Below are 50,260 nucleotides of genomic sequence, written 5' to 3' on the forward strand. Positions count from 1 at the left end.
AGTCGTGTTGAAGTACTTGAAAGTCGTGTTGAAGTACTTGAAAGTCGTGTTGAAGTACTTGAAAGTCGTGTTGAAGTACTTGAAAGTCGTGTTGAGGTACTTGAAAGTCGTGTTGAAGTACTTGAAAGTCGTGTTGAGGTACTTGAAAGTCGTGTTGAGGTACTTGAAAATCGTGTTGAGGTACTTGAAAATCGTGTTGGAGTACTTCAAACTTTGTCGCACCACGATCAAGTACACAAGTGCGACGCCGAATAGCCTGCCGTAGGCATCGCTTTCATAAATCTCCACAAACAAAGCGATGTCTACGACGGGCTATTCGGCGTCGCTTGACTTTTTAAACAATCGCTACAAACTTTTTTGCAACAATTTAGCCTTGCCACACCACTACGAAAGTGTTCTTAAGTAGCGTTTATTCTTTGCAAACCAGTGTAAATATTGAATCGTTCTCCGCGCAGGAATCCAATTAAGGTAATCCCGAATTCCTTGGCGACAGACACCGCCAAACTACTAGGAGCGGAAACAGAACAGACAATGGGAACTCCAGCAGTTGTAGATTTTTGCAAAATCTCAAAACTTGAGCGTCCGCTAACCAGAACAATACAATTATTTAAAGGTAATTCATCACTGAGCAAAGCTGTACCAATCAATTTATCCAAAGCATTGTGTCGCCCAACATCCTCCCACAGGTTTAACAGTTGTCCTTGAGTATCAAAGATAGCCGCAGCGTGTAAACCCCCTGTAGCAGTGAAGATACCTTGAGCAGCGCGGAGTTTATCTGGTAGGCTGTATACGATATCAGGTGTTATCGTTGGGCCAGAAGAAATTACTGGACATCCCCGCAGACGCAAAGCCTCAAGGCTAGCTTTACCACACACCCCACAGGCGCTACTTGTGTAGAAATGGCGCTCCAAAGGCTGTAAGTCTGGAATCAACCCATCCCGCAGTTCCACATTTACAATATTATGGCGCTGTTCACCATCTACTAATTCATCTACGCAGTAGCTGATACGTCGAATATCTTCCCTGCTATTAACGACTCCTTCACTGTAGAGGAAACCAGCAGCTAGTTCAAAATCTGCCCCTGGTGTCCGCATTGTTACAGCTACTGTCTTTTGGAAAGGAACAAGACGAATTTCCAAAGGTTCCTCAGTAGTAAGTTGGTCTAAACGAGACCGTACTTGACCTTTTTCCACTACCCAAACAGTGGCTTTGGTCTTACTTTTGGTTGGCATTCTCATATTTGTGAAAGTTGGTGAATTGAAATTTTGATACTAATCTGGAAACAAAGTAATGCTATTTATATGTCAGATGTCAGGTTGATGTTTACCAATTACTTTGTGCAGTTGAGCTAGAACGGCTATGTTTCTGTTTAGGAAGTATAATGAACCTAAAACTTTTGGCTTTCAGTAAAATTTTATTGGCAATAGTCTTTGTGATTTCCCTTGGTTTTACAGGATATTTAGTAGCTAATAACATTAGTCAGAGAGTCATTCAAAAATCTCTTGCTAAACAAGTGATGTCTACCTCCACCGTAGGAAAAAGTTCTCAACTACAGAAGCTTTTAAATGAGATAATTGTAGAACAGAAAATCCCTGGTGCAGTAATGTATATTACTACACCTAAAGGTTCTTGGCTGGGAGCATCTGGTGTGAATAACTTGTCAACTAAAACCCGGATGAAACCCACAGATGGCTTTTCTATTGCCAGTATGAGTAAAACTTTTATGGCGGTGGTTGTGCTGAAGTTAGTGGAACAAGGGAAGATAGAATTAGACCGGGCGATCGCAACCTACTTACCAAGAGACATCACTCCTCATATTGTCAACAGCGACAAAATTACAGTTCGTCAATTGCTTAACCATACTAGTGGTGTTGCTGAATACCTAGAAACAAAAGCATTTCTTCAAGCTACTGCGAAAAGAAGTCGCTCACAGCCTTGGACAGCCAGAGAAGCTATTCAGTATATGTATCAAGAAGAACCGCAGGCAAATCCCGGAGAAAAATTTATTTATACTGATTGCAACTACATTCTTTTGGAACTGATTGTTGAAAATATCACTAGGGGAACTCTCGCTCAAGCAATCCGCAGTCAGATTTTAAAACCATTAGGATTAAAACATACTTTCACAGAATTGCGCGAACCGACAATTGGAGAAGTCGCTACAGGTTATGGCGATCGCAATCAGGATGGTAAGCTAGATAGCTACGCCGCAGTCAATGATGGTAATGGTTTGGGAGATGGGGGATTAGTTTCAACAGCAGAAGATTTAGACAAGTTTGCCAAAGCGTTATTTGTCAAAAAAACCTTACTTTCCTCAAAGATAATGAAAGAAATGTTGAAATTTAAAGATAATGGCGTAGGCTATAGCTACGGGTTGGGTGTAGAACGATTTTCATCTCCTTTAGCAAAAGCAATTGGGCATAGTGGTATAGCTTATGGCTTCGCAACATTGCTTGCATATTTACCCAATGAAAAAACCACTATAGTAGTGCTGCTAAACAATCAGAATGTTGATATTAAATCAGTAGCTAGGACAGGTCTGGAAGTTGTCGAAAATAAATGATAGTAATTTGTAATTATGCTTGTAGTGCTGACATTCTCATGTTCACCCTACTGATCTGATAAATTTCTGGATCAATGTTAGATTATCAATAATTGGTTTCATGATAGCTTGTACTTTTAGACATCATCTCTACTTCTATAATCTTCCCAATATTCTTTTGCTTTTTCCATAATTTTTAGAGCAAGTCTACATACTTTAAATCGTATCTGGGTCAACACCCAATTCTCGCAGTTTTGCTGCTAGGCGTTCAGCGCGTTGTCTTTCTTGTTGGGCGTGTTCCGCTTCCCACTGGGCAATTTCTTCAGGTGTGGGCATTAACTGTCCTTCCGCATTGAAATAGCGTAATTGATTTTCATGAACGCCCAAGTACAAACTTAGCTGCTGACTCCACAACAATCCTTGTGGGTTGAGTTCTATAGGTTGATACGTACCACCCACCAAAATAAACCCAGCAAATTCTAGATTTTTGGGGTCAAACCAGAAATATTCAGGAGTGCGAAAGATATCTTGATAAATTTGTTTTTTTAAGCCCTTGTCGGTCGCTGCGGTTGACTTTGAAAGCAGTTCTATAATCAAATTCGGATATTTGCCGTCTTCTTCCCAAACAACCCAACTATCACGGGGTTTGCGTTCAGTATTTAAAACGACAAAGAAATCTGGCCCCCGAAAGTCTTCGGATTTACGCTGGTGTGGACTGTAATGAATGCTAAGATTCCCCGCAGCAAAGTAGTCATTAAAGCGATTGTGGTCTCGCCACCACCAATCAAGACATTTTATCAATAGCAGCATTTGCTGCAAATGTAAATATGTTTCCAATGGTGGTTCGTTACTTTCTAAATCCCCTGGTGGAAATATAACATCTTCTGGGGTTTCAAAATCTTTGGCGACAGACATGGCTGCAAGTTTTGGAGTGATGTTAACTTGAACGTCGCAGTCGGAAAGCGTTAATATTAGGTTTGCTTTTCTAAGCGTACTATTGCATTATAATCAGGAACCCCTTCAAGCGATCGCTTAGAGTCACAGACGTTACTTAGCTTGCATATACATCGAAATAGGCATTTTTGTAACTAGCAATTTTCAGTTATCTATATCTGTCTTATGTAGTGATCCCTACCCTAAGTAGGGTTATCTATTTCCATTTGTTCGTTAAGTTATATGAAGGTACTGAAAACAAATCTTTACAGTAACTAACGAAATCAGAATACCCTTAACTTAGTTGGAGTTTTTTATGACTTACACAATTGATGAAGCAACAAAACCGGCTTTAGAAAGTCTTCAACGCTTTGATGTAGATACTCAGCTAGCCCTACTTTGGTTCGGTTACTTGGATCTTAAAGAGCAGCTAAAGCCTGCACCTCCTCAAAGCGTAGAAGTTCCTGCTAAAACACTCTTTGACAAATTCCTGGACTTGTCTCCTGAAGAGCAACTGCAAGCACAACGCGACATTATTAATGGTGCAGCTAACGATATCAGCCAAGCCTATAATGCTCTAAGTCCCAATGCCAAATTAGACGTTTGGTTTCTGCTGGCACAAGGAATGGAGGATGGAAGCATAATTCCAGTGCCCTCCGACTATCAACTTCCTGGTGAAACGGATGAATTTGTCGCATTGATCAAAAAGCTAGAGTTTGAGCAACGGATTAATTTCATGCTGAGTGCCGTGGAAGCAATGGGTTAGTCAAGTCTAAAAACTCTCAAGCTTTCTAGAATTGGGGATAACTCAAAGTCGCAAATTAAGCTAGACCTGGCTGTTTTTGCTCTATTTTAATAGTCTTTAACTCAGAACTACCGCAGAGATGCTCATCTTTGCGGTAGTCTTGATGCAAGTCAATGGATATGCTGTTGGGAGTGTTAAAACTGGGAAAATGAGACTTGATTTAGATTTTTTCTAACCGCACGATCGCATTATAATCAGGTACACCTTCGAGCGATCGCTTACTTTTATCTAATAGCACGTTCCCTTCTGGCCAATGTACTTGCAAGTTACCTGACTGAATTGGGGCAATGTAGACTTGACATAACAACTCGCCTAAATCATTCTTAAGAATGACGCGATCGCAATCTTTTAAACCCAACAATGCCGCATCAGCAGCATTCATTAGCACCGCCTCTCGCATCGCCCCAGTAATGGCATCCTTGCGTTCCTGCACCATACTATTAAATTGTTTGCCTCGGCGCGTTGCTAATAAAAAATAACCTTCTGGTAATTCTCTTTGGCGTGGCAATAATACGCCAAAGTGTGCTTTCCCATCCGCCGTCGGGAAGTTCCAACCAAAGCACAAATGTGAGCCACCATATTGAAATTGATCGCCAGCTTGTTGTAAGTGTTGAATACCAGCATATTGCGGGACGACTTGAGCAATTTCTTGACGGATAGCAGCAGTGTCAGCAAAAGCCAGCTTATCTGCCAAATCTGGTTTTACCCGCCTTGCCAATTCTAAAAACACTTCCCACTCTGGACGCGCTTCCCCAATCCGCGGCCCCGGAATTTCTGGACTGAAAATTACCCGGCGTTCGGTGTTAGTTTCTGTGACTCCTCCTGGTATTTCGTAACGAGTCGTCGCAGGTAGAAGCACCACAGTATCAGCAGGTTCCACCAGCATTTGGCTGGAGAGAACAATATCTATATGTACCCGTAGCGGTATTGTCTTCAGCGCCACTTCCACATAATCTGGTTCTGGCAGTACTTCTAAAAAATTCCCTCCCACAGAAAATAACACATCTAATTGCCCTTGATGTGCGGCGTGAATCATTTCTGGAGCAATTAAACCTTTACTTGTCGGCACTTCCAAGCCCCAATGCTGACTCAATTGGGTAGCATTTTCTAGGGTGATAGGTTTACCACCAGGAAATACTGTGGCGTAACATCCCATCTCTGCACCACCCTGCACCCCAGAGTGACCGCGAATTGGCATTAAACCGCAGCCTTCCCGACCGACAAAACCTTTGGTGAGAGCTAAATTAATGATACTCCGCACATTATCTTCACCGCATTCATGCTGAGTAATGCCCATACTCCAAACAAATACGGCTTTATTAGCTTCTTTGACCATTTTGGCAAAAGCGTACATTTCCTCGCGGGATGTTCCAGAAAGCCGCTCTAATTCTTCCCAAGATTGGCTTTCTAACGATGCTTTGAGTTCAGCAAAACCAACTGTATGTAAGTTAATAAATGACTGATCTACCCAGTTGTTAGCAATTATATGTTTAATAGTGCCATTTAAAAATGCTATATCCCCGCCCATATTAATTAAGAAGAAGTCTTCGGCAAACTTTGTACCGAAAACGGCACTTTCTACAATTGAGGGCACCCAGTAGCGCTCCATTCCTGGCTCACGGTAAGTATTAATAACTACAATTTTAGTGCCAGCTTTCTTGGCGTAATGGAGATATTTAACAGTAACAGGCTGATTATTGGCAACGTTGGAGCCAATGAAGACTAATAAATCAGTACCAATCCAGTCTTTATAAGAACAGGTGGTAGCCCCAGCACCCAGAGAAGCTTTCAGTCCCGCCGTACTGGGAGAATGGCAAATGCGGGCAGCGTTATCAATATTATTGCTTCCCATTGCCCGCACAGCTTTTTGGGTGGTATAATAAGTTTCGTTGACAGTACCACGACTGGTAACATAAAAGCTGAGGCGGTCTGGTGTGGTAGCGCGGATGCGATCGCTAATTACTCCTAAAGCTTCATCCCAACTCACACGGCGAAAGCCTTTTTCTCCTCGTTGACGAATCATCGGGTACGGGAGTCTTCCCAAGTCGCGCAATTGGGCACTTTTTTGCTTTTGCAACTGCGAAACATCCGCCAATAGCACAGGGTCAAAAGCTGGCATCGTATTCATCCGCAACAGCCGCAACCGGACATTGCAAAGATGAATGCCATCTAAAGTCCAATCCTTCATCCCGGTTGTTCCGAGAGCGCAACCATCGCAGACACCTTTATCCAGAATATTCCACGTGTATGGTAGTTTGTCACGAGATAGCCAGATTGCCCGAAATACTTCCCAATAGTTGTTAGGGTACTGTTCGCCAATCCCGAAAGGCTTCCAACTTGCCCAATTTGAAGGTGTCCAGTGCTTTTTGGGTTTAGGTAACATGATGCAATGTATGTAAGTGGCTGGATTCTTCAAGGCTAGCGTTTTAAGTAGCATTTTAGTAGCAGGCGGTTAAAAATCTAGACATAGAAGGTAAAAACTGAGAAGATTAACTTTTTGTGTCTTAACGACAACTCAAATGTTTATAAGCACAACATCAGCCGTAGTAACAACAGCTTAAGCGTTACTTATAGCACTTGGAACTTATTAACCAAAGCTTCAGGATTGATAACAACAGCTTAAGCGTTATTTATCACACTAGGAACGTTATTAACTACAACTTCTTCTGTAGTTAATACAAAGGAAGCTGTAGTTAATACAGAAGGAGTTGTAGTTACTACAGCTTTAATTTTTTAAGTTACAGCGTTTAGTATAGTGATATAGCGCTTCTCGTTTGCGTGAGGTATACCCGTAGGGGCACGGCACTGCCCATACGTGTCAACTTCAGCTGAAATCTCCTGACTGCATGAGTTTTGCCCTCACCCCCAGCCCCTCTCCCAAATTGGGAGAGGGGAGCATAATTCTCCAATTCCCCGAATCCCATGTTAGGAGAAGGGGTTAGGGGATGAGGGCAACTCTAGAACGCTTTCTCTTACCTAGCTTTTACCTTAAGTTGACACCAATGGGCACTGCCGTCCCCCTACACCCCGCGAATGTTGTAGCGTATCTGAATGGGAACCGCTATAACTGATGAGCCATCAATAGAGAATATTTTCTAAATTTTTAAAGCAGTAGTTCCAATAAAAATCCCTGCCACAGATGACAGGGATAGTAATTTTTAGTCAAAACTTGTCTCTTAGCTAACAAAATCTTTGTGAGCAGCGACAAGCATCTGAGCTTGCCTTAAAACGTTTCCGAATAAATAAAAAGGAATCTGCCAAGCTGCAACGGTAACTTCTTTGACTATATCCTGTACACTAATTGCGATTAATTCATGCTCTGGCGGCTCTCCCTCAACAGTACCAGACCAAGTAAAAGCTAATAAGAAATCATCGTCTCCAGGCAAGGATGCAATCAAACATTCTTCTGGTGTTGGTTCGCAAATAATTCCATAATCATTTGCAAGTTCTACTAATTTTTGAAAGTTCTTTCCGTTTGTCATTTGTCTTTTGGGTGTAATTGAATCTCAGTTTTAGAAGAAATCATATTTTGAACTCCACAATTCAACTTAGTTGCTTCATACTATAAATTACGAATTACGAATTATTAAGGAGTTCTTGGAGCTAGATCGGGCTTAAGTCCAAAATCTTACCGCGATCGCCTGGTTCTATCAGCAACAATTGTTACTGTTTTAGAAAAAGCTAGACTACCTACTTTTTCGGTTTACCCTATTTACAGACACCTCCCTTTGTTATCATTTCAATATTGATGCTATAATCTCACCCAAGCTGATGCAGTGCATTGAGAATTGCGTAGATGCCTAGCGGCTTGTCGTCAGACATCGCTTTTGGGGGAACTGCTGTAAACCGAAGCAGAAAAAGATGCTCGTCAACATTAGACTGTTCGATCACCTTGGTATAAATATCTTCTTCTGTAGCCATTTCTGCTTCAATCAATAACTTGAGTTTGAGATTACTCAAGAGTTCTAAAGAATGTGGCGATTGCAGCTGCGCTCCTTTTTCTGAGAGGCTAATCAATTCCCCCATAAATACTGTTCCCACTGCATGTTTTCCCTGCAAAATGATGTATTCTACAGGTACTATTGGAGTGAGAACGATCATTTTCTCATCATATTTAGGCAAGAATAAATTATATTTACCGCCAATGCCACGAATTTCACAAATTGTCACAGGGTGTTTTATACCCTTGAGTTCTATTTGTAGTTGTCCAGCAATTTATAGGTCAATGTTGGCATCCTTACAGATATTCTCAGAAATTAAAATCTGTCCTCCCACTGTATAATATTCAATTCGAGCAGCCAAATTAACATGACTGCCAATAACTGTATATTGAGCGCGTTTTTGAGAACCAACATTTCCCGCTACAGCCTTGCCTGTATTAATCGTGCCTTTATACTGGTTAATCACATCTGTCATTATTCCCAGATAAAGATTCAAAATCTTTACTACTTCTTCAGGAGGCAATTGTTCGGAAATAGCCGAAAATCCTCTAAAATCAGATACGAGAATCGTAACTTTTCGGTGTTCTCCTCCTAGCTTTAACCCAGAAGGAGTTTCGAGGATATTGGCGACGATTTCATCAGTTAGATAGTGACCGAGGGTTTTTCGCATCTCGGTAGCACTTTGGGCAATATACTGAGTGAGTGCGATAGCTTCTCTGCGTTTGCGCAGCGTGTCGTAGACAGACGCTACGCGTTCGCGGAGCTTCTCTACGAAACGCTCCGCGAACGCTAACGCAGAACCTCCAAAAGCTAGCAATGAAGGTATAACAGGAATCCACCAACCAGCCAAAAACGCCAGAAAATTGCCATGCTGTATTTGTCCTCGGTAGTTCAACAGCACTTGATAACTCCCAGCATCAGCTCGGGCATAACCTCCATCATTAGCTTCAAAAATCGGAAAAACACCCCGCCATTGCCAGATTTGCGGTTTCAGCTTTGCCCACATAATATTTAGTGCTGAGTGCTGTTAGCAGTAGCGGGGCTTTTAGCCCGTGCTGTTAAAGTAGAAAGCAAATACAAAGGTAAGGAAAAGGGTACAAAATATAGAGATGGTTTCATCCATTTCATATTGATAATGCCTGAGTTCTAGATTAGTCAGGTGAATAAATCAAGTATTCCCAAAAGCAGAGTCAGATTTTTCACTCAACTACAGAACTATTTATTGGGCATTGGGCATTGGGGAGGCAGTGCGGTCTTCTCCCAAGGGGAGACGCCAAGGGCGATGGGGTTTCCCCAAGTGGAGCAACTGCCGTCATTGGGCATTGGGCAGAGGAGAAAGAGGTAATTTTTTATTCTCCCCCCTACTCCCTACTCAAATATATGGTGAAACATCTTCACCGCATTTATCTGCTAAATAGGAGAGGGCGCGGAAACGTAAGCCTACCAGTTGCTCATATAACGGGTTAATTTTACACATCGGTGGGATATGCACAATCTTGCGTCCAAATAGGGTGACATCTCGTTCAAAGGGACACTGGGCGGGAATCATTTTACACAAAAAGCGGGCTACTCTTGGGTCTTGGATATCTAGCCCATCAAGCCAGTGACGCAGAGGGTGTAGGGCATTAATTTGACGCTTTGTCAGCCCAGTGCTGGCGATAGTGGGGGTAATTTGCTGTGGGTGTTGCAGGGTGTGGCGAAGGGCTTCCAGCAAGTTCTCTGGCTGTTCCAAGGCTTGACAGAACTGTTGCAGAACCTCATCTTCGCTGGGAGAATAAGTACCATCTGCGATCGCTACCATCACCGCTGTCCTTAAGAAATTTTCCGCGGCTGGTGTACCTTTACCCAACGCTGCGGCTAATTCCTCTGGGGTAATTATCTCTAGTGAGTCGCATTTAATCTTAGGAGCTAATTCATTTTTGGTGATGCTGGAAATTAATTCCTGTTCTTGATCATCAAAATTACCATCAGCCCAAGCAATAGTAAGCAGTCCACGCAACCAAGCGGCAATCTGTTTGTTGCTGTAGGGGGATTGAACGGTACTTGTCATAAACTCACGTCTCAAGCTTTCCTCAGTCACTACTACGCTACCCTAACCAGTGACTATGAAGATAGTGGAAGCAGCACAGAAAAATAAATCAGAGAAGTTTTCAAATCGCAATAGTCGGTCTTAAGGTAAAATCCATTTGTAGCATTGTTGAGAATTTTTCTACTTAAAGTGAATTCGATTGGAGTATCTGAAATATTCATCAGGTTCAAGACTGTATTTTGCGCTACAGAGTGATGGAGTTTTCTAAGTATGCGAACCTGCCAGCTAAATATCGCCGACGCTTTTCTCTAATGAATCGTTTACTGATGTTACTTTCTTCTCTATGGGATTGCGATCGCTTGGCATTAGTGAAATTAGGTTAACTCTAAAAAATTAAGGTATGTATAATGTTTTTCTTTGGCATTGAACATGAAGTCGCGTTCTTGAACAATGAGGGAAAGTTTGCTGATTTTTCCCACACAAAATTTGCTGATTTCAATCAAATTATTGAAAGGCTACCTACATACCCCAGTGACTATCCTCAACTCCGCGTCGGTGATGCGGGTATTAAGATGAAGAGATGGTACATTGAGGGATTTGAAAGATTTGCGGATTCTGATCAAGTAATAGACTGTCATGTTAAAGGTATTGAAATTAGAACAACTATCCATTCTAATATTCAAGGCGCTATTACTGAATTATCAGAAAGTTTTGACTTGCTACGTGAGGTTGCATCTGACTTTGGCTTATCACCAGTTCTGGTTAGTTTCAACCCCTACAATCCAGCTTTTGAGCCTCAACCCCCATTAAACAATTATGAAATCAAACAGCTAGAAGCTTATCCTGACGAACAAACTGCTAATATTCACATGGTATCTTATGGGCCAGATTTAAATATTTCAGTGGCAGATTTGTCAACTGAAGATGTGATTGATCTTGGCAAAAAGTTAACTTATTACAGTCCCTATATCGTTCCTTTTAGTTATAGCTCTCCCTTTTATAATGGAGGTTTATGGGATGGACTATCGGTACGAACATTTATCAGAACTGGAAAAAGACCAGCTACTCTGGTTTTTGTTCAAAAAGAAGAACAACTGATTAATAGCATACCTTCCTTAACAAAAATTGCCCGGATTCCGGCTGAAGTGGGACGCATTGAATTTAAGGCTTGTGATAGTTGTGATAATTTTTTAATCTATGCGGCTTTGCTGATATTATTGAAAGGTTTGGTGTTAGATAAAACCTTACCGGGTAGAGCAACTATACCCGATGCAGCGTTACACCAACTTTCTGCAAAAGAAGCGTTTGAAAACGAAGATATTTTTGAGAATGCGACAAAAGTCTTGCAAGCATCCGAAGTTGCTTTAGGAGATGACCCAGATGTTCATTATTTAACGCCCTTAAAAGTAATGCTGGCAAAGCGAAAAACAAGATCCCATGAATTAATAGAAATGTTCCATCGCGTAAGTTCAATAGAAGAGGTAATAAGGCAGACTTATCAAGTTTAAAGAAAAGATTTATTTTTCTCCTTTTATGAAAGGGGATTAAGCAGAATCTTTATATAAATTGATACTTTACAAATTTCCTCTCAGGTGCATATTCCTTAAATTCCTTTGATTGGATAAAGTCAAGCTAACTGAACATAAATAGTGGAGCCATTAACCTGCCAAAACTAGATTAAGTCGATATACCTAGAGACTGATTTTATTGCAACTAAAGATGCAGTAAACTTCATTCTAGAGATTGATGCAGACGTTAGCTTTTTCAAAGTAAAAGTGTAAACAGGGAATCGGAAACGAAGAATTTCTTTCAGTTATGAAATCTAAGTGATTTTGCTAAAGAGTTAAGGTAGTATTTGCTTATTATCCCTTACTAACCCAATGCAGAAAGACAAAAGAGATTTCTTCGTCAGGTTCGTTTTTCAAGAACTTCCAAATTGAAGCGGAGCTTGCCAGTTTGATTATTGCTTAAAATTGCTAAGTAAAGGTATATACTTCGCTCTTTCAGTAAAAGTTCTGCGTTGTAAAAGCTGTTATGGAGGATTTCCAATGAAGATGATTACTTCTGTTTTATCTATTTTACGTCCAGTACGTTTTCTATTAGTGGCTTTTACTTGTGCCCTAGTATTATTATCTAATGCTTTTCCTGCTTTTGCAATCGATAGCTACCAAAGTAATCCCACCGAAGGTACTACACAACTGCTTGACATTCAGCGCAAAACTGATGAAGCTGCTAAAGAACCACCAGCGGGACTGAAAAAGGTTCAAAAGGAGTCCAATAAAGGACTCAATGAAGTTCAGGGAGCGGCTGATGTTGACAAGCAAAAGAGTCCTGAAAATTCCCAGGGTGCAACCTCAGTGGAAGAAAAAGCAAAGAGTTTCTTGGACAAAGTTACAGGTAAGTAACAGAGTTAATACCTTGGTAATTTTTTGCTAGTAATGGGTGATTGCGTAGAAGCAATTACCCATTACTACTTATTATATTAATATCTCTATCTATTTTTTTAGCCGATAAAAAGCAAGGATATGTAGCTAATTGCTAAATTATCTATCGACTGAAGAGTACTACCTATTAAGGCATAGGTATAACTATGTAATGTAATAAATAATCTAAACTCATAATATTTCCTTTGGTTGATGCGGATTATGTGGAAAATTTGGCAAATTAATAGATAAGTTTGCTTAGGGATGGAAAATAATGCGTGCGATAAACATTGGTTTGACAGACGAACAGCGTCAAGGTGTAATTAATCTGTTAAATCAAGATTTGGCAGATGCCTATTTACTGTTGGTGAAAACCAAAAAGTACCACTGGGATGTGGTTGGCCCTCAGTTCCGCTCTTTGCACCAGCTTTGGGAAGAACACTACCAAAAGCTGACTCTAAATATTGATGCTTTGGCAGAGCGAGTTCGTGCTCTGGGCGGTTATCCAGTTGGCTCATTGGAAGGATTTCTCAAGCTTGCTACCCTCAAGGAACATGCTGGTAGTGTGCCCACAGCAACAGGGATGGTATCTAATTTAGTGGACGATCACGAGCAGGTTATTCGTAATTTGAGAGACCATCTGGATCAGTCTGGTGAAAAGTTCCACGATCAAGGAACTGCTGACTTTTTAACTGGACTACTCGAACAGCATGAAGAGATAGCTTGGATGCTGCGTTCATTTATTGAAGGCGAGGCACTAGACTCAGATGGTAGACAGCCAGCAGAAGGGGCTAAGACTCCCGTAGGTGTATAGCTCATAACATCTGAGTTCAGGATGGCTGCATGTGACATCAGTTGAGGGAGGATTGATTCTTCCCTCACTTGATGTGAAAGGATTAATCTGCCTGCATCTAGTCATTCACTTTGCCAGTTTTAGATTTTGGATTTTGGAATTGAAAATTGGTTCATGCGCCAACGCCACTTGACCAAATAATTACTAATTCGTAATTCGTAATTATGAAGTTAAATTACGAATTATCAATTACGAATTATTCCCTTTGTCGGCCCAATCGTGGCAGCAGGGCCTATTGGTGCAGTGCTGTTGGGAGCTGCTAGCGGAGCGATCGCAGGTAGTGCAGGTGTCCGTCTAGTATCGGTTCTAACCACTTTGGGGATGCCAAAAAATAAAGCGGCTATCTACCAAACTCGCTTACAAGCTGGCGAATTTCTCGTGATGGCAGAAGTTCCGAGCGATCGCACTGGCAAATTTCAATTGCTGCTCGAAAGTGCTGGTGGCGAAGAAATTCATCCGATTGAGAAAACTTTTGCTCGTTCTTGTTCTGGACAGTGCAACAGTCTAGAAGACTTGTCTCCTGAAGTTCGTGCTCATCTTTCTGATGAAGCTCAGAGTACATTCATTAAGCGCTATAATGCTGTACTCAATGAAAGAAGTGACGAGTTCACAGCCGAACAAGCTGCTTGGAAGACTATTCACCAGCAATATAATGAAGATGAAAATGGTGTCTGGTCTAAAGCCAAGGTCAAAGCTTAAACTACTACTGTGTAAGACTCTATATTAGGGATTCATAACAAATAAATTATCCAATCTTTTGGGGTAGGCCGCAAAGCCTGCCTTTGTCTGTAGGTAGGTGTTTCGTCTACCCGACAACAAGAACAAGTAAATGTATTGGCAATCATCTGGTATGATTTATTAATTTTTGTACATATTTATACGTATTTAGACAGGCGATCGCACTTAGATAGAAATTGCCTAGCTCTGGGCCTAGTTTGCATAACTTTGGGTACATTACCGCAAATGCGCTGATACTTAAATTTACCCTCTTCATAAATTCCGCAAAAACACCGTTACGCTATTTCTGCTTGTGATCAAAACTTAGAGCATCCAGTTTATTAGGGCGGATTTATGACCAACCCTGTAAAGACGGTTATCCAAGTCAATCTGGAGATGGCTCTAGAAGTAGCTCAACAATTGGAGCAAGCTCCATACACTCAACTCGGTGTTTATTGTTTGGAAATTTTACGAGAAATCGGATGTCCTGGTACTGAACTCCCTGTTAACTTACAAACTCGCGATCAGCAGCTAAACTTCATTACAGGCTTTGCATCTTATGCTTTTGGGGAGGTACAAAGTGTATAAAGCATTAATTGATGATATATTTTCTGATTCAGAAGGTGCAGAAGAAACTACTTTTCCTGCCACAGATGAAGATTTATTAATCTTAACAGAAAAATTTTTAGGGTTTGAAATTCCCTCAAAAGTTTTCTTGCAAGCTATAGCTATTGCTGATTACGACGGTGCAGCTGCTTTTCGCTACGTTGATAATTATTTGATTACTCTCAAAAATAAGAAGAAGCGTAAGCAGAAGAAATTACTTGTGTTAGGTTGTTCGACTAGATTTGACAATAATTGACGTGCTTATTCACCAGTTAACTAAAAACCAATACGATTTAGATAAGATAATTTGCACAACCGATGTAGAGACGTTGCAATGCAACGTCTCTACACATTTGTCCCAAAAATACAATAAAGAACAATAAGAATTTATCTAGAGTTAGTGGCAGGGCAAACGAATTTTATTTACTAATAAAAACTAAAAAGGATTCTCAAGTTATCTAATTGAAAAAGGCAGGAGGCAGAGGGCAGAACACAGTATTCCTTCTGTCTCCTGCCTTTCTCGATAACTATAAAAATTGATGAGGTTATCAACAAAATAAATCGGATTTTCTCGGAAAATATGAATTAGCTTATTTTAAAATATATAACTGTTTATTAAAAATCAAAAAACTCATCAATTGGGTAGATAACTGTGAGTTATGTCTGAACAGGGTCTTGGTGAGTTCAACTCTTATCCAGGCTTATCAATATTTAGATGCGTTTGCCCTGCTAATCAAGTGGATCGGGCATCTGGTTCTAAAATCGTCTTATTACTTTCTTAAGAAGGCATTAATTCCTCTTGCTATCTCAAAATCAGCGAATGCACAGATAGGAAGTTTAGAAAAAACGCGAGCGATCGCTTTTGCATATCTTAAAAAAGATCCGGGTAATGGATAGCTTTACCAAAGAGACAGGTTGGGAGTGAGGTCAAGCCTCACTAGATTAGGAAACGCTATATGAAATTTCAAACATTAATTTTTTGATAAATAAACAAATAGATTAAATCTATATCTAAAGAAGTAGATTGATTAAAAATTAATTAAATAAATACTGTCTAAAACATCACAAACTAATTTAATATTAGACTGTACTTTAGGCAGAAGGGCAAGAAAATTAATTCAGTTAAATTATTAATTAAATAACAACTTATCGGCTCAATAGTTTTGATTTAGATTCTTACTTGGAGTTGAAATATAGAAAATAATTTTCTATATTTCAGCAAATTCCTTAGTAGAATAAGAACCATTTAACTTCAAACTCAGGCTCAGGAGATACCAATGAACTTAAACCACAGTAAAAATTTGCTCAAAATGCTTGCTAGCCTCGTGGGAGTTGCTAGTACTGGTGCCTTAATAAGTCTTCCAGTATACGCTCTGCCCCAATCCATCTCTAGAAATTTGGAAACTAGTCAAGCCTCCATAGGTGATAGATTGTACTCTCAAGCAGGGCAATCTACAGGAGGTGATTCTACCACCGGAACGCAGCAGTATCCAAATAATGGCACTAGTGGTAGTGGAACTGGTACTAGTGGAACACAGCAGTATCCAAATAATGGTACTAGTGGAACACAGCAGTATCCAAATAATGGTACTAATGGAACACAGCAGTATCCAAATAATGGTACTAGTGGAACACAGCAGTATCCAAATAATGGTACTAGTGGAACACAGCAGTATCCAAATAATGGTACTAGTGGAGCACAGCAGTATCCAAATAATGGCACTAATGGAACTGGTACTAGTGGAGCACAGCAGTATCCAAATAATGGCACTAGTGGAACAAATAATGGTACTACCGGAACGCAGCAATATCCAAATAATGGCACTACCGGAACGCAGGACAATACAGGAGGTAACAACACTACAGGGGGACAAAACACTGGTGGAGGTGTAAGAGCGCTATGGTAATTTCTTAGCCATATACGATACGGACTAGAGAGCTTGTTAAGCTTGCTTCCTCTAGTTAGATGATTTCAAATAATGACTGTTATCAACAGTAAATGCAGTAGAAAAGATGAGATGCCCTGTCAATTGATTCTATTTCTACTGCAACTCCTTTTGATAATTTTCTTTTACCTTCCTCACGAAATTAGTATTTATATCTAATGGTTAAACTATTCTGTTCATCAGGATGATTCCTCAAATAACTACATAGCATATAAGCTCAAAAATTAAACAATTGATAATTAATTTGGTACTAAAATATTGATAGACAGAATTTCAAACTTTAAAATGTTCAAGCAATTAGATAAGTTAGTTATTTTTATTTGTGCATCTGGATTAAATTTTAATCCGGCTATGTCATTAGCTTCTGAACTAAGAGTTCCTTCTCATACTTCAACCAAAAATTTAGTCTCTCAAGCGGCTAATATTAATAATAATTTAATTATTCAACCTCTTCACCTAGAGATCAGCCTTCGCAACCGTCGAGTAACCCTATACCGAGGAAAAAACCGAATTAAAAGTTATCCCATAGCAGTAGGTCGCCAAGACTGGAAAACCCCAATTGGTAATTTCCGAGTGCGTACAATGTTAAAAAACCCTACTTGGATAAACCCTTTTACAGGTAAGACTATCCCAGGAGGAGATCCTGAAAACCCACTTGGCAAATACTGGATTGGGTTTTGGACAAACGGTAAAAATTGGGTTGGCTTTCACGGTACCCCTAATCCTGATTCAGTAGGTAAGGCTGCCTCACACGGTTGTATTCGGATGTACAACAACGATGTTAGAGAATTATTTAATCAGGTTAATATGGGAACACCAGTTACTGTAGTGCGATAGCTGATATAGGGGCATGACGAAGTGACGTAGGAGCGTCATTACAAATTACGAATTAGTATTACTCTCTCCCAAGACAAACTTGTTCATAGCTTTTACCAGCAATATCCCAAGTGAATTCTGTTTCTACCAGTTGTCTGCCATTGTGAGACAATTCTGAACGCAGATGTGGACGATCGAATAGTTGACTAATAGCGGTGACGTACTCTGCTGGTTTATTGGCTCGTAATGCCCGTAATGGATGACTAGCAGCATCTACAGCTAATCCTTCTAAGCCGCGATCGCTGGCTACTACAGGTATACCAGATGCCATTGCTTCTAAAGTTTTATTTTTAATACCAAACCCAGTCCGCATCGGTACAACGCAGATGGTGGCTTGATGTAAATATTCTGCCATCGAAGGTACACGTCCAAGCACATTAATTCCTGGTTTTTTATCAAGTGCTAAGACTTCTGCTACGGGATGAGAACCGACAATATCAAAAGTTGTATCGGGATACAATTTTTGGATTTCTGGCAAAACTTCGTTGCTGAAAAAGCAGACAGCATCAATATTTGCTAAATTATCCATTGCACCAATAAAAATTAGGCGATGTCCTCCTGGATCGATGGTACGGTTAGGGAAAGAAACTAAATCTACGCCATTGGGAATAACTGCAATTTCGCTATTGGGGTTAAATTCTTGTAGTTGAATTTTATCTTCTTCTGTTGTCGCAACAATTGCCGAAAATTTAGCGCAGTAGTTTTGCTCATAACGCCACAAAAGTGGCAGATTAATTTTGTCTCTGAGTGAATTTTCTGAAATGCCTGTTGCTAGTTGGTTCCGACAGGTAGCATAAACAGAACTATGAACATTAACTATGGTTTTTAGCTGTTTCTGAAAATGTGGCTGCACATAAATTTCATTGACGCTATGTTCACAAGTAATTACATCGCATTTCCCAGCTTCCACCCAGTTATCAACCCATGTTTGCATCTCAACTGAGTAGCGGTCAAGTACACTTGGTGGTGTTCCCTGTTGCAAAAATCTACTAAATCGCTGTATTTTCTGCAATATTCCGGTGGTTCGAGAATCTGGCGGGCGTTCAAAAATAGCTAGATGATCTACACAATCACGTAATCCTGCTACTTCTGCGTCTGTAACATCACCCTCGCGTTGAGTCGCGAGGGTAACGGTATGACGTTGACTCAAGTACTTGAGTAAATTAAATGTTCTAACTTGGGTTCCTCCGCGCGTTGGTGGGTAGGGAAAGGTGGAAGATAGCATTAAAATGTTCATACAAGTAATGAATCAAATGTGATATATACACCATGCCCTGATTGGAGGCTGTATGTCACGTCACTTCTCTACCAGACGCGCAAAGGACGCTTTGAGAACAATTGCAAGTTTTTTTTGGCAATGTAGGGCATCTAGGCTTAAAACAATACCTTCGATATCCAATGCTGCAATCAAATTTTGAACTGTACTCTGATTTTTGCCTCTGATCCGGAACAAGTTTACACAAAATAGCTAGAGTGCGAAGCTTTCCGGGATAAAAACTAACAAAAACACCAGGAGGAAACGCGCGTTTCCTCCTGGTGTTTGGTAGATGACTACAATAGTTAGGTGTGGTTACGATTTTTGGGTGGACTTGCTAATCTCACTGCTAAATGGGCGCTGCTTCTATTTTAAAGATGTCTAGTGTAATGGTATTAAAAAGCTGCGACAGCTGCCTCTGCTACAGCTTGATCCTGTTCACCGCTACCACCACTTACTCCGATCGCACCAACTATCTGCTCATCGCGTTGAAGTGGTATACCCCCGGCAAAGATCATGATTCGTCCTCCATTTGAGGCGTGAATACCATAAAATTGTTTTCCTGGTTGAGCATCCTCACCAAGGGATTTGGTAGAGAGATCAAACGCACGAGCAGTAAATGCTTTGTTAATTGAGATATCGATACTTCCGATCCACGCACCATCCATACGAATATGAGCAACAAGATTCCCGCCAGCATCAACAACCGCAAGATTCATTGGTTGTCCGATTGCACGAGCCTTCGCTTCTCCAGCCGCTAGTATTCGTCGTGCGTCATCCAAGGATACAGAATGTTTGTCAGAAGTCATGGTAATTCTTTCAATCGTAGAAATGTGTGCGTTGAGGGCGTGTCATCAATAAAGGATATCACGAGCATAAATTCTCCGTGTACCCCTTCAAGACTGGGAAGACTTCAAGCGCTCCTTAGGAACGTGGATTAAATAAAATGCAAAACTTCATCCTCTATCTTGCTTCCCTCTCCTTTATAAGGAGAGGGATTGAGGGTGAGGTAAGTCAGGGACATAAATTGTATATTATTTAATTCTTATTCCTTAGACGGGATCTTAGCTCATGATCAATTGCATTCAACTGATAATCACTACAGATCAAAGCATAATCAAACCCAGTCGCACACCCACAGCAACAGCCTCAGTGCGGCTGGAGACACCGAGCTTTTGAAAAATAGATGAGAGATGAAATTTGACGGTATGCTCAGAAATATGTAAACGTTTTGCGATCGCTTTATTCCCCAACCCTGACCCAAGCATTCCTAAAACCTCTATCTCCCGTGGTGTCAAGGTTTGTACAGGATTCGTGACGATTTTTTCGCGGATAGATAGTAATTCTACAGCATCCGGGTGCAGCACCAGTAAACCAAAAGCGATCGCCTCCACAGCCGCGACAATTTCTGACTCTGTACTAGTACTGGGCAATATTCCCCGGATACCAGAACGTAACGCCGTCTCTAAGTCGATGCTGTCGAGTTCTTCAACAATGACGATCATTCCTAATGGATATTGCTGTTCTTGAATAATCAGCAATTTTTCCCACACCGCTTGTTGAAAATTACCGCTCAAATCTACCAGCACCACATCTGGCTGTAATTGCCCAACTTCACTCGCCAATACATCCAAATCAGATGCACTCCCCACAACCGTCAACCGAGGATTGGTAGTCACTACAGTTGATAACCCTGCTCGTACCACAGGGGAAGTAGCAACTACCATCACCCGGATCATGTCGCCTCCACAGCAGTTTTATCAGACTGCACGGCAACATAAATTACGAATTGCTGTCTACCGCGTAGGAGTTGTAGCGGCACAGATCCTTTACTTTCATGGAGATATTTGGTTAAGTCATTCATGCTAGTGAATAATCGCCCCGAAACTCCAATTAAAACATCGCCGATTTGCACACCAGCAGTTTCCGCCACACTGTCAGGTAAAATTGACAATACCAATAAACCCAATCTACGCCGATCTAAAAGCACAGGTTGCAGCGTGACTCCCAGCTGCGGACGACTATTTCCCTGTAAAAAACGCTCAACGGTGTTGCTGGGAACTGCCACAGCCAAACCATTAGCAATCATCGTGTTAATTCCCACGACAAGGCCTTGACAATCGGCAAGTGGCCCCCCAGAATTACCAGGATACAGCCGCAAATCGGCCATAACTGCTCGTGGATTATTTGCATAGATAATTCCAGTTGTCACAGCACCACTGTCAGCAAAGGGATTACCCACCGCCAAGACTAATTCACCCACTCGTAGCGCCTCAGAATTGCCGATAGTTGCAGCAGTTAAATCAGTGGCGACAATTTTCAGAGCTGCTAAATCCTGCTGTGGATCAAATTGGGTACGCACCGCATCAAATACTTTTCCGTCTGCCAATTCCACAGTTGCGCGGTTGCTGGTTGCCACATGAGCATTAGTGATAATTAGTCCGTCAGGTTGCCAAATGACACCAGAACCGACTCCTAGAGAGCCACTTTTTACTTTGACAGTGCAATCGCGTAGTTTAGCAGCTACCTCTGTCAATTCAGCAGCGACGTTAGTTAATGTTGTGTTTGCCATGTTATACAATTTTTGAGCATGTCAAAGTAGAATCAGTAAAACGTTCGAGCAAAAAGGTCGAAGTTCCAAGTTCAAAGCTTGAACGTTTGAGCAAAAAGGTCGGAGTTTCGTGTTCAAAGCTTGAACGTTCGAGCCAAAAGGTTGAAGTTTCGTGTTCAAAGCTTGAACGTTCGAGCAAAAAGGTCAAAGTTCCGTGTTCAAAGCTTGAACGTTCGAGCAAAAAGGTCAAAGTTTCGTGTTCAGAGGTCAAAGTTTCGAGTTCAGAAGCTCAAATGAATAGAAAATTTAGATAAATCTTCACAGAGCTAGTTAAACCTATCCCAAATTGGCATTATTCCTCCTTAGTCGGTCGTTCGCCAAGTGCGATCGCTAACTCAATTAACACTCCACCCCGGACAACTTGCACTTTGACAGTTTTACCAATGCGATCGCTACTATTGAGCAGCGCCAACACATCACCTGTATCGCCCACAGTTACGCCATCAAACGTTACCAAAACATCGCCAAGCAGCACACCTGCATTGTCAGCAGGCCCCGAAGCCTCAACATTGACAACAATTACCCCAGTTGCCGAACTTAAATTGAGAGCAGTTTTTAGATTCTTTGGTAAACGTACAGGTTGCATTCCCACACCCAAGTAGCCCTTAGAAATGCGTCCTTTTGCTACTAATTGGTCAACCACGCGATCGACAGTAGCAGTGGGAATAGTCAGAGCAGTACCACGCCGCCCCGATGTATTCATACCTACCACAAAACCAGCAGCATCTACGAGCGGCCCACCCGCAAAGCCAGAGTAAAGGGTGATGTCTGGGCGGATGAATTGGTCAATATTGCCGCCACTCATACTCCGCCAAGCACCGCTAACTACGCTCACCGCACCCATTGCCGCCCTTAAGTCACCTTCACTACCTCTTGCTAACCCTAATACCAGATGACCGACTTTGAGCGTTTTAGCATCGCCAACTTTTGCTACAGGTATTTCTGCATTTTCTAGTTTAAAAACAGCTATATCGGTGCTAGAATCATGACCAACGAGTGTTACTGGTGCAGTGCTACCATTTGATAAGGTAATGGTGATATCGTCATAGCGCTGAAGAGACTCATCAGAGGTAACAATAATGCCATTACGCCAGTGAATGCCGCTTGGGGAAATACGAGTACCCCCATTCACTGCAACTACAGCAATCCCAGCTTGTTCTACGGTGTCAGCTAAACTGTTGGACAAAGCCAGTAATGAAGACATAAGATTTTCCGCAAACGTTTTTAGATATTCAGATCGTGCCGTTTTATCAACACAGATGACATCGGAAAAATGGGGAGTAATTCATCCTAGAAAAATGGCTAGGATTTACATTCAGCTTTTTGGCATTAAACCTTTTGCAAAAGTCCCTAACACTCTACTCCCAATCCCTTCCTGCAAGCAGAGAGGGGAGCGTTTGCTTTATTCAAATGTGGGATGGGGTTCTGTATTTTTGATTTATGCAAGAGGTCTAATATTCCAATGTCATCAGCAATTGGTCTTCTAAGCAGAGCTTACCTGGCCGTCCTATTTTTTGTTTTGGTAGGCTGTGCAGTAAGCGAAGCCATGCCGTTAGGCTTATCGCCCTACCTCTAACGTCTGATTAAGGCATTGCATAAATGCGGGATGATTTGGCGGTTGAAACCATTGAAAATTCGTTCCTGATTGGGCGAAATCATCCCATAATTCTGCAACGCCTAAAGATTAAATAACCACTCATACTACCTTGTCGAATTCAATATAGAGGTACTTCAGTCCCCGCATGAGTATATTTGGTAAGTACTGATAACCGGATTGTCCCAAGCGGATGTTCTTAAGCCGTAGCAACAATCGCTGATATGCAATCTGCATTTCCTTACGAGCAAGCATAGCACCTAAACAAAAATGAATCCCATGACCAAAAGATAGGTGATTGTTGGCATTATGGCGGCGCACATCGAAACGCTCACCCTCAATAAATTTTATCGGGTCGCGGTTAGCAGCATCGAAGCGGATCATGACCAAAGACCCAGCTTGGAGAGCAACGTCTCCTAGTTTTATATCTTCCGTCACAACTCGCCACATTCCCGCTGTTGGACTTTCCATCCGTAGAACTTCTTCAACAAAGTTCTCTAACTGCGAAATATCTGTTTGTAGCAACTTTATTTGCTCTTTATTGTTTGCCAGCAACAACATCCCACCTGCGAGCGCACTGGTGACAGTTTCATTGCCAGCCACTAATATCTGCTGAATTATACTCAGCAGTTCAGCAGTATCAAGCGATCGTCCAGCTACCTTCGCCTGTACCAAGTCAGTGATCAAATCATCTTGAGGCTGTTTTTGGCGCGAGTCTATGACATCCTTGAAATAATGCTGGAAAGCAACAACATCTTTAGCACACTCAATCTCCTGCTCTCTAGAGAGTGTGTGGCCTAGACGTGCAATAAAAGCATCAGACCATTGCTTGAACTTTGGTATATCTGCTTGCGGCACACCTAACTGTTGAGCAATAACTTTGAGCGGTAAAGCTACGGCAAACTCACTGACGAACTCACACTTGCTGCGATCGATGAAACTGTCAATCAGTTCATCAACAATCTGCTCAATCAAGTCAGACATTTTGTTGACACGCTCAGAGGTGAATGCTTTATTCACCAGCGCTCGAAATCGCTCGTGTTCTGGCGGATCTGCTGTGAGCAGGGTGTTCATCTGAGGCCAGCCTTGAGCGGAAATTTTCTGCAACTCATCATCCTGTTCTTCTTTTCCAGCCAGTAAAGTAGAGAAATTGCTAGAGAATACTCTTGTATCCTTAAGAATTTCTCTCACCAAGTCATAGCTGGTAACGAGAAAGAGTTTTGCTCCTGTTCTGGAACTAGGTAGCTCCATAATTGGTGCTTGCTCCTGTGCCAGCTTGTAGAATTCATAAGGACACACAAGCACTTCTGGGTCAAAGAAGTTGTAGTCCGACAGATGCTTCATGCTTTTAATGGTGGTCAGTGATGGTTTACTTTGAGTCATTGTGCAGTCAACATCATCTTAACAAGTTACTTATCGTTACCTCAAAAATGAGCTAACGGTAAATAACTTTATCTTGCACAGAAAGACTGGGCGTTAGATACCAATTTCAGATTGAGACGTAAAGGAATTAGTCAATTAATAATCTTCAGCCACAAAAAGCGTTAGCATTCGCGCAGGGAATTTTGAACTAGACAAGTTTGCTCAACTGGTGTCAGATGCGCCCGATTGAGTGCAGTGGATGGGGTAAAGTAAGTTATTAGAGTTGTGTGATGTGCTACGCCCCGCCTTAAGAGCGATTGCTGGCTGTGAAGGAGGCGCTGTCAGAGTGACGTTATGGGAATGCTACGGAGTTGTTTATCAATCTGACTTTTCCCGTTATCTCCTTAATGGAGCGATGTCTACGACGGGCTACGCCTATGCTTACTATACGCCTAGCCTAAAGCCCTATTCTCTGGTGATTAATTGTCATTAAAATTAACTTGTCGAGAATAAATATAGTGAAAAACCCTTGCTATTTCGTTGTTTGACGACTTAATCGGAAAAGTCAGTTCGATAAACAAATGTACACCGAATCAAGAGAAATCAATCTGCTGACTCCATCTAGAAACTTACCTCTATATGGCAAGAGAATTTTAATAACAGCACCGAGAAATTATGCTTATAGGTTATCCGAACAAATCATCAAAAAAGGTGGTTTACCTGTTTTCATGCCTACTATTGAAACCTGCTATTTATCAAACTACACCCTTTTAGATACCGCTTTAGCCCATATCAGCGAATTTGATTGGATTCTTTTCACAAGTAGAAACGGAATCGCTGCATTTTTTCACCGCATAAATGATTTGAATATTCCTATATCAGTGGTGCAAAAATGTCAATTATGTGCTTTAGGAAAAGATGCAGAAAGCTTATTATCTTTTTCTGGCAAAGTGGATTTAATTCCAACAGAATCTAGCCCAGCTGGAATTGTAGCTGAATTAGCGAAACTTCCGCAAATTCACGAGAAAAAAGTGCTGATACCTGCTCCAGAAGTTGTGGGTTTGCCTGAACCTGATGTTGTACCTAATTTGATTACGGATTTACAACAATTGGGCATAGAAGTAACTCGCGTACCCACATATATTACGCGGGGTTTAGACAAAAGTATCTACGGTATTGAATTAAACCTGATGCGTCAAGCAATTATTGATGTAATTGCTTTTAGTAGCACAGCGGAAGTAGAAAGCTTTTTGACAATGGTTAACTTGCAAAGCGATTACGAACATTGTGTTGTTGCATGTTTTGGCCCTTACACCACTGCTAATGCCCAAAAGTTGGGTATGACTGTCTCTATCGTGTCTAGAGATTACAGTTCATTTGAGGGATTTGCTGAAGCGATCGCAGCATTTTTTACTCTAGCTTCCGGTTAAAACTAAGCGTCTCAAGATGTAGAATAATCAACTAGATTTCACTCTAGACTAGCTGCACATAAACCCGTAGTATCGAAAAAGGAGTTTATATTGAGTTAGGAATTTTTACATGGCAACTTACAACGTTACATTGCGTACCCCAGAAGGCGAAAAAGTAATTGAAGTCCCTGATGATGAGTACATCCTAGAGATCGCTAACGAGGAAAATGGACTAGACTTGCCCTATTCCTGTAACGCTGGTTCTTGCTCTACCTGCACCGGCAAGTTGATTTCAGGTACAGTTGACCAATCGGATCAGAACTTCTTAGACAACGATCAAATGGACGCGGGATGGGTTCTTACCTGCGTTGCCTATGCCACTTCTGATTGCGTTATCGAAACCCATCAAGAGGAAGCGCTTAACGCTTAAGAGCGGGTAAGGGTTGAGGGCATTGGTGTCAACTTAAGCCCAAACCCTTTTTAAATCTCGTTTATCTGGCTGAAAATGCTGCTCATTGGGCTGCTGCCTCCGTTGCTGGCGGTAGTAGCCGTCCATTGTATACGTTACTTTAAAAAAGGTGTGGAAATTAAGCTGCGATCGCAAATGGTTATAAATGTGCAGCAACGTTTTGATAATTTGCATTCTCTGAAGGATTAGCCAAAACTTACAACTGCTTCCACAATCCCACCGCCGACATTCAACAATTGCGTGCATGATAAAGGCAAGATAAAAGGCGAAGAGTAATAAATAGACTGTCTTAGCGAGTGAGCGATGCCTGCTGACGTGAATATTAAATGACTCTTAAACCGTGTCATCAGGTACTCTTGCATCTTACTTAAGTCTGATATCTTCTGGGGAACAGCTTTATTGTTGTCAGGTAGATTGATGAGTCGAATTAATGGATTTGTCGGGCGACGTAATTTCTTGAAATTCGCCAGTGTTGTAGGTATTGCAGCTACTACTTTTGGTGATATCTTTTGGAATACAGAGCAAACTGCTGTTGCTGATATTCACCCAGTTAACCCTAATTCAATCAGTCCGAATCAAGCCATCAGACGCTTGCTTGATGGTAATCAAAGATTTATCCATCAAAAACGTCAATATCCCGATCAATCACTAGAACACCTACGATTAGTTGCTAAAGCTCAGTATCCCTTTGCCGCCATATTGGGCTGTGCAGATTCTAGAGTACCTGCAGAAATTGTCTTCGATCAAGGACTTGGAGATTTATTTGTCGTACGAGTTGCTGGTAATGTTGTCAGTGACACGGTTATAGGTAGTCTGGAATATTCTACAGCAGTATTGGGTTCGCAGTTGATTATGGTTTTGGGTCATAGAAGATGCGGTGCAGTAGCAGAAGCAATCAAAAACGAACCACTTCCTGGAAGAATTGGTTTGATTATTGAGGGCATCAAACCATCTGTAGAAAGGGTAAAGTTCAGAACGGGTGATAATATGCAAGATGCAGTTGTAGCCAACATTCAGTATCAGACTGAAAAATTGCAAGAAAGCTCAACTATTTTAGCTAAATTGCTTGGTGAAGGTAAACTAAAAATTGTTGGTGCTTGTTACGATATTGACACTGGTAAAGTCAACATTATTACTTGAATATCTCACACTTTTTAAGTGTAAAATTCTTAGTTCGATGATGTTGCAAAAAATTATTAGTTATATATTTTTATTGATAATTTTGAAAATTAATTAAATTCATTAATCGGGGCGTACAGCTATCATAGGTGTCAACTTACAGCAATTTTCATGTATTTGAACTACATCTGTTGTAGGGGCGCAAGGCCTTGTGCCCCTACCGCGTGGTCTATTTACCTGAAAATAGCTGTTGAAATCTCCTGACTGCATGAGTTTTGCCCTCATCCCCAGCCCCTCTCCCAAATTGGGGGATCAAATTCTCCAGTTCCCCTTCTCCCATTTTGGGAGAAGGGGTTAGGGGATGAGGGCAACCCTAAAACTTTTGCTAAACCTAACTTTTACATTAACTTGATAACAATGTACAGTTGTACACCTCTACAGCCAATGCATTTGTTATAAATATTTTTGAAAATAGTGTTAGCGATGTTTGAGTTGATCTACGCTAACGCAAACTCACGAAAATTTAGAAAAAACTTAAAGCTTGTAACAAATAAACCCAGCAGGGACTATATAACAAGGCCGCCTGCCAGGAGGGTATAGTATATTTTGGCCATGTTTGATTGGTTAGCACTTATTTGTAAAAAATAATTGCGTATCCCTAAATACAATAACTAAATGCTTCGGAAAACACAGTTAAGAAAAGTTACTAAATAGGTTAATTTCCAATTAAAACCCAATACGCTTGGGTTAAGAGTTATTCGGTCTAGATAATTGGTCTTTCAAGACGCGATCAATCGCGTCTCTACATCAGGGTTTTGTTGCTCATTCTGAACTGTATTGAATTAAAACCAACAATTTCCCGAATGGGGAGGACAGGGAGGACAAGGGAGAATGATTGAACAAGTTTCTTCTTTGTCTCTTCCCAATGCCCAATCCCCACTTGCCCTGAGCGTACCCCTGCTCTTAAGCAAGCTACGCGTAGCTTCTCGTAGAGAAGCCGTTCGCGTAGCGTTCTGCAGGGAAGGGATGCCCCATAATATAAGAAAGCGCTTCACACTTCTTAAATAATCAGCTTTATTAGAACAATGGCGAGAGACTTGCGGGGATTCATGAAAATTTTGGAAGAAAGAGGACAATTACGGCGAATTTCAGCTTTAGTTGACCCAGATTTAGAAATTGCTGAGATTTCCAACCGGATGCTGCAAAAAGGTGGCCCAGGGTTGTTGTTTGAAAACGTCAAAGGTGCTTCCTTCCCGGTGGCGGTGAATTTGATGGGAACTGTGGAAAGGATTTGCTGGGCGATGAATATGCAGCATCCAGAGGAGTTGGAAACTCTGGGGAAAAAACTAAGTATGCTGCAACAGCCAAAACCACCGAAGAAGATTTCCCAGGCGATAGATTTTGGAAAAGTGCTGTTTGATGTGGTGAAGGCGAAACCAGGACGAGACTTTTTCCCCGCTTGTCAGCAAGTTGTGCTTCAAGGTAATGATTTAGATTTAAATAAGTTGCCTTTGATACGTCCTTATATTGGTGATGCTGGCAAGATTGTCACGCTGGGACTAGTAATTACCAAAGATTGTGAGACGGGGACTCCAAATGTAGGTGTGTATCGTTTACAACTACAATCTCAGAATACGATGACGGTTCACTGGTTATCGGTGCGGGGTGGGGCGAGGCATTTGCGAAAAGCAGCCGAACGTGGGAAAAAATTAGAAGTTGCGATCGCACTTGGTGTAGATCCTCTAATTATCATGGCAGCAGCTACACCCATCCCTGTAGATTTATCAGAATGGCTGTTTGCTGGACTATACGGCGGTTCTGGTGTGCAATTAGCAAAATGTAAAACTGTAGATTTGGAAGTTCCCGCAGATTCCGAATTTGTCTTGGAAGGAACGATTACACCAGGGGAAGTCTTACCAGATGGGCCATTTGGCGACCACATGGGTTATTACGGCGGCGTTGAGGATTCGCCATTGGTACGCTTTGAGTGTATGACGCACCGGAAAAATCCAATTTACTTAACAACATTTAGCGGTCGTCCACCGAAAGAAGAAGCGATGATGGCGATCGCACTAAATCGCATTTATACTCCCATACTGCGGCAACAAGTATCAGAAATTGTCGATTTCTTCCTCCCAATGGAAGCTTTGAGTTACAAAGCAGCGATTATTTCCATTGATAAAGCATATCCAGGACAAGCGCGACGGGCGGCTTTAGCATTTTGGAGTGCTTTACCACAATTTACATACACCAAATTTGTAATTGTTGTGGATAAAGACATAAATATTCGCGATCCGCGTCAAGTTGTGTGGGCGATTAGTTCCAAAGTTGACCCAGTGCGGGATGTCTTTATTCTGCCAAATACACCTTTTGATACCTTGGATTTTGCCAGTGAGAAGATTGGCTTAGGTGGACGTATGGGAATTGATGCGACTACAAAGATTCCGCCGGAAACAAACCATGAATGGGGTTTGCCTTTAGAATCTGACCCAGATGTGGCGGCGATGGTAGAGAGACGATGGGCGGAGTATGGTTTGGCAGAGTTGCAGTTAGGAGAAGTAGACCCGAATTTGTTTGGCTATGATATGAAGTAACCTGTTATAGATTGATACAGTTTAGATAGAGCAACAAAATCCTGATGTAGAGACGCGACAAATCGCGTCTTGAAAGACCAATTATCTACACCAATAACCCTTAACTGAAAAGTATTGTGTTATAGATAATGCAGTAATAGCATAGCAATGCTGTTCCCTTACGACAGATATCATTTAAATAAATGAAAACTGCTGTAATTAAATATCAAAATGAAAAAGCTGGAGAACACAGCCTGATATAAATATCTCTTTGATCGTCAGCAAAAGACCTTCTCCCATGAAGTATTCTTGTATTATCAATCATTAAAATATCGCCTTTTTGCCACGAAATTTCCGTAGTTATTTTTTCAGCAATTTCATTAAGTTCAGATACAACCTCTTCAGGAATTTCTGAATCATCTTCAAAATTAAGAATCTTTGGGCTTAACTGCTTTGTGGGTAATAGACTATTAATAAATACCTGATACTTTCCACATCTGCTAGGGATAATGGCTGGAGAGATATATTCAAGCAGAATCGATTTATCGTTATTTACTGTCAGATGCGTATTATTCTTCTGACACATTTCTTCTAGCTGATTCAAATCATCTGTTTGATATTTTTTCTGCCAGTCCTCTTGAGATATCCGAACAGTAAATTTTAACTTCTTTTTACTGAATAACTCTTTGGTTGAACTACTAATTTCATTAAAAAACTGTCTGCCATCACATACCGTAGTTTCACCATCTTCTACTGGTGGATTAGCACAGAAAAACCACAACATAAGTGGGATATTCTGCTGATAATACATTTCGCCATGCAACTTAATCTCAGATTTAAAATCATTGACGCTTAAAAGAGTCTCATCTCCATTAATTACCCTTCTACTGAATGCACCACCAGCATAATTGATAAAATCAATACTCAAGAGATTGGTAAATTCTTTAAAAATATCAACATCAACATCAAATCCTCTAAAAAGTAAGATTCCATTAGCCTTAAATAAGTTAATAATTTCTTCTTTGTCTAATTCTAAAATACTCACCTTGTCGAGATTACTAATTTTTTGAACTATGCTATCTAATATGGAATGTATTTTTTTATTCATATAACTTAATGAATCTATGTCGAAATTTTAACTTACTGTTGGCGTTAACCACACCATATACTGACACATTAATACTCAATGATATCGTTGTGTTGCATCCATCAGCGTAGGCGTAGCCCGTCGTAGACATCGTAGGACTAAATTTTGTAAAATTAAAAGTGTTATTACAGTACTAAAATCTCTTTGAGAGAACTACATTACAAAGTTAACCCTAATTTGTTTAAGTAGATTCTGAGATATAAATAAGACTCCAACCTTGGTACTGATGCTAGAAACTCGAATAAATTATGACAAAAAAAGCAAAAAATCGAGCATCAAAGTTAGCAATCGGATTGGCATTCAGTTGTATTAGTGTGATACTCAACATAGGTATAGCTAATGAAATAAGTTTAGCGAAATCAAGTAATTCTCAAAAGTGCGATCTTTTTGCCTACGTCATCGATACAGATGCCCAAGGTTTAAATGTGCGGAGCGGTGCAAGTACAAATAACGTAATTATAGGACAAATACCCATCAACGAAACAGTTCAGGTTATTGGTGCTGCTGGAAATTGGGTGCAGATTACTAATGCTAGTAATGGTTTTCAAGGAACTGGATGGGTATTTGTGCCAAAGTTAGGCTTAACAACGCGTGGCTACGGTACTAACGGCGTGTATTTATATACTGGCATAAATCAAGAAAGCCAAAAAGCGAGAAGAATTCCTGCTAATACGCCTGTCAAATTGCTAGGTTGTCAAGGAGATTGGGCGCAGGTGGAATATCAAGGTGTTAAAGGTTGGTTGACAAGGGAAGATCAATGTGGTGCAGCCCTTACTAGTTGTTCTTAGAACCCCACCCCCAACCCCCTCCCCGCTTGCGAGGAGGGGGCTATGAGAATTATTTTTAAAATTTTGGTTTTGAGATATTTGTTATGGCTTATCCATTTCCAGGAATGAACCCGTATTTAGAAGATCCTGAATTATGGCCAGGAGTACATGGGAGACTAATAGTTGCGATCGCAGATTACCTCTCTCCTCAATTACGTCCTAAATATTTTGTCGCCATTGAAGAACGAATTTATCAAACTACTGGCGATGATAAACTCTTGGTTGGTATTCCTGATGTAATAGTACAAAATTCACAGACAGCAATAAATCCTAAAATACCGAATATAGCTGTAGCTACACCTGCTATTCAACCTAAAACGGTAACAGTTCCCATACCTGAGATAGTAAAGGAAAGATATTTAGAGGTGCGAAAGGTAGCAACAAAAGAAGTAGTAACAGTAATTGAAATTTTATCACCTAAAAATAAACGTACAGGAGAAGGACGGAACGCATACGAAACTAAGCGACAGCGAGTATTGGGAAGTTCAACACATTTGGTGGAAATTGATTTATTACGCGTTGGGGAACCAATGTTAGTTTTTGGGGATGGTACGCAAAATGATTATCGGATTTTGGTTAGTCGGGCACAAAACCGTCCCCAATCTGATTTATATGCCTTTAATTTGGAAGATGTAATTCCTACATTTCCGTTACCTTCGCGAATTGGTGATAGTGAACCATTGGTAGATTTGCACAGTTTATTAGCTGGAATTTATGACCGCGCAAGTTATGACTTAGTAATAGATTACAGTCAAGAGCCAGTATTACAATTGTCAGAACAGAATACTGTTTGGGCAGACGCATTATTGCGCGGATAGAAACTGCGCTAAAGAAGAAAATAAGAGTGAAACTAGGGCTATGATTTGGTAATAGATTATAATAGATTACAGTCAACAGCCAGTACCAGGGTTATCAGAAGCAGATGGTGGTTGATGCGCTGCTGCGGGAGAAGGGTTTACAGTAGTGTGATCGTTTATAGGAATTTGAGATTTATGTTCGTTAATTGGGAATACTAACTTTGGATTTCTAATTAGATAAAATCAAATTCTCCCAAAATGGACTGGATAACTACACTTAGGGCACACCAAGCTGACTTTATCGAAAGACTAAAATCTGGTTACTTATTATATTGTGATAAGGAAGGTCAACACAGTGAATTAACTGTCATCTCCGGGGATAGATTAGAGAGACTACGGCATTTTTGCTGGCAGATGGCTGAAAAGTATAAGAAAACCTCTTCAGTCCGTGATGTTTTTATTAATAACTTAAAACGAAAACTTGGTGAAGAAGTTGTCAAAGATCGTTTAGGAAAATTAGTGACAGAAATTGATTATGAAAAAAAACTTAGGGGAGATGGCAAAGTAGATTTTACCCTAAATTATAACCCATCTGTGGGTATTCAAGTAAAAGCTCGTCATCGCAGTATTGACACGGTGAAATGGTGGATTAGCAAAGAGGAAATTGATAAAAATACTATTTTAGTGTGTATTTTAATTCAAGAATCAGTTAATGAAGCGCAGCCTAAGTATAATCTTGTATCGGCTGGTTTTTTGCCTATCGGTATGATTGATATTACTAATGGTACAGCTTCATTAGGAATAGATGCATTGCTATATATTAGTGGTTTACACAGCTATATATCAAGCTTGAATTATCCTAAAGAGCAAGTTGTTTTAGCAACCAATAAAATCGCAAAAAACAAAAGTGAAGATGAACAGAATGAGTATAAAAAAGATTTTAATATAAAATATATAGAACATCAGACTATTATCTTAGTAATTGATTACTTCCTGCTTGGCAATTTATGTCTAGAACAAGATGATTATCAAGGTGCATTAGTTAACTACAATCAAGTTTTACAACTTAATCCAAATATAGCTGATGCTTATCTAGTCCGTGCTTGTACTCGTTGTAAATTAGGGGATATTCAAAGCGCTAAAGAAGATTTTGAACAGGCAATTTTAATTAATCCGGTTGATGCTCAATTGTATTTGAATAGAGGAAGTTTTCACTATGATACAGGAAACATTAATGATGCTATTGAAGATTATAATCAGAGCATAAAAATTATGATTATTAATTTTTATGCTCTTTTCATGCGTGGTAAAATATATGCTGAAATAGGAAATAAAAAAGCAGATATTGAAGATTATACTCAGTCATTAAAAATTAATATTAAATCTGCTGAAGCTTACTTTAATCGAGGGTTGTTGTATTATCAGACTAGAGAGACACAGAAGGCAATTGAAGATTTTAGTCAAGCAATAAGCATTGATAATAATAAAATTGAAGCTTACTTATTGCGTGGAATTGCTCGTTATGATAGACGAATAGATAAAGGAGCTATTATCGACTTTACTCAAGTAATAAAGCTAGACCCAAATCAAGCTTCAGCATATGTGAGGAGAGGTATTGTTTTTGATGAAATAAGGGAATATGAGAAGGCTATTGAGGATTTTGATTCAGCACTCATAATTAATCCTAACTTTGCCGAAGCATATGAAAACTGAGGGGCTGTTTATCGTAAGTTAGGACATATGCCATATACAATTAGAGATTTGCAAAAAGCTGCTAATTTTTACGAAAAACAAGGTAGGGATGAAGCTTATCAAAGAGTACTAGATATGCTTAGGCAAGTTTATGAATTACAAAATTTCCTATAATTAATCATTAAAGTTGTGAACGCCTGTAATATTTGCGATTGCGCTGCCGTTATCAAAAATTCAACTTACACTCCCTCACTTGTCTCATGCACTGAAAATCACTATCCTGTGAAATATTTGTCAAATGATGACGCAAAGCGATCGCACTCTCCCAACTCCCCAAATTGTAATAATTGTAATATATTAAGTTGAATTAAGAATTATTGCAAAATATAAACAAATTTTGGAAATATCACCCAAGCTAATTAAAAGGTTTACGCCGAATGGATATTTTAATAGAATAATCTCATCAAAAGATTCGCATAAATATAAATGGACTGGATTACACTACTGCGATCGCACACACCACCAAAAACCACATAATTAGCCCCCTCCTCGCTTGCGGGGAGGGGGTTGGGGGTGGGGTTCTATCTCTGCAAACAAGCACTAATATCCTGCAACACCCCCTCGATTCTCTCCAGAATCATCCTCATTTCTAAATCGCACAACCTGCAACCCCAAACTCTCCAAAAATTCTTAACGTATCGCATCTTCCTGTTGAGTGTAGTCGTGAATTTCGCCATCTACTTCCACCACTAACCGCGCTTCATTACAGTAAAAATCAACTATAAAACGGTCAATTGTTTGCTGACGGCGGAACTTGAAACCCAAAAGTTGCTTGTGTCTCAACTTCTCCCAAAGTAGCTTTTCCGCTAGAGTTGGTTCACACCGCATCTGTCGCGCCAATGGTTTAAGTTTTTTCCAAAGTTCGTCTGGGGTTTGCCAAGGGTATCCCGGAACCCCACCCCCTAACCCCCTCCCCGCCTGCGAGGAGGGGGGACTGGAGTTGGTGAGAGGCTTTGGGTTGGGGTTGTGATTTTCGGACATTTGCGATCTTGGTGGTTAGCTAATTAATATTTCATGTATTATTCCCAGCGATCGCACTCTTTTGTTAACTCCTCAAAACTCTGGCATAATCAAGACATGGACGCAATTTCAAAACTGATGTAAATTCTGCCAATGTCTAACGATGAATATGACAGTCTGTGGAAAGAAGCTATAGAAATCTACTTTCAAAAGTGGTAAGTTAAATTAAGAGTTATTGCAAAATAGTAAAAAATTTTTGGGGATATCGCCCAATTTAATTAAAAGGTTTACGCTGAATGGATATTTTAATAGAATAATCTCATCAAAAGATTCGCAGAAACAATAAATGGACTGGATTACACTACTGCGATCGCTACAGTCTGATTTTATTAAAAGGTTAGCATCTGGTTGTCTGCTTCATTGTGAAACAGAAGGTCAATATAGTGAATTAACTATAATTTCTGGAGAGAGGTTAAAGGCACTACGGGAATTTTGCTGGCAGATGGCTGAAAAATATAAGCGTGTTTTACCAGTCCGTGATGTTTTTCTTAGCTATCTCAAAGGTAAGTTGGGTGAAGAAGTTGTCAAAGAACGTTTAGCTGATTTTATTACCGAAGTTGATTATGAAAAGCGATTTGGCGGCGATGGTAATATAGATTTTACCTTGACTTCTGACCCATCTATTGGTATTGAGGTTAAATCTCGTCATGGTCGAATTGACAGAGTAAGATGGTCAATTAGTTCTGAAGAGGTTGAAAAAAATGCAGTTGTAGTTTGCATTTTGATTCAAGAAGATGTGAGTGAAGCACAATCTGAGTATCACCTTTTTGTGGCTGGTTTTCTCCCAACCCGAATGATTAAGTTGAAGACTGGTAAAATTTCTTTTGGGATAGAACAATTACTATATGGTGGTGGTTTATGGTGCTATCTAGAACAGTTACAATCTTCTATAAATAATTCTTCTCGGCAACAACCATCTATTTATAAATATCTTCCAAAACAGGAAATTCTATCTAAGCCAACTAATCATCAGGTACTAAAATCTTCTTTTCAGCCTGAATATCATAATGAAGATTTAAATATATTTTATCTAAAGCTGGCTGATGAATGCTTTCAAAAGGGAGAATATACAAATGCAATTACTAACTATAATCAAGCCTTACAAGTTAATCAGGGCAATGTTGATTTTTTATATTATAAACGAGGTTTAGCTCACTATCAAATAGGAGATTACGAAGCTGCGATCGCAGATTATACTCAGGCAATCCAGATGAATCTTTATGATGCAAAATCTTACAATAAACGAGGTTTAGCTCTCTATCAACTGGGGCGATTAGAGGAAGCGATTAATGATTATACCCAAGCTATTAGAATTAATCCTAATGTTGCCATAGCCTATAAAAATCGGGCTGAAGCTCGCTCTCATGTTGGAGATAACCAAGGAGCAATTGAGGATTATACCCAAGCGATTAAAATTAATCCTCATTATGCTGATGCTTATAAAAACCGTGGAATTGCTCGTTATTTATTAGGCTCTCAGCCAGGATTTCCTCAAGCAATCAAGATTAATCCTCAAGATGCCATAGCTTATAAAAAACGTGGTAATGCTCGTTCAGATTTAGGAGATTTTGAGGGTGCAATTGAAGATTATACTCAAGCAATCCAGATTAATCCTAGTTATGCTGATGCCTATTACAATCGTGCTAATGCTCGTTCAGATTTAGGAGATTTTGAGGGCGCAATTGAAGATTATACTCAGGCAATCCAGATTAATTTTAATTATGCTGATGCTTATTATAATCGTGGTAATATTCGTTTAGAAATTGCAGATAAACCGGGAGCAATTGAAGATTTTCAAAAAGCGGCAGACATCTATCGCCAAGAAGGTAAACTAAAAGCACTCAAAGATACACGAGAAATAATATTAGATTTAGAAATAGAAGAATCATTAGATATTTTAAACTTTTAGATAAATCTTATATAAAGTTGCCTCCAAAACTTGTTTACCATTTGGCTGATTTTAGTTGATTTAGGTGATACTGTTACTGATGAATTTTCTCTATAATTTGACCTGAATCAGCAACATCCGAATTAGGATTATCTAGTTTTTCAAATGAGCGAACCTACCTTTTCTTTTTTTTGATAGCCACTAAAACAGTTATACTTAGTATACCTAACATTAACGAAGACTCAGGGATAGGTGTTATAGAAAAAGAATTGAGGGGATAACCTGTGTAATAACCTTGCTCCCCTATTTCTAAGTAGTCATAAGTGTAAAACACATTATATGATGCTCCTCCTACAGTGTAAGCAAATCCGAATTCATCCAATGCCAGAGTTTCAGCTAATAAGAGATTGTCATTGTCAAGAAATGATCCTGGAGATAATAAAGACTCTATTGGGTTGCCATTTCTTGTGCCAGTAATATCTATAATTTCATAACTATTTGTGGCTGAATCGTAGGGCTTAGTTGTTAATTTTCCTGCAACTGTAACAATGTCGTTTGGGTCAAGTACACTCGTACCAGAGTAGGAAAAATTAAAAATTGCGGCTGAAACAGGAGCCATTGTAGTTGTCAAAAGGCAGACCATACTAGTGTGCCACCTATAGGATCGTCGTCATCCCGAATCAGATACATCCCAGCCAGACCGGCTTGGAGGTTCAAGGCAGTCATACCAAGGGAATGGTCATGATACCAGAGTGTCCCGGCTTCTTGATTGTTGTTGTAGTTGTACAAATTGCTCTGTCCGGGCAGGTAGGTGTCTTCTGGATAACCATCGCTGTCAGGTTCGGTATTGCTGCCGTGTAAGTGTATGACTGTCCGTGGGTTAGTTATATCAGACGCATTGACACCATGTAAGCTTGTATCAACTGACCCAGCTAATGGATGAGTACCGAGTTTGTTGAATACCCGAATCCTAACGGGCGTTCCCCTTGTTACCTCGAAAGTGGGGCCAAGATAAGACAATCCGCCGTAACCCCAGGTGGGAAAAGACCCTAAGCTGCTGTGGAACGAATGTTTACCTGGCGCAATATCTAAGGTACTAGGTGGTGAAATCGGGTATGAAATAGGCAGAGACTCGGTAAATTTTGAGAGTCGAGGCGAGGCTGCATAGGTTCTCTTGGCTTTGAGTACTTCGGGAAGCAGAATTCCTACTCCTAAACCTGCGCTCATCGTTAAAAATTGCTTTCTGGTTAACATTTTTGGTTATATTGTAAAAATTAGCGTTGAGTCTACAAGGTCTTGGATTTATGCAAGAACTCTCTGAAACTCTTATCGGCTCATGATGCTATAGGTTGATTAGCGATGGCTACGCCCGCCGTTGGCGTTCGCGTTAGCGTCTCTGAAAGAGAAGCCTCTCGTAGAGAAAGCATCGCACTTTGTTTATTAACAAAATATGGTTGTTTTTGTTCGACATCCCTAGCTGCTAAGAGTGTACTCAGGGTGTTAATCATCTGAGTACTTTCCTCTACAGCAGAGTTCATTTCTTCTCCCAAAATGCTATGAGTTATTTTGAACTCCCGAATCAGGCTATCTCGATCGTTGTGAATAATTAATTGCGCCAACCGATTATAAGTGAATGCTAGTCGTTTAATGGCTTCACGACGCTCTGATGTAGCAAGCATAATATCTACTATCAGAGGTGCAGACTGAGTGAATAAGCGGTCAACTATATCAATTTCTAGACGGAAAATTGGGCTAGAAAAATCTAAGCTTCGACGGATGTCAATCTCTTCTTCTGCTAGAAAAACCCCAAGACTAAAGGTTTTAAAGTTACGGATTGCTTGAACAGCAATCATCATTTGGTCGTGTTCTTCTGGTGTAGATACAATAAGTTTGCCACCATCATTTTGAATTAAATCCAGAAGCCATTGGAAAGCATCATCTCCACGACCAGAACAGACTACAACTTTTTGAGACAAGAACGATTTGATGCCTGGACCAAACATTGGATGCAAGCTCATTACAGGCCCGCTATGCGCCTCAAGCATAGTCTGTAATATTGGAGTTTTAATACTAGCAATGTCAGCTAAAGCAGTAGTTGGAGAAAGACATTTACCGAGTTTATAAATAACCTCTATTGTATGTTCAATCGGAACACAAACTAAAACTAAATCTGCTTTTTCTAGCAGTGATTCTGCTTGTTCCCAATCACCCCGATCGAGAATACTGACGTAGTGACCGGCGGCTGAGAACTTCTGCTGGAAGAAGTGCCCCATCATCCCCTGTCCGCCAACTAGAGTAACCCGTCGTGGCTTGGTCTTAGTTGGAGGCGAAAATGCACTAGCAACAGCAGAGCTACAACCTGTAACCAGGTTTTGCCACATTGACTCTGGAACACGAGCCTGCACCAAGTCAAATGCAAAATTAGTAATTTGTTCCTCTAAAGAAATGGATTGTGATTCAGCCAAAACTGCAATTCTTTTACCTAGTAAATCAATGAGTTGTTGGTCAATTTTTTTCAGCTTTTCTGGAAGCATAAGACTTTTCAAATATATTATTAATTTGTTTTCTGCATCGAAGAGCGATGTCTAAGGGCGGGCTACGTTTAAGTAAATATCGCTATATCTGGGCGTAACTGTGCAGCACCGCGCAAATAGATCGGGCGTAATGCATTCTGAGGCATAGAAGTATTGAAGTGAATTAGCACCCGAATACAGCATTTAAGGCTACTGTTTACCTGCATTTGCTGTACATCCAACAGAGGAACTTGCTCCCACCCCGGACGACGACGCGCCACCGCCGCCGGAAATATTGCATCTAAGTCAGGAGTGGCGGAAAAAGTAACACTAACGATTTCGGCAGGATCTAGCGGATTTTTGACTTCTAAAGCATTCAATAACTTATCCACAGCTTCGGCGATCGCTTGTGGTAAGTTGTGACTAACTGTAGTTGCACCCCGGAGTCCCCGCACCCGCCATTCTCCGAGTGTCGCTGATATATTAGTTTGTTGATATGTATGTGTAAGAAATGTGAGCTTATCCATATTGATTTGACCCTTAAGTACTTAATTTTGGTCTACGACGAAAGATAAACCAAGCGCCTACTCCCAACAATGCAGGTAACAATGCAGGTTCAGGAACTTTCTCAATTCGGGTTTGGACAGTTCCTGTATACAGCAGGTTGCCTATTGAATTAGGAAAGTCCACATTTGGATAGACATCAAGGATTGCAGTACTTGGGACTGTTGTTCGTATAGCAGTAGATCCCTCAAATGAACCCTTTGGGTAATGAAAATAGTTCACGAAAGCGAAGGGGGATGCTGGTTCCCGTTGAGAAGCGAGTACTTCCCAAAGAAAATCGTCGGTTTCAGGTGCTGTAATACCATCTTCTAGACGGGGTAAAAAAACAATCGGATTACCAATAGTTCCTTGAAAAACTCCCTTCTCGCCTAAGTCAAATTTATAATCATCTCCCCCTTCAAAATATCCTGTAGCAATCGGTGAATCTGCAAACCCTATGGTAGTGTCATCGTAAGTAAAGTAACCGTTCACTCCCTCACCCTCGAAAGTGAATTTATACAATGCTGCCTGAGCGGTATCTATGTTTAATGTTACTGACATGACTAATGCTACTACGCTTGAAATTGCAGGAAGCGATAATTGATTCAATAGAGCCATTTTTATTACCTTTCTAAAAGATTGATCGCCAAATTAGTTCTTAAAACTAATACCAATTAAATTAATGATTGCAACATATCTTAGCTAAAGACGCGATGAATCGCGTCTCTAAAAATGGTCTATTTGTTGCATTCTTTTTTGACCTAAATATACTAAACTGGCTCGGTGTAATTAATCCTGTGCAGATAATAATTGTCGGCACTGACGACGGAAGATAAACCAAGCACCCACTCCCAGTAATGCAGACACTGATGCAGGTTCAGGAATTTGCTCGATTTTTGTTTTAACAGTTCCTTCAAAGGTGTAGTCTCCCGTCGTATTAGGAAAGTCCCAGTATGGGTAAACTCTGAGTCTAGCGGTGTCAGGTAGGCTCGTTTGTAGGACAACAGAATCTGAAAAGCTTCCTTCTGGGTAACTAAAGCGAATTGACAAACCGTATTGCTGCCCACGAGCAGCCGGAGGAACGTAAAGAATAAAGTCATCAATGGCACCATCGTAGCCCAAATTACCAGCACGTCCAAGATAAACAATATTTCTGGCCTCATCATGTATATCTTGCTGCGATCCTTTTGTTCCCTGAGCCAGAATATCCCCTGCATTAACAAAATACTTTTCCACTGAGCCATCATACTCAGCAAGAGGAAAGTTCGGCCCAAGAGGTTCTATCTTATTAGCTGAGTCATCATAAATAAAGTAACCATTTGCTCCTTCACCCTCGAAAGTAAATTTAAAAAGAGCAGCTTCGGCTGGATTTATGCCAACCATTCCTAACACTAAAAGTGCTGTGACGCTGATAGCAGAAGCCATCGAGAATTTATTCAACAAAGCCATTTTAGTTATCTCGCAATATAGCTATACTTGAATGCTGGGAATTTCATTGTTTGGTAAGCGATGCCTACGGCGGGCTACGCCTACGCGTTATCGGCAAAAATACCATCTGTATGTACATAATCCTTGTATTGTGAAAGGAATACCAATACAGTTTTATGCACAATCTCAAATTGATATAGGACTAGAATTCTAGTGACGAATCGGAATTCTATCCTCTGGTTGAAAAAGGCTGACTGAGGGAGCGGGAGCAGGGCCTAGCGCGACATCGCCCCAACGCATTACACAACCACCAGCATTAGATGACGAACCCATTGTATAGACGAGAACTAAATCGTTTTCACGAATTTTACCTGCGTGGGCGGCGTGATACAGATTAGCAACGGGAAAGGTTGGCCCAATGTTGGCATATAGAGGATTGATGTTGATTGTACGCTCTGGTTCAATATCTAGAGCGCGGATGCAAACTCGTGAATACCAAGCACTGGGTGTATTAAAAACAAAAAAGTTGATTTGATCTAAAGTGAGTCCAGCATCAGCGATCGCACCGTGGCAACATAGACGAATAAACTTCACTGTCGTTTCGTTAAACATCTTACTTGCACCCTTGCCGCCTCGGATGAACATTTTGACGTTGCCATGCTCATCGGTGGTGAATTCATTATAGAAGGCTCCACAGGTAGCAGAGGTATTGGCAATTTTCGTACCAAGAATACCTTGATTTGGTTTCAGCTTACCAACTACAAAAGCTCCAGCACCGTCGCCTGATAAAAACGCCAGAGTATCATTTTCGTCGGTATAGCGTGAATACGTAGTTGAGACAACCGCTAACACATTGCGATACCGTCCCGTTTGCACCAAAGAACAGGCCGTCTGAAGTGAAACTAACGCTGAAGTACAAGTTGATTCTATATTCCACGCCGCACCTTGTAGTCCTAGTTTTCCAGCGAGAAAGGCAGCATTACCAGGTGTGATTTGCTCTGGAAACAGTGAAGTAACGAGCATGAGATCGATGTCTTCAGGAGATAGCTTTGCGGCTTCGAGAGCATCGATAGCGGCGTGATACTCTAGTGAGAGCGAAGTCTCATCGGCAGCTAAAACCCTTCGTTCGACAGTACCACGGAAGGGATCTGACATATACGGTGCTACCTCTTGTGACCAGATATCGTTGTCACTATCGACTGTGGCATTATCGGGTACAAACAGTTTCGCCAGGGTTTTTTGTTCGGCCTCAGCAACCATCTTGGGGAAATTCTCTCTGTAGTAATTGTTTGTGCGGATGATGCTAGGAAAGTTAACTGAGACTGCGCGAATACCTACTGGTTCTAATGTTGTCATGACAAATCTCCTTTTGATTTTGTTTTTGGCGTTAGGCAATGGAATTGGAAAATACTGATATAGCAGTCGATAAGAGATCCCCCAACCCCCTTAAAAAGGGGGCTTTTTAGATCCCCCCTTAAAAAGGGGGGTTAGGGGGGATCAAGGTTTTAGGTTTTGAGTGCGTAAGTCTTATTGCTATGACTTTTTGATTAATTTATGGGCAGCAGATTGAGGATTTACGTAGATGCACAGATTTAGGAACGTCCTGTTTTGGCTTCTATGGCTCCTTGCTTAATCAGACTTTGAATGCGACCTCCAATCGGTGCGGGTCGGGTTGGGTCAATCTTCACATCCACAATGAATGGAACAGTAGAAGTAAGTGCTTTTTCTATAGCTACTTCCAAGTCAGATTCAGTATTAACACAGATGCCGTTGGCTCCCATAGCTCTAGCGATCGCGGCAAAATTAGTACTCGGTATCTCCGTATCTATAGGGACGTTCCCACTTAACCCCTGCAACGCCATTCCTTGGGCGCACATATTGTAGCGTCCATCGTTGAGTACAATCCAGACAGCTGGAATCTCGAATTTCACTGCTGTGCTAATCTCATTGTTCATCAGCATTGCTCCGTCCCCAACAATCGCAACGGCTTTACCTTTTCGCCCTAATGCCGTACCAACTACCCCAGTGGCAGCATGACCCATAGACCCAAAACCAGTACTAATCCGGTAACGACCTGGTTGGTTAAATCGCAATAAATTAGTTGCCCAAGCAAAAGAGTTACCCGCTTCAGCTAAGATTGAGGCATCGCTGCCCTCAATAATCAGCCGTTGAATTGCATCCATCAGTGCTTCGGGTCGCACTAAACCATTTGTCCGCTGAGTATAGCAGTTGGTACAGATTGAGAAAATGCTGGCTGAGGTAACTGTACTTTTAATGGTGTCGTCTGTATTGGGGTGGGAACACTAATATGGGCTACAAAGCTGCCTGGTTGTGCTAAACCTTGGGCAAGTCTGCGAGAAATTTCTGGTAATTGATCTCCAGACTCTAATATTGTTGCGTAATTGAAAAGTGGGCCTGAGGTAAAAATTCCTGAGTAGGGCATTGTGTGGGCGCTGGTTTCTTGACAAGCTCCCCGACCGCGATTTCCAGTTGAGGTTGCAGCTGACAAGAAAATTACCTTTGCTCCTTCCCCTCGTGCAGCAAAAAGCCCAGTCAGAGCATTAGTGATATCAGGGCCTGTAGTAGTGAATACCACGACGGGGCGATCGCTGGCAAAATAAGCCTCGGTAGCGGCAAAAGCTGCTCCTGATTCATGGCGAAAGTGAAGCAATTCGATGCTGCTACGGTTTAATGTCGCCCATAATGGTCCAATACCGCCTCCTGAAACACCAAATGCATAGTTAACTCCCAAATTTTCCAGGATCTCAACTAGAGCCTCTGCAACCGTAGGGGTTAATTCTGAGTCTGAAGATTTTTCATTTAGCGATGCAGGAGAGAAAATGGAAGATCCAGTTGAAGTTTCAAATGAAATTTGATTCGATGGAGGATTAATTTTTGTTCCCAAAGCTTGAGAAGAATTAGCTTTTTTGTTGATATATTTAGTATTTACCATTGTCAACCTTGATTCCTATTTGTTGAGTTTTTAGCTTTATTGATTACTTTGCTCAAGCTAGCATTTAGTTGTTAGTAGCAGCTAATTGAGAGCTGGATTGCTGGCGTAAAACTCGTTTTAGAATTTTACCCGTTGGGGTTTTTGGCAGAGAATCTACAAAATTTATAGCACAAGGAATTTTATATTTTGCCATTCTTTCAGAGCAAAATTTGAGGATTTGTTCTTCGCTAATTATCTTCCCCTGCTTCAAGATAATATTTGCCTGAACTATCTCACCTTTGATAGCATCCTTAATGCCATATACAGCTACCTCAGTAACAGATGAATGTTGATAAATCACATTTTCAACTTCAGTCGGATATACCTTAAATCCAGACACGTTAATCATGTCTTTTAAGCGGTCAACGATGTAGAAAAAACCATCTTCATCTACCCAACCAATATCACCAGTATGGAACCAGCCATTTTTAATTACTTCCGCAGTTTCCAATGGGCGATTCCAATAACCAAGCATGACGTTAGGGCCTCGAATTACTATCTGACCCAATTCACCAAGCTCTACTTGACGACCATTATCGTCAATCACTTTCATTTCTACATTCTCAATTGGAGCGCCAATGGAACCGAGTTTGTATTTTAAATCGTGATTATAAGATGCACATGGTGATGTTTCAGTTAAACCATATCCTTCATTAATGACTTTTCCATATTTATCCCGCCAAGTTTGTGCAACTTCAATTGGCATCGGTGCGGCGGCTGAAAAGTAGTAACGTACACCATTGAGGTTGTAGCCAGATAAATCACTATTTAGAAGATTGATGAATACCGTTGGTACTCCAAAGAACATTGTTACTTGATGAGTAGCGATCGCGTTAAGTATTTGCTCAAAGTCAAATCGACGTTTTAGGATAATTGTGGCGCAGACATTTAATGCTGCATTGAGAATAGCATTTTGACCAAAGCAATGAAATAACGGTAAGTAAAGTAGTAATCGGTCATCTGGTTGCATTCCACAACAACGGTTTTGGGAATACATATTAGAAATTATGTTGCCGTGACTAAGGGTCGCTCCTTTCGGAAAACCTGTTGTTCCCGACGTATAGACGATGCTAGCAGGAGTATGGCGATCTATTTCAATAGCATCTGCATTGCCAGAAGCACTTTCCATTAATTTCGCTAAAGTAATTCCCTTTTTGGTGCTACCCTCTGCAATCAAAATATGTTGCAGTTCGGGTAAATCTGCCTCTGGTACATTTTCAACGAGTGACTCTGTGGTAATTATTGCCTTAGCAGCACAATCATTGAGAATATAGCTCACTTCATTGCTTTTCAGCATAACATTGACTGAGACGACAACTGCACCGATTTTGAGAATGCCAAGATAAGAAATGATAAATTCTGGAATATTTGGCAAAAACAAAACTACGCGATCGCCTTTTTTAATTCCTAATCCACTTAAACTGTTGGCTAGACGATTTGCTAGTTGATTAAGCTGTTTGTAAGTAAAAGAGTTCTCTTCAAATATCAGAGCGATTTTGTCAGGATAAAGTTGAAAACCCCGCTCGATATGATGGGCAATATTCATGGCTAAAAAGACTCACTCGACTTGATTACCTTTGTCTAATTCAATATTGATTGATAAGAAGAATTCAGAACTCAGGAGCGGAGCGTCTCCGATCGGAATTCAGTGTTACAGCTATTTTCAGGTAAATAGACTACGCGGTAGGGGCGCAAGGCCTTGCGCCCCTACAACAGATGTGGTTCAAATACATGAAAACTGCTGTAATAATGTCTTTTGAGTATTTAGCTGACTGACGTTATCAAGTTCAGTTCGTGGCTGCAATGTCATCAGAATGCCTTTGCGTGTTTGCAGAGTTAGTAATGGCTGGCACTCAACCGGGTGTTCAGGCAGTAGATTAAGGCGGAAACGTTGACACACCATTGCTACAATCAACTGAATTTCTGTTAAAGCAAAGATGTCACCTAAGCATTGACGTTGGCCACCGCCGAAAGGAAAGTATGCATAACGCGGACGATCAACAGAACGTTCTGGGGTGAATCGCTCAGGATCAAAGCCTTCAGGATTATCCCAAAAAGCAGGGAGGCGGTGGGTGACAAAGGGACTGAACAAGAGCATGGAGCCAGCTGGGATATGATAGCCGCCAATCAAATCATCGCCCAAGTTGTTGCGGGCATAAACCCACGCACCCGGATAAAGACGCATTGCTTCCTGAACAACCATTTTGGTATATTTTAAGTGTGGCAAATCCTCGAAGGTCGGGGTTCTTCCAGCCAATACCGTAGTCAGTTCTGCTTGTAACTGGCGTTCCACAGTGGGATATTTGCAAAGCAAGTACCAGATCCAGCAAAGTGTTACAGCTGAAGTCTCAAATCCAGCAGAGAAGAGTCCAACTATCTGGTCATGTAATTGCTGGTCACTCAATCCCTTGCCAGACTCATCCTGAGTATTCATAAACATTGAAAGTATGTCATGAGTGGTATGATTGCCTTGTTTGCGTTGTTGGATGATGCTGTTGGCAATTGTGCGGAGGGTGTTGATTGCTTGTTTAAACTGGCGATTTTTTGGCGTGGGAAAGCTAATAGACGGCTTGATGATAGCCCACAAGCGATCGCTAAGGAACTTGTAGATAGTATTCCAAGCCTGAATTAGTTCGCTGGTGTCGCTATCAGCATCGATACTCAAAGTCGTCTTCAGGAGAATCTTCTGTGTCAGCACGAGCATCTGTGCAGAGACATCGAGGGTTCCACCGGGTGGAATTTTTTGCCAGCGTTCTACCATCTGGGCGGTAAGCTGGGTCATGTCATTGACCATTGTGGCGATTTGCTGGCGGTGAAAAGATGGTTGCATTAAACGACGCTGGGAACGCCATGAGTCACCCTCGCTAATTACCAAGCCTTCACCAATTACTAGTTTCATGTCCTGGAAATTTTCACCTTTTGTATAGTTCTGAGGATTTTCTTGCAGGACATACTTCACACAATCTGGATCGGCAATCAAGTAAAGTTGTTGCGGGCCGATTGACCCCAGATGGACAACGCCACCATATTTACGCGCTGCATTGGTGAGGAATTGCAGCGGATTTGTTGACATTTGTGGAAAGCAGCCAACAATCGGAAAACTGAATGGGCCTGGAGGCTTTTTAAGTACATCTTGGTAGATGCTTTGTTTAACCATTGTATTTTCTCTCCAATTTGAAAAAATTATGACTGTTAATTAGAGATTGAGATTGTATCTAGTGTTTAGCGCGTGCATAATTGGTATTAAGAGTGCAAAGTCAACAAAAGATCGTTAACTGCTTGCACAATCTGTCCACCATTGGCAATATGTTCGTCTAGAGCTTGTTCGTGGTCATTCCAGATGTAAGGTCTGCCAGGAGAAGGCGCTTGTCCGACTACATCGCGGATTGCTAGATATAAATTTCTGGTTGCTGGCGAGAGGGTGACGCGGGCATCATAACGTCCAACAGTTTTGTATGTGCGTAAATCAACTGCTTGCACGCCAAACATCAAGGCGAACGCTATATATTGTTGAAAGATTTCTACTGATTGACGCGCTAAATTTGCCGAAGCAAAACCTTGACTATTGATATTTTGGTTATATTGTTCTGCGTGGGTAGGAAATCTGTCAGCTATGGAATTTCCATAGAAGGTTAACAAAGGCATAATCGAGTTGCCAGTAATTTGTAATCCCTTCAAACCCATATTTACACTCCGCTCTTTATTACCAACTAAAGATGCAGAAAGACCATTGTTAAATTCTGGTGCTACCAAGTAGGCTATTTGAACATCCAAATGTTTAGCTAACAACCCAATGTAGTAACGCAATTGATCCATGCCTACGCCAATGTACTGCCCTAAGAAATTGCCACCATGATAACTTGCTTGGTTTTCCACATCGATGAGCGGGTTGTCAGTTACAGAGTTAACTTCTACTTCAATTTGTTTTTGAATTTGCTCAAGTCCATCGACAATTGTCCCCATATATTGAGGTAAACAACGCAGTGAATAACGGTCTTGAATTGGATCTTCGCCGCGATAGTCGTGAGAACCATTTAACTCTTCTCGAACTAACCGTGAACCTTCCAACAGGTTGAGCATTTCGTTAGCAGCCCATTTTTGTCCTGAATGTGGTTTCAGCTGATGAATAAATGGGTGAAATGATTGATTAGTCCCATTTAAACCTTGAATAGCTAAGGCGTGAGCGCCCATTGCTAATGCTAAAAGATTTTTGGTGTCGTAGACGCAATTGGCGGCGATACCTGTCATCACTGATGTGCCATTCATCATCGCCAACCCTTCTTTCGGAAGTAGTTGTAATGGCTCTAAACCCAGCTTTTTCAGTGCTGTTAGTGCATTTATTTCTTCACCGTTAAAGTCAACGGTGTAGCTGGAATTTAAACCAATCAATGCCCCAGTGATATATGCTAAAGGTGTTAAATCACCACTAGCACCAATTGACCCATATTCGCAGACATGAGGTGTAACACCAGCATTGAGGAATATCAGCATCCGCTTGATGATTTCCAAACGAATCCCCGATGCACCGCTAATGTGGGAGTTTGCACGTAGAAGCATTGCAGCCCGAACATCAGCCAGAGGTAATTTTTTTCCTGCACCTACTTTGTGATACCACATCAAATTATTTTGTAGTAACGCCGCAGATTCAGGAGAAATTACTACATTTGCCATACCACCAAAACCAGTTGTCACCCCATAAATAGGTTCGCCAGATTCAACTGCATGGCGAATAAAATCGCAGGATGCTTGGATATTAGACAATCTTTCTAGATCGTCAGTTAAACGTACCCGTGTTCCATAACGCGCTACACTAGTTACTTCTTCAACAGTGAGATTGCGATCGCCTACAATTACAGCCTCATCAGAACTATGCACAAAAGGAAAGGCAATTTTGTTGGCAGTTTTTTTGCTTAAACGAAGTGTATCCATGCTTTTGAGAGTTTATGACTAAAGTTTTCAACCTTGACAATTAGTGAAGAAGGCAGGAGGTTGGAATTTAGATGAGGCGAGGCTTCAACCCCATCTAATTCCAATCCACCAAATCAGAGATTTTGGTGAGGGATTTAAACCTGTAAGCTCCACGAAAGGTCGCCACAGGAGATAGCGCAGCGGTAGCTTTGCGTACTCTTACACAGAAACAAGCTAGCAAGAGCGTCTGTCTGCGACACGCTGCGCGAACGTAGAGAGCGTCAGACAGATTAAACTCAACGAGGCTGTCACCAACCCCGTTGGTCTTCAAAACGGAACGTGAAAGTTTCCCTTCATTCCGCTCCTCAATGCTTTGGTGCTT

General features: G+C 40.9%; 45 protein-coding genes and 3 pseudogenes. 21 read left to right on the plus strand and 27 right to left on the minus strand.

The features are described 5' to 3' along the window. The coding region (locus tag V7L12_RS02175) for a hypothetical protein (RefSeq protein ID WP_335081720.1) at positions 1 to 255 on the plus strand (255 nt) is incomplete at its 5' end. A gap of 143 nt (positions 256 to 398) precedes the next feature. On the opposite strand, the gene fdhD is transcribed toward V7L12_RS02175, so the two are convergent. Then, entirely contained in the window at positions 399 to 1,238 is an 840-nt protein-coding gene (gene fdhD, locus V7L12_RS02180; protein WP_335081722.1) for a formate dehydrogenase accessory sulfurtransferase FdhD, read from the minus strand. A 143-nt stretch (positions 1,239 to 1,381) separates the two neighbouring features. Here fdhD and V7L12_RS02185 point away from each other — a divergent pair, with 143 nt between their 5' ends. After that, the gene (locus V7L12_RS02185) at positions 1,382 to 2,563 is read left to right on the plus strand and encodes a serine hydrolase domain-containing protein (RefSeq protein ID WP_335081724.1); all 1,182 of its coding nucleotides are present in this window, start codon (positions 1,382 to 1,384) and stop codon (positions 2,561 to 2,563) included. Positions 2,564 to 2,758: 195 nt separating this feature from the next. On the opposite strand, the gene V7L12_RS02190 is transcribed toward V7L12_RS02185, so the two are convergent. After that, positions 2,759 to 3,457, minus strand: coding sequence for a Uma2 family endonuclease (locus tag V7L12_RS02190; protein ID WP_335081727.1), 699 nt, complete (start codon positions 3,455 to 3,457; stop codon positions 2,759 to 2,761). Positions 3,458 to 3,791: 334 nt separating this feature from the next. Between V7L12_RS02190 and V7L12_RS02195 the strand changes: the two genes are divergently transcribed. After that, positions 3,792 to 4,241 carry an orange carotenoid protein N-terminal domain-containing protein gene (locus V7L12_RS02195; RefSeq protein ID WP_335081729.1) on the plus strand — a complete coding sequence of 150 codons (450 nt, stop codon included), beginning with the start codon at positions 3,792 to 3,794 and terminating at the stop codon, positions 4,239 to 4,241. A gap of 199 nt (positions 4,242 to 4,440) precedes the next feature. On the opposite strand, the gene V7L12_RS02200 is transcribed toward V7L12_RS02195, so the two are convergent. The 4 genes and pseudogenes from V7L12_RS02200 to V7L12_RS02215 all read right to left on the minus strand — a co-directional run bounded on the left by V7L12_RS02200 (position 4,441) and on the right by V7L12_RS02215 (position 10,271). Continuing rightward, a complete protein-coding gene (locus tag V7L12_RS02200) occupies positions 4,441 to 6,663 on the minus strand; it encodes an FdhF/YdeP family oxidoreductase (protein ID WP_335081730.1) in 2,223 nt (740 codons plus the stop codon). Positions 6,664 to 7,456: 793 nt separating this feature from the next. Next, entirely contained in the window at positions 7,457 to 7,762 is a 306-nt protein-coding gene (locus tag V7L12_RS02205) for a hypothetical protein (RefSeq protein WP_334817280.1), read from the minus strand. Between the two features lie 277 nt (positions 7,763 to 8,039). Beyond that, positions 8,040 to 9,104 (minus strand): annotated as a pseudogene (locus tag V7L12_RS02210) (adenylate/guanylate cyclase domain-containing protein); the annotation flags it as partial. Positions 9,105 to 9,593: 489 nt separating this feature from the next. Further along, positions 9,594 to 10,271 carry a Mo-dependent nitrogenase C-terminal domain-containing protein gene (locus V7L12_RS02215; RefSeq protein WP_335081732.1) on the minus strand — a complete coding sequence of 226 codons (678 nt, stop codon included), beginning with the start codon at positions 10,269 to 10,271 and terminating at the stop codon, positions 9,594 to 9,596. A 233-nt stretch (positions 10,272 to 10,504) separates the two neighbouring features. Here V7L12_RS02215 and V7L12_RS02220 point away from each other — a divergent pair, with 233 nt between their 5' ends. From V7L12_RS02220 to V7L12_RS02260, 9 genes and pseudogenes are all read left to right on the plus strand, one after another. After that, the gene (locus V7L12_RS02220) at positions 10,505 to 10,633 is read left to right on the plus strand and encodes a hypothetical protein (RefSeq protein WP_335081734.1); all 129 of its coding nucleotides are present in this window, start codon (positions 10,505 to 10,507) and stop codon (positions 10,631 to 10,633) included. Positions 10,634 to 10,657: 24 nt separating this feature from the next. Continuing rightward, on the plus strand, positions 10,658 to 11,758 hold the full coding sequence (locus V7L12_RS02225; protein ID WP_335081736.1) for a glutamate-cysteine ligase family protein: 1,101 nt from the start codon (positions 10,658 to 10,660) through the stop codon (positions 11,756 to 11,758). A gap of 540 nt (positions 11,759 to 12,298) precedes the next feature. Then, complete coding sequence (locus tag V7L12_RS02230) at positions 12,299 to 12,655, plus strand: hypothetical protein (protein ID WP_334817289.1); 357 nt, start codon at positions 12,299 to 12,301, stop codon at positions 12,653 to 12,655. A gap of 292 nt (positions 12,656 to 12,947) precedes the next feature. Next, positions 12,948 to 13,487 (plus strand): Dps family protein, encoded by a 540-nt coding sequence (locus V7L12_RS02235; RefSeq protein WP_335081738.1) that lies wholly within the window; start codon positions 12,948 to 12,950, stop codon positions 13,485 to 13,487. Positions 13,488 to 13,721: 234 nt separating this feature from the next. Then, a pseudogene (locus tag V7L12_RS02240) lies at positions 13,722 to 14,225 on the plus strand (ChaB family protein); the annotation flags it as partial. 372 nt (positions 14,226 to 14,597) lie between these two features. Then, complete coding sequence (locus V7L12_RS02245) at positions 14,598 to 14,831, plus strand: hypothetical protein (protein ID WP_334817293.1); 234 nt, start codon at positions 14,598 to 14,600, stop codon at positions 14,829 to 14,831. After that, positions 14,824 to 15,105, plus strand: coding sequence for a hypothetical protein (locus V7L12_RS02250; RefSeq protein WP_292783843.1), 282 nt, complete (start codon positions 14,824 to 14,826; stop codon positions 15,103 to 15,105). Before V7L12_RS02245 ends, V7L12_RS02250 begins: the two co-directional genes overlap by 8 nt. Before the next feature lie 1,021 nt (positions 15,106 to 16,126). Beyond that, complete coding sequence (locus V7L12_RS02255; RefSeq protein ID WP_335081740.1) at positions 16,127 to 16,756, plus strand: hypothetical protein; 630 nt, start codon at positions 16,127 to 16,129, stop codon at positions 16,754 to 16,756. Between the two features lie 324 nt (positions 16,757 to 17,080). Further along, a complete protein-coding gene (locus V7L12_RS02260; protein WP_335081742.1) occupies positions 17,081 to 17,632 on the plus strand; it encodes a L,D-transpeptidase in 552 nt (183 codons plus the stop codon). A gap of 58 nt (positions 17,633 to 17,690) precedes the next feature. Here the strand turns inward: V7L12_RS02260 and V7L12_RS02265 are convergent, their stop codons facing one another. From V7L12_RS02265 to V7L12_RS02290, 6 genes are all read right to left on the minus strand, one after another. Further along, positions 17,691 to 18,908, minus strand: a complete 1,218-nt coding sequence (locus V7L12_RS02265) for a glycosyltransferase family 4 protein (RefSeq protein ID WP_335081744.1) — start codon at positions 18,906 to 18,908, stop codon at positions 17,691 to 17,693. Positions 18,909 to 19,321: 413 nt separating this feature from the next. Next, on the minus strand, positions 19,322 to 19,735 hold the full coding sequence (locus V7L12_RS02270; protein ID WP_334745051.1) for a GlcG/HbpS family heme-binding protein: 414 nt from the start codon (positions 19,733 to 19,735) through the stop codon (positions 19,322 to 19,324). A 297-nt stretch (positions 19,736 to 20,032) separates the two neighbouring features. Further along, complete coding sequence (locus V7L12_RS02275) at positions 20,033 to 20,665, minus strand: response regulator transcription factor (protein ID WP_335081746.1); 633 nt, start codon at positions 20,663 to 20,665, stop codon at positions 20,033 to 20,035. Continuing rightward, positions 20,662 to 21,498 (minus strand): S1C family serine protease, encoded by an 837-nt coding sequence (locus V7L12_RS02280; protein WP_335081749.1) that lies wholly within the window; start codon positions 21,496 to 21,498, stop codon positions 20,662 to 20,664. The genes V7L12_RS02275 and V7L12_RS02280 overlap by 4 nt, the downstream gene beginning before the upstream one ends. Positions 21,499 to 21,829: 331 nt before the next feature. Next, a complete protein-coding gene (locus tag V7L12_RS02285) occupies positions 21,830 to 22,741 on the minus strand; it encodes a S1C family serine protease (RefSeq protein ID WP_335081751.1) in 912 nt (303 codons plus the stop codon). 492 nt (positions 22,742 to 23,233) lie between these two features. Further along, positions 23,234 to 24,514 (minus strand): cytochrome P450, encoded by a 1,281-nt coding sequence (locus V7L12_RS02290; RefSeq protein WP_335081754.1) that lies wholly within the window; start codon positions 24,512 to 24,514, stop codon positions 23,234 to 23,236. 271 nt (positions 24,515 to 24,785) lie between these two features. On the opposite strand from V7L12_RS02290, the gene V7L12_RS02295 reads away from it, so the two are divergent. The 3 genes from V7L12_RS02295 to V7L12_RS02305 all read left to right on the plus strand — a co-directional run bounded on the left by V7L12_RS02295 (position 24,786) and on the right by V7L12_RS02305 (position 26,332). After that, positions 24,786 to 24,986, plus strand: a complete 201-nt coding sequence (locus V7L12_RS02295; RefSeq protein ID WP_335081756.1) for a hypothetical protein — start codon at positions 24,786 to 24,788, stop codon at positions 24,984 to 24,986. An 88-nt stretch (positions 24,987 to 25,074) separates the two neighbouring features. Next, positions 25,075 to 25,923, plus strand: coding sequence for a uroporphyrinogen-III synthase (locus V7L12_RS02300; protein WP_335081759.1), 849 nt, complete (start codon positions 25,075 to 25,077; stop codon positions 25,921 to 25,923). A 109-nt stretch (positions 25,924 to 26,032) separates the two neighbouring features. Beyond that, positions 26,033 to 26,332 carry a 2Fe-2S iron-sulfur cluster-binding protein gene (locus tag V7L12_RS02305; RefSeq protein ID WP_334817309.1) on the plus strand — a complete coding sequence of 100 codons (300 nt, stop codon included), beginning with the start codon at positions 26,033 to 26,035 and terminating at the stop codon, positions 26,330 to 26,332. A gap of 33 nt (positions 26,333 to 26,365) precedes the next feature. Here the strand turns inward: V7L12_RS02305 and V7L12_RS02310 are convergent, their stop codons facing one another. Then, positions 26,366 to 26,545 (minus strand): hypothetical protein, encoded by a 180-nt coding sequence (locus V7L12_RS02310; protein ID WP_335081761.1) that lies wholly within the window; start codon positions 26,543 to 26,545, stop codon positions 26,366 to 26,368. A 243-nt stretch (positions 26,546 to 26,788) separates the two neighbouring features. Here V7L12_RS02310 and V7L12_RS02315 point away from each other — a divergent pair, with 243 nt between their 5' ends. Further along, positions 26,789 to 27,511 (plus strand): carbonic anhydrase, encoded by a 723-nt coding sequence (locus V7L12_RS02315; protein ID WP_335081764.1) that lies wholly within the window; start codon positions 26,789 to 26,791, stop codon positions 27,509 to 27,511. A 1,064-nt stretch (positions 27,512 to 28,575) separates the two neighbouring features. After that, the gene (locus V7L12_RS02320; RefSeq protein ID WP_335081767.1) at positions 28,576 to 30,084 is read left to right on the plus strand and encodes a UbiD family decarboxylase; all 1,509 of its coding nucleotides are present in this window, start codon (positions 28,576 to 28,578) and stop codon (positions 30,082 to 30,084) included. 205 nt (positions 30,085 to 30,289) lie between these two features. On the opposite strand, the gene V7L12_RS02325 is transcribed toward V7L12_RS02320, so the two are convergent. Further along, complete coding sequence (locus tag V7L12_RS02325; RefSeq protein ID WP_335081769.1) at positions 30,290 to 31,171, minus strand: TauD/TfdA family dioxygenase; 882 nt, start codon at positions 31,169 to 31,171, stop codon at positions 30,290 to 30,292. A 287-nt stretch (positions 31,172 to 31,458) separates the two neighbouring features. Here V7L12_RS02325 and V7L12_RS02330 point away from each other — a divergent pair, with 287 nt between their 5' ends. From V7L12_RS02330 to V7L12_RS02340, 3 genes are all read left to right on the plus strand, one after another. Continuing rightward, positions 31,459 to 31,998 carry an SH3 domain-containing protein gene (locus V7L12_RS02330; protein ID WP_335081771.1) on the plus strand — a complete coding sequence of 180 codons (540 nt, stop codon included), beginning with the start codon at positions 31,459 to 31,461 and terminating at the stop codon, positions 31,996 to 31,998. Positions 31,999 to 32,081: 83 nt separating this feature from the next. Continuing rightward, the gene (locus tag V7L12_RS02335) at positions 32,082 to 32,855 is read left to right on the plus strand and encodes a DUF4058 family protein (protein ID WP_335081773.1); all 774 of its coding nucleotides are present in this window, start codon (positions 32,082 to 32,084) and stop codon (positions 32,853 to 32,855) included. 237 nt (positions 32,856 to 33,092) lie between these two features. Further along, the gene (locus V7L12_RS02340; protein ID WP_335081776.1) at positions 33,093 to 34,547 is read left to right on the plus strand and encodes a tetratricopeptide repeat protein; all 1,455 of its coding nucleotides are present in this window, start codon (positions 33,093 to 33,095) and stop codon (positions 34,545 to 34,547) included. Between the two features lie 669 nt (positions 34,548 to 35,216). On the opposite strand, the gene V7L12_RS02345 is transcribed toward V7L12_RS02340, so the two are convergent. After that, positions 35,217 to 35,567 (minus strand): endonuclease domain-containing protein, encoded by a 351-nt coding sequence (locus V7L12_RS02345; RefSeq protein ID WP_335081778.1) that lies wholly within the window; start codon positions 35,565 to 35,567, stop codon positions 35,217 to 35,219. A gap of 325 nt (positions 35,568 to 35,892) precedes the next feature. Here V7L12_RS02345 and V7L12_RS02350 point away from each other — a divergent pair, with 325 nt between their 5' ends. After that, a complete protein-coding gene (locus V7L12_RS02350; protein ID WP_335081780.1) occupies positions 35,893 to 37,515 on the plus strand; it encodes a tetratricopeptide repeat protein in 1,623 nt (540 codons plus the stop codon). A gap of 154 nt (positions 37,516 to 37,669) precedes the next feature. Here V7L12_RS02350 and V7L12_RS02355 read toward each other — a convergent pair whose 3' ends face one another. The 12 genes and pseudogenes from V7L12_RS02355 to V7L12_RS02410 all read right to left on the minus strand — a co-directional run. Further along, the gene (locus tag V7L12_RS02355) at positions 37,670 to 38,113 is read right to left on the minus strand and encodes a hypothetical protein (RefSeq protein ID WP_335081783.1); all 444 of its coding nucleotides are present in this window, start codon (positions 38,111 to 38,113) and stop codon (positions 37,670 to 37,672) included. Between the two features lie 8 nt (positions 38,114 to 38,121). Next, positions 38,122 to 38,721, minus strand: a complete 600-nt coding sequence (locus tag V7L12_RS02360) for a multicopper oxidase domain-containing protein (protein WP_335081785.1) — start codon at positions 38,719 to 38,721, stop codon at positions 38,122 to 38,124. A 107-nt stretch (positions 38,722 to 38,828) separates the two neighbouring features. Further along, the gene (gene tyrA, locus V7L12_RS02365) at positions 38,829 to 40,028 is read right to left on the minus strand and encodes a bifunctional chorismate mutase/prephenate dehydrogenase (RefSeq protein WP_335081787.1); all 1,200 of its coding nucleotides are present in this window, start codon (positions 40,026 to 40,028) and stop codon (positions 38,829 to 38,831) included. A 68-nt stretch (positions 40,029 to 40,096) separates the two neighbouring features. Continuing rightward, the gene (gene aroH / locus V7L12_RS02370) at positions 40,097 to 40,534 is read right to left on the minus strand and encodes a chorismate mutase (protein WP_335081789.1); all 438 of its coding nucleotides are present in this window, start codon (positions 40,532 to 40,534) and stop codon (positions 40,097 to 40,099) included. A gap of 13 nt (positions 40,535 to 40,547) precedes the next feature. Beyond that, the gene (locus tag V7L12_RS02375) at positions 40,548 to 41,111 is read right to left on the minus strand and encodes a PEP-CTERM sorting domain-containing protein (protein WP_335081791.1); all 564 of its coding nucleotides are present in this window, start codon (positions 41,109 to 41,111) and stop codon (positions 40,548 to 40,550) included. Between the two features lie 228 nt (positions 41,112 to 41,339). Beyond that, the gene (locus V7L12_RS02380) at positions 41,340 to 41,999 is read right to left on the minus strand and encodes a PEP-CTERM sorting domain-containing protein (protein ID WP_335081793.1); all 660 of its coding nucleotides are present in this window, start codon (positions 41,997 to 41,999) and stop codon (positions 41,340 to 41,342) included. Between the two features lie 189 nt (positions 42,000 to 42,188). Next, positions 42,189 to 43,334: a 3-oxoacyl-ACP synthase III family protein gene (locus V7L12_RS02385; RefSeq protein WP_335081795.1), complete on the minus strand. Its 1,146-nt coding sequence runs from the start codon at positions 43,332 to 43,334 to the stop codon at positions 42,189 to 42,191. Between the two features lie 236 nt (positions 43,335 to 43,570). Further along, positions 43,571 to 44,871 (minus strand): annotated as a pseudogene (locus tag V7L12_RS02390) (thiamine pyrophosphate-dependent enzyme). A 124-nt stretch (positions 44,872 to 44,995) separates the two neighbouring features. Next, positions 44,996 to 46,516, minus strand: a complete 1,521-nt coding sequence (locus V7L12_RS02395) for a class I adenylate-forming enzyme family protein (RefSeq protein WP_335081797.1) — start codon at positions 46,514 to 46,516, stop codon at positions 44,996 to 44,998. Positions 46,517 to 46,693: 177 nt separating this feature from the next. Next, positions 46,694 to 48,127: a cytochrome P450 gene (locus V7L12_RS02400; RefSeq protein ID WP_335081799.1), complete on the minus strand. Its 1,434-nt coding sequence runs from the start codon at positions 48,125 to 48,127 to the stop codon at positions 46,694 to 46,696. Between the two features lie 86 nt (positions 48,128 to 48,213). Beyond that, positions 48,214 to 49,899 (minus strand): HAL/PAL/TAL family ammonia-lyase, encoded by a 1,686-nt coding sequence (locus V7L12_RS02405; RefSeq protein ID WP_335081801.1) that lies wholly within the window; start codon positions 49,897 to 49,899, stop codon positions 48,214 to 48,216. A 94-nt stretch (positions 49,900 to 49,993) separates the two neighbouring features. Next, positions 49,994 to 50,260: hypothetical protein (locus V7L12_RS02410; RefSeq protein ID WP_335081803.1), on the minus strand; the 267-nt coding region annotated here is incomplete at its 5' end.

Origin of the sequence: Nostoc sp., from assembly GCF_036918245.1 — a bacterium.
GTDB lineage: Bacteria > Cyanobacteriota > Cyanobacteriia > Cyanobacteriales > Nostocaceae > Nostoc.

Bases quoted from the DNA above. Each gene is read 5' to 3' on its own strand.
- V7L12_RS02230 (WP_334817289.1), top strand. From the start codon at position 12,299: ATGAAGATGATTACTTCTGTTTTATCTATTTTACGTCCAGTACGTTTT.
- V7L12_RS02405 (WP_335081801.1), bottom strand. From the start codon at position 49,899: ATGGATACACTTCGTTTAAGCAAAAAAACTGCCAACAAAATTGCCTTT.
- V7L12_RS02285 (WP_335081751.1), bottom strand. From the start codon at position 22,741: ATGTCTTCATTACTGGCTTTGTCCAACAGTTTAGCTGACACCGTAGAA.
- tyrA (WP_335081787.1), bottom strand. From the start codon at position 40,028: ATGCTTCCAGAAAAGCTGAAAAAAATTGACCAACAACTCATTGATTTA.
- V7L12_RS02270 (WP_334745051.1), bottom strand. From the start codon at position 19,735: ATGACTTCTGACAAACATTCTGTATCCTTGGATGACGCACGACGAATA.
- V7L12_RS02345 (WP_335081778.1), bottom strand. From the start codon at position 35,567: ATGTCCGAAAATCACAACCCCAACCCAAAGCCTCTCACCAACTCCAGT.
- V7L12_RS02245 (WP_334817293.1), top strand. From the start codon at position 14,598: ATGACCAACCCTGTAAAGACGGTTATCCAAGTCAATCTGGAGATGGCT.
- V7L12_RS02315 (WP_335081764.1), top strand. From the start codon at position 26,789: ATGAGTCGAATTAATGGATTTGTCGGGCGACGTAATTTCTTGAAATTC.
- V7L12_RS02290 (WP_335081754.1), bottom strand. From the start codon at position 24,514: ATGACTCAAAGTAAACCATCACTGACCACCATTAAAAGCATGAAGCAT.
- V7L12_RS02280 (WP_335081749.1), bottom strand. From the start codon at position 21,498: ATGGCAAACACAACATTAACTAACGTCGCTGCTGAATTGACAGAGGTA.
- V7L12_RS02300 (WP_335081759.1), top strand. From the start codon at position 25,075: ATGTACACCGAATCAAGAGAAATCAATCTGCTGACTCCATCTAGAAAC.
- fdhD (WP_335081722.1), bottom strand. From the start codon at position 1,238: ATGAGAATGCCAACCAAAAGTAAGACCAAAGCCACTGTTTGGGTAGTG.
- V7L12_RS02375 (WP_335081791.1), bottom strand. From the start codon at position 41,111: ATGTCAGTAACATTAAACATAGATACCGCTCAGGCAGCATTGTATAAA.
- V7L12_RS02305 (WP_334817309.1), top strand. From the start codon at position 26,033: ATGGCAACTTACAACGTTACATTGCGTACCCCAGAAGGCGAAAAAGTA.
- V7L12_RS02325 (WP_335081769.1), bottom strand. From the start codon at position 31,171: ATGAATAAAAAAATACATTCCATATTAGATAGCATAGTTCAAAAAATT.
- V7L12_RS02190 (WP_335081727.1), bottom strand. From the start codon at position 3,457: ATGTCTGTCGCCAAAGATTTTGAAACCCCAGAAGATGTTATATTTCCA.
- V7L12_RS02235 (WP_335081738.1), top strand. From the start codon at position 12,948: ATGCGTGCGATAAACATTGGTTTGACAGACGAACAGCGTCAAGGTGTA.
- aroH (WP_335081789.1), bottom strand. From the start codon at position 40,534: ATGGATAAGCTCACATTTCTTACACATACATATCAACAAACTAATATA.
- V7L12_RS02335 (WP_335081773.1), top strand. From the start codon at position 32,082: ATGGCTTATCCATTTCCAGGAATGAACCCGTATTTAGAAGATCCTGAA.
- V7L12_RS02355 (WP_335081783.1), bottom strand. From the start codon at position 38,113: ATGGCTCCTGTTTCAGCCGCAATTTTTAATTTTTCCTACTCTGGTACG.
- V7L12_RS02265 (WP_335081744.1), bottom strand. From the start codon at position 18,908: ATGAACATTTTAATGCTATCTTCCACCTTTCCCTACCCACCAACGCGC.
- V7L12_RS02350 (WP_335081780.1), top strand. From the start codon at position 35,893: ATGGACTGGATTACACTACTGCGATCGCTACAGTCTGATTTTATTAAA.
- V7L12_RS02385 (WP_335081795.1), bottom strand. From the start codon at position 43,334: ATGACAACATTAGAACCAGTAGGTATTCGCGCAGTCTCAGTTAACTTT.
- V7L12_RS02360 (WP_335081785.1), bottom strand. From the start codon at position 38,721: ATGAGCGCAGGTTTAGGAGTAGGAATTCTGCTTCCCGAAGTACTCAAA.
- V7L12_RS02275 (WP_335081746.1), bottom strand. From the start codon at position 20,665: ATGATCCGGGTGATGGTAGTTGCTACTTCCCCTGTGGTACGAGCAGGG.
- V7L12_RS02380 (WP_335081793.1), bottom strand. From the start codon at position 41,999: ATGGCTTTGTTGAATAAATTCTCGATGGCTTCTGCTATCAGCGTCACA.
- V7L12_RS02310 (WP_335081761.1), bottom strand. From the start codon at position 26,545: ATGCAAATTATCAAAACGTTGCTGCACATTTATAACCATTTGCGATCG.
- V7L12_RS02195 (WP_335081729.1), top strand. From the start codon at position 3,792: ATGACTTACACAATTGATGAAGCAACAAAACCGGCTTTAGAAAGTCTT.
- V7L12_RS02340 (WP_335081776.1), top strand. From the start codon at position 33,093: ATGGACTGGATAACTACACTTAGGGCACACCAAGCTGACTTTATCGAA.
- V7L12_RS02205 (WP_334817280.1), bottom strand. From the start codon at position 7,762: ATGACAAACGGAAAGAACTTTCAAAAATTAGTAGAACTTGCAAATGAT.
- V7L12_RS02255 (WP_335081740.1), top strand. From the start codon at position 16,127: ATGAACTTAAACCACAGTAAAAATTTGCTCAAAATGCTTGCTAGCCTC.
- V7L12_RS02395 (WP_335081797.1), bottom strand. From the start codon at position 46,516: ATGAATATTGCCCATCATATCGAGCGGGGTTTTCAACTTTATCCTGAC.
- V7L12_RS02330 (WP_335081771.1), top strand. From the start codon at position 31,459: ATGACAAAAAAAGCAAAAAATCGAGCATCAAAGTTAGCAATCGGATTG.
- V7L12_RS02185 (WP_335081724.1), top strand. From the start codon at position 1,382: ATGAACCTAAAACTTTTGGCTTTCAGTAAAATTTTATTGGCAATAGTC.
- V7L12_RS02220 (WP_335081734.1), top strand. From the start codon at position 10,505: ATGGAGTTTTCTAAGTATGCGAACCTGCCAGCTAAATATCGCCGACGC.
- V7L12_RS02200 (WP_335081730.1), bottom strand. From the start codon at position 6,663: ATGTTACCTAAACCCAAAAAGCACTGGACACCTTCAAATTGGGCAAGT.
- V7L12_RS02225 (WP_335081736.1), top strand. From the start codon at position 10,658: ATGTTTTTCTTTGGCATTGAACATGAAGTCGCGTTCTTGAACAATGAG.
- V7L12_RS02320 (WP_335081767.1), top strand. From the start codon at position 28,576: ATGGCGAGAGACTTGCGGGGATTCATGAAAATTTTGGAAGAAAGAGGA.
- V7L12_RS02215 (WP_335081732.1), bottom strand. From the start codon at position 10,271: ATGACAAGTACCGTTCAATCCCCCTACAGCAACAAACAGATTGCCGCT.
- V7L12_RS02400 (WP_335081799.1), bottom strand. From the start codon at position 48,127: ATGGTTAAACAAAGCATCTACCAAGATGTACTTAAAAAGCCTCCAGGC.
- V7L12_RS02260 (WP_335081742.1), top strand. From the start codon at position 17,081: ATGTTCAAGCAATTAGATAAGTTAGTTATTTTTATTTGTGCATCTGGA.